Here is a 57671-nt window from a genome sequence, read left to right as displayed (position 1 = left end):
CAGTCGCGCAGCTGGAGCATTCGCTTTTGCACTCTTCGTCTGCCTTTTGTGATTGGGTATTGTTTGTTGCCATGGTATCCCTTAGAAAAATTCTGGTCGTTGTACTCGTACCAGTTGTCACCCTTAGAAAATAAAGATGTGGAAACTGTCCCTTTCAACGGATGGAGAAAGACGCAGAAGAAAAGACGTGTTCGGATAAAAGAGACCTGTGCCTCATTATTGTCCACTTGCCGGACGAAAGGAAGAGAACTACCCGGTATCGTTCAAGATACGATCGGCTATCCCTGTTCCGGCATGAGTGCATAGGTCACACCAGCTCGCAAATCCATACTTTTAATATACTCCGGTTATCTTGGTTTAGTTATGGAGCCGCTTACAGTTTCTCTGGATTTCCTCGAGTTTCCGCCCACATACACCTGCGATGGCGAAAACATCTCCCCGCGTATCAGGCTCAAGGGACTTGTCGCGGCATCCATAGCCATCATGGTCTTTAACCCGTTCGAGAAATCCTGCTGTTCATTTACCCCCTGGATCTGCTGGAATATCCCCTCGGTACCGCTGATTCCTGCAGGTATCCCGAAAGAAGGTGTCACAACCGTACCGATCTCCGCGATCCAGGGCATAACAGACTACGGGACTATCGGGTATACCGGTCCCTGCCCCCCTGCCGGGGAGATGATCCGGTACCAGTTCAAGGTGTACGGGCTGGACGCCATGCTGGATCTCAAAGCCGGTTCCAATAAGCACGAACTTGTCCAGGCCATGAAAGGCCATGTGCTCCAGTTCGCCGAGACCGTCGCGATCTGCTCACGGTAAGCACCCTGCAGGATCGCCGGGTAATACAACCAAAACCCGCGGGCTGCCGCAATGCATGAACATATCACCCGGTATGGTGAGACTAAAAACATACCGGTCCGGGGCAGGAATTAAAAAAACCAACCTGGAAATAAAAAATGGAGACAAGGATTATGGAAGCACTCACCGTAAAAATTTCGGTAAAAGTTCTCCCGAACAATTACACCTGTGACGGAGAGGACATCTCGCCAGAGATCGATGTTGGCGGCGTGAACACGGCCATCTCGAAATCGCTGGCAATCATCGTCAATGACCCGGATGCCCCCGGTGGTGGCGGTTTTGTCCACTGGATTGCCTGGAACGTGGAACTGGTAAAGATGATCCCGGAAAAGATCCCCAACACTCCCGAAGTCACCTTTCCCCTCACGGCCCTCCAGGGATTGAACAGTTTCGGCAACATCGGTTACAATGGCCCCTGCCCGCCACGAGGAAAGACGCACCGGTATTTCTTTAAAATATACGGGCTGGACAGCCAGCTCTCCCTTCCCGCAGGATCGACTAAAGACCAGCTGGTAAAAGCCATGGAAGGGCACGTTGTCCAGTACGGGGAGACTTACGTAACCTACGGGAGATAGGCAATCCGGCTCATCAGTGCGTCAGGATTAATACATCCCGGCACAGACAGACAAGCAACATGAAAAAACGGGACAGGGTGCGGTCTTTGGAGACGGGTCTTGATTCCGCTATCCGCACGGTTGCAGGAAAACACGAGGCCCTTTTATCTCCCCTTGCTGCCACCAGCGCAGATGCAACACGCCGTCACAACAGGGCTGCTGAAGATATCCGCACCCCGTACTCCCGCGATGCCGATCGCATCATCCACACGCGGGCATACACGCGATACATCGACAAGACACAGGTCTTTTACCTGGTAGAAAACGATCATATCACCCACCGGGTCATCCATGTCCAGCTCGTATCGAAGATCGCCCGGACGATCGGGCGGTGCCTGCGGCTGAACGAGGATCTCATCGAAGCAATCGCGCTCGGCCATGATATCGGCCACATCCCGTACGGCCACTTTGGCGAGACCTGCCTCTCCTCACTCTGCAAGCAGTACTGCATAGGGAAATTTTTCCACAATGTGCAGAGCGTGCAGTTCCTTGACCGGATCGAGGACCAGGACCTGACCATGCAGGTGCTCGATGGCGTGCTCTGCCATAATGGCGAGGCAGATGATGTCCGGATTACCCCGGCACCCTGCCGGAGCTGGGCTGCATTTGACAAAAAAGTGCAGGACAATGCCTACGGCAGGCGCAGCGGTGCTGCCATGACGCTTGAAGGCTGCGTGGTCAAGTTTGCTGACACGATTGCCTATATCGGGCGGGACATCCAGGATGCAAAAGAGATCGGGCTGATCGATGATTCGATGCCATTACCGGAAGACTGCACAGCGGTCCTCGGAAATACCAACCGCGAGATCATCAATACGCTGATCTATGACCTGCTGGAAAACAGCGACAGCGAAGAAAAAGGATATATCGCGTACAGCCGGGAAGTCGAGAAGGCACTGATCGGGCTCCGCACGTTCAGCAGGAAAAATATCTACAACAATGAAAAACTCACCAGAGAACGGCCAAAGATTGAACGGATGTATGCCACCCTGTTCGAGACCTATTTAAATGACCTGGAATCGGGGCGCAGGGACACCAAAATCGTATCGGACTTTATCGAGACCGGCTGGACCAGTCCGCGGTACTTAGAGGCCGCCACCAATGCCGAACTCGTGCGGGACTTTATTGCGGGTATGACCGATCGCTACTTTGCAAAACGGTTTGAAGATTGTGTAATTCCGCGACGGACCGATGCAAAATTTTCCTGATACAAAAGCCGGGGATCAATCGTACTTGCTCTTGGGCTTTTCCCACCCGGTAAATCCGCAGTAAATACACCCGGCACCCTCGCAGTGATGACACCTGCACTTGGGAGCCGTGACTAAGACCGAGCCGGTTTTATTGCAGACCGTGCACCCGAATCCTTCACAGCTCGCACACAGCGCAGGTTCGTAGATCGGATTTTCGTCAGTCATGTAATCACCAGCTCCTCTTTCAGGGAAAGGTTACAGATCATCAGTTCACTCATCATCCTCATCGAGATACCGGGAAAGGGCATCAAGCAGTTCTGCTGCCGACTGGAACCGATCAGCGGGATCTTTCTCAAGGCATTTGAGGATAATCTTTTCAACAGCCGCTGAATCTTCTTCGTAATCCGATGGCGGGAGGGGTTTCTCACGCAGGATCGCATTTCCCACTTCAACAATACTTTCGCCACCAAACGGTATCGAGCCGGTGGCCATCTCGTAGAAGACCACCCCGAGCTGGTAGATATCGGTCCGCTCATCGGTCCGGCCGAACTCCGAAGGAGATACCTGTTCCGGGGCAGCATACGAGAGCGAGAACCCGGCAATGCTGGATTTTTTTACATCCGCAGCAAGCACCTTGCTCATTCCCCAGTCGGTGATCTTCGGCACACAATCCTCATCCAGCAGGATGTTGTGCGGCTTGATGTCGCGGTGGATGAACCCGTGTTCATGGGCATATCTCATGCCCTCGGTGATTCCCCGGAAAATATGCACTGCCTTCCAGATGGGCAGCGGCTTTTCCAGGTCCTCTAATGAGGCGGGTACAAACTCCATTTCCACGTAGGGCACGGGCAGGATATTGACCCCGAGCACTTCCACAATATTTTCGTGCCGTAAGGTTTCCCACGCTTTGATCTCGTTTAAAAACGACCTTCCCGTTACTTCGTCAAAACTTATCGGGATCTTAACTGCCACTTTCAGTCCGTCGGTCTTACGGATCGCGGAAAATACCCATGCAACACCGCCCCGCCCGACAAACGCAATATCGGTATACTTGTTTTCCAGTTCCCGGGGGAAGTAGTATTTCTGGTCGGAAACAGCCGGGTAATATTCCTCCTGTGCACTGTCATCGGGGAGGGTCGTTTCTTTCGCGGGCGTTGTTGCCGGAGCGCGGATGCTGCGGGAGATCACAGTAGCATTTGAAAGATCCTGCGCATCCGTTTCCTCAGGGGATGTGACGGGTGCGAGTGCTTTCTGTCTCCGGTACAGGAAATAACCTGCACCCGCAAGAACCACAAGGACAACGAACCCCAGTGCAAGAGTTCCCATGCCGGTCGGGAGCCCGTTCGAAGGATTTGTCACCGGTGTCGGGGTAATGGGGGAGGTGAGCGGCACGGTTGTCGTGGGAGCAACCGGTGTCGGGACTGCCGAAACCACTGGCAGGGGAACCAGTGGCGTCGGGGCCAGGGGAAGATCTTTGACCGGAACCGGTGTGATATCGGAGTAATACTCCTTTGGATCCATGAGGGGGAAGGAATCAACGATATCCTGGGTTGACTCCAGGATTCCTTTCGGGTTTCCCCCGGTCATAATAACGTACGGTGAATCCCCGATCCCATCGCCATTCTTATCCCCGCCATGGTAATCGCTCCAGTAGTTCCCCATACGGCTCTGCTCTTTCTTCCCCAGGTAGGTATACATCAGGGGAGCAGTTGTACTCCAGATCGAAGTCGCGCTCTTTGAGAGCACATTCTGGGTATTGGAAAAAGTATTCCGGAATATCCGGTTGGAAAGCGAAGATTCGTCCAGGCTGATGCCATGGGTATTTGTCGTGATGATATTGTCTTCGATCAGGTTGTTTCCTGAACCCTCCAGTACAATGCCGGTTCGCTGGTTGCGGTTGATATTATTCCCCGTTATGGTGTTTTCCCGGGCAGATACCAGGGTGATACCCTGCGCATTGTTATAGAGGGTATTTCCCCGGATCATATTCTGGTCTGAAGAGACACGAATGCCGTTTAACAGGTCACTGTTCCTGATGACAAACCCTTCAACCGTGCATCCATTGGCAAGGATCTCCACGCCATTACCCTGGCTGCCCGGATCGATAACCGGTGCTCCATTGCCGCTGTCTATGCCGATGAGCAGGATCTTCTTGTCAATACGGACTTTTCCCGGGTAAATTCCGCTTTCGACCGTTACGGTATCACCGGAAGATGACCAGTCGATCGCGTCCTGGATACGGGAAAACTCTGCACCGGATGATGCAACAGAGTGTTCACCGGCTGCTACAGTAGCAATGCAGGCAGTACATGCGATGAGAAAAATGAGGGCTATTAACCAGGATACGGAGCGGTTGCGGGTCATAAGTATGTAAAACGGGTTTCCTGCATTCTACCAGATAGTTCATCATTCTTTTGTATTCATGAGGTAATAAAAATCCTTGATTTCCCGGATCATGCACCGGGAGGGATGATAAGGACAAGTTTTACACCGGATATTCCTTTTGCGAGCTCGACAAGATCCCCGTCCCGGAGCGGGGCTCGTTTGCGATCCTCAAGCTTTTTGTTGTTCAGCTGGGTTCCACCGGTGCTCCCGCAGTCCTCGATATACCAGATGCCGTTTTCGTGGTGGAACCGCCCGTGGGGCTTGGAGACCCGGGTTACCGCAGTATACCCGTCCGCAAGCACGATATCGTTTACAGGATCGAACGAAGCCGGGTTTTCGGGATCAGTCCTGCCGATGGCAACGCTATCGGTCCGTAATATGAAGGCCTTGCCATCATCCGGGCCGCCCAGTACAATAGCGGCAGGGCAGTTTCCGAGCACCTCTTTTGAAAGGGTGCCTTTCACTTCTTCAAGCCTGCGGGAGATCTCACCCCCGATAATCTGCACCCGGGCATTGGAGAACAGGCCCAGGTTCCTGATGATTGCCTCAAGCCCGCCCGGAACAACTGAATATTCCCAGACCGGGTGAATGCCTTTTGAGGTGGGGGCACCGAGACCCGCTTCCTTTTTGATCACACCAATACCGAGCAGCTTATCGAGATGCTTCTTGGTGTTTTCGTAACTGGTCTCGATCTCATTTGAGATGGCACGGGCATCGTGGGGCTTTTTTTCCAGAAATTTTACGATCCTGAGCCGTGCGCTGCTCGACAGAACATCCAGGTAATCGGAAAGTTCCTCAAGAGAATCAGACTCTTCATGAACGATTATTGTCGGGGATTTGTCCTCAGGGTCCATTATGCTCCACCAGGGGTCCTTTCCTTTTTTGTCATAAACATTAGGTAACAGGAAGATAAGGGCATGACGGTATAAAATCTCTCTCCCTCGGTTATACCCCGAAGGTTCAATGCCTTAACCCGGGGGTTCAATGCTCGAACCGCCACAATTTGGGGAATATATACGCTCTGCTCATGACTTGGTAGATCAGGTGATGCACGACACTCAATTCGATGTGTCACCGACTCATACAAAAACAAAAAAGGAGAACTCAATGGATTCAGGCAAAATTTTTCTGGGTATCGCGCTTGTTGTTTTCTCGGCTGCAATGGTGATCAACCCTGCCAGTGCTGCCATAGGAGATCAATCGTGCCCGGCTGGATACGGGGATCTCCCCGCTACCGGTTGCGGAAACGCTGCCGGCCTGTCGCAGGATACGGGATATATCACACATCCCGCTCTGCCTCCGGTAACCAGTATCATCCCGGGAAAACAGCCATGAACTATCCAAAGAGGGACTCTTTCAATGCCACAACACCGTACGAACGATGAATGCCCCATGCACATGCACATCCCCATTCCTCCATCTGCCACCAGCAATGGCCAGCAACCCCTGCACCGACCCGAAAGGTCAGAAGCAGACCATCTCTCATCCAGAGATCCCGGACTGGTTTTCCTCACCTGCCGGGAATCATACATAGACAGCCATTCAATACTCTTTTTATAAAACTCCGTTAATGAACGGGATTTTACGGATAATAAAAAGTTAAAAAAAAGAATTTCTCTGATAAGTGATTATTCACTCAGTTTTTCCGGATCGCACCGATACAACAGACCGCACCGGCAATACCCAGTGCAACTACCGGAAGAATTCCGGATGAGGGGGACTGGGGAGTTTCCGTGGGGTAGGGTGTCGGGACGGTTATCTTTGGGGTGGGTTTCTTCGTCGTTGTAACAGGGGCGGGCGCGGTGGTGACCGGGACCGCAACTACTGGAGTCTCTGATACAGCAGGCCCTGTGGAAGGGATCGTGAGGCGCACATTGTCGATATATCCCTGTGCATAGATATTCTGCATGCCGTAATCTCCCTTTGCCCCCATATAAATACGGTTCAGGCCGCGTATGTTCTCCCCGCACTGGATGAAATAACTCCAGATATCGTTTCCGGATTGCAATTCCCTTACTTTCATGGATAGGACTTTGGAATCATCATTATAATTGACCGTAACGTGGTAGGTTTTATTGATCTCGTATTTTGCCGTGGGGCCCTTGTAGGCATCCGTTCCCATCTCCGTTGCTGCGCTCTGGCTGTTCACTTCCACCAGCTTGTTCCCGGTCGAGACCAGGTGAAGCCACATGATCTGACCATATTTTGCATTGGTAAACATTGAGATGACATTGGGGCCCTTGGACGGGTCCATCTCGGAACCGGATAAGCCCATGCGGAAGGTCGCACCGTCATCGATCCTTGTAAGGATGAGATCGTAGTCCAGCGTAAAGGATCCATCATCAAAATCAACTGGAATATACGCAAAACTTCCTGAACTGGGCTCGATGGAGAAATGATACATCGCCATGCCTGAATCCCAGTAATAATTCGAAGATGGGCCACCGGTATTGGTTATCCAGTTTGGGTTCGATCCGAAGGTAGTCTGGTAAACCGAAGTCTGGTCATCACCGGTCAGTGCCTGGATTGGCTGTACAACAAGAAGACAGCAGGCAGCAACGATAAGGGTTAAGAGGATTGTTCTGGTGTTCATGAAAGTTCTCCCTATTTGTCCCCGTATGCGGGAAAAATCCTGATACCTTTATCGGGTTACCAAAGATTTTCCTGCATACCAGCCAGCAAAGACCGGGGGATTGTTTCTTAGGTAAGTATGCAATCCACCGTTTCTTAAAAATAACTGATTCGACAGTCCCAACCGGGATATATTTATTTCCCGATTCGCGCAATATTAGAGAGCAGACTTAAATTTCGCGATAATAGTCTAGCGGTAGGACAGGAGCTTCCCAAGCTTCTAGCCCGGGTTCGATTCCCGGTTATCGCATTGCTTATTATGGAGACCGAACCCGAACGCCTGGCCATGCGGATCATTGCGGAGAACCGCAGGGGAGTCCTGCGCGACATCGCCACCGTGGTTGCCGCCCATGATGCGAACATCGTGATGATCAGCCAGGAAGTGTTCGAATCCGGACCCAATACGGGTATGGCTGAACTCTATTTTGAATATGATTCCGCTGATGCCGATGACCATGAACGGCTCCTTGAGGATCTCAATGCCATTGATTCTGTTCGGGATGTGAAAGCCTACAAGCCTTTCGGGCATATTTTCGGCACCCGTGTGATCATTATCGGGGGAGGTGCCCAGGTGGCCCAGGTGGCAATGGGTGCCGTGAACGAAGCCGACCGGCATAATATCCGGGGCGAGCGAATATCGGTAGACACGATCCCGCTGGTTGGGGAACGGACCCTTGCTCTCGCAGTGGATGCGGTTGCCCGCCTGCCCCGTGCCGCGATTCTCGTACTTGCCGGTTCGATCATGGGCGGCGACATCACAAAAGCAGTGGACCGGGTCCGGGAGGCAGGGATCCCGGTCATTGCGCTCAAGATGGTGGGAACCGTGCCGGAACATGCGGATCTCGTAGTCACCGATCCGATCCAGGCGGGCGTTTTTGCCGTGATGCACGTCAGCAGTAAAGCGGTTTTCGATATCTACCGGGTAAAGGGCCGGGAGTTCTGACATGGATCTCATAGAAAAAGCAGTGTCCATCCTGATGCGTGACGGTATTGTTGTCTACCCGACCGAGACCGTGTACGGGCTCGGGGTCGATGCCTTCTCGGATGAAGCGATTATGAAGGTATACGAGGCCAAACACCGCCCGCTGGGAATGCCCATCTCCATCGCGGTCTCGGACTTCGATATGCTTGCTGCCGTGGCTCATGTTGAGCCGTGGATGGAGACCTTCATCCAGACGTTCCTCCCCGGGCCGGTCACGGTTGTGCTGGAATCACGGAACTGCGTTCCCGATGTCCTGACCGGTGGAACGGGAATGATCGGCATCCGCCTCCCCGCCCATCCGCTCGCCCAGCAGCTGATCGAGCGGTTCGATTCCCCCATCACCGCAACGAGTGCCAACCTCCACGGGGCAAAAGACCCCCAGATCCCGGATGAGTGCACGGTGCGCCATGATTTCCTGCTCGATGGCGGCAGGCTGCCCGGAACTCCCAGCACCGTGGTAGATCTTCCGACACGCACGATCCTTCGCGCTGGCGCACAGGTTGACAACATCGCAAAATTCCTTGTAAACCTGTGAGACTGCCCGCATGACAAAGCCCGTCCGGTTACGCGATTTTATTGAAGACAAGGATGGCTGGATCTATGCAGTCTCCACGTATGACAATGCCGATAAGATCGGCTGCGTGCTCCGGTATGTGCCCGATGCGGATGGCGAGCGCCTGCACGCTTCCGGCACCCGGTATAAAAAATACGATTTTGAAGACGCCTATGCGTTCATTGCTAAACACAAACCGCAGTATGCCGATCTTCTCCAGCGCATTCCCTACGGCGATGTGAAACGGGTCTGGAAGCCGGACGAAGAACTGCCACAGATTGCCCGCAGGCACCCAAGAGTGCAGAAACTTGTCGACCTCTTCGGGCTTCCGAACGGCACGGTCGGGTGTACCGGTTCGCTGCTCTGCGGGCTGGAGAACGAAGCCTCCGATATCGATATGGTGGTGTACGGGCAGCACTGGTTTACTGCGCAGGCGCTCGTCCGCCAGGGAATCCTTGACGGGAAAGTCGAAGGGCTCTCGGAAGATATGTGGAAGAAGGTGTACGAGAAACGCAAGCCGGAGATTCCCTACGACCAGTTTGTCCTCCACGAGAAGCGGAAGTGGAACCGGGGCCAGATTGAAGGCACGTATTTCGATATTCTCTTCACCCGTTCGTACGATGAATTGAACCGGGTCCATCTCGGCAAAGGCACCGTGATCGGCAAGCAGACAATCGAAGCCAAAGTGACCGATGCCTCCCTCTCGTTTGACAACCCGGCTATCTATGAAGTAGAGCACGAATCAGTGAACCGGGTGCTCTCGTTTACCCATACCTACAGCGGGCAGGCACTCGCGGGCGAGACCATAGAAGCCTGTGGTGTCCTGGAGCAGCACGGCAACGAGCGCTGGCTGGTGGTCGGGACAACCCGCGAGGCCCGGGGCGAGTATATTATTTCTAAGACGCTGCTTGGGCAGTGATTTTATTTTACAGTAATCCGGGTCCGGTGAAACGGAAACAAACGAAATTAATTCACCTTGTCACGGTAAAAACAGTAAAATTTCGAAATTAACGAGGCTCCCCCGCCTCAGGGCCTCTCCGAGGCACGGCGGGGCAATGAGGGTTTTTCTCATTCATTTGCCAGCTTTTTTCCCGTCATTGATCCGCCGCGGGGCGCCCTTCGGGGCGGCGGAGTTTATCCTATCCGGGGGTATGGGGGTCTCAACCCCCATCAAATCCAATCATAGGTTTTTTGGGAAAATTCCGATTCGGTTATCCTATAATTGCTGAAAATTCCCGCAGACCCACCAGACACTATATCACGCTTCAACCGCATCCTGCCGCAATGACCCATGCGGATGTTCCTGCCCCGGCCCATGCCAGACCTCCACCCGGCCCTCGTACTGGTCCGGGAAATATTCTGAGGAAGGAACAAACCGGAATTTCTTCAGGATGTGCTGCATGATGGGCCGGGGCATGACGACACTGACATCATACCCTTCCGCCAGCCACTGCCGGATCAGGTTCTGGGTATTGCCCTCGTTCTTCTCCCGCGATATAACATAATGGAGGCAGAGCCGGTTCTCCTCCTTAAGTTCCAGCCACCCGGAGAAGAGGTGTTCGGTAAATCCCAGTGCGTCGCCTTCGGGGGTTCCGGTCTCGATTCGTTGTGATGTCATGGGTAACACTTCCTTTCGTTTGCGATCCAGAACATTCCCAAAAAAAGCATAAAAGGCGGGGGCATGCGGATGGCGAAAGTGATGGTCTGCGTCCCACAACACCCCATTGTGACAGGTTTTTGCAGGACCGTAACTCACCCACGGACAACCACCCGACCGAAACAGCAGGGGGGGTGGTACCCCCTCTCTGTTTCCTGAGGGGGGGAGGGGGAGGTACCCTGTCTTAGACAAGAGGGGGGGTAGGGTACGCTGTATACCCCCGCTCATTTTTTGGAGAGGGGGAGGGGGTCCCCCCCACTCATGGGCAAGAGAGGGGGTATCCCACCCTTATGACCCCCCCTCACAAAAACCCCTCTCCGGCGTGACTCCATGCGAAGCCGTGCCAGCGTACCTGCGCCCGGAGGGGGGGAGGTACCCTGTCTTTCGTACGACAGGGGGGGAGGGGGTCCCCCCCTCACTTTTTGGAGAGGGGGTGGGTATACCCCCCCTCGTTTTTTGGACAGGGGGGTAGGGTACCCCCTCTCGTACTTTTGAGTGGGGGGTACCCCCCTCCGGGTGCTGGCTGAGGGGAAGGGTCCTGCGTCGTGACTCCAGCGGAAACCGTGGCCGGGTATGTGTAGCAAAGGGGGGGGGGTGGTACCCTGTCTTGCGCAGGAGGGGGGGTAGGTGGGGCTGTATACCCCCCCTCGGGTTTTGGAGAGGGGGTATCCCTCCAGACACTTTGGGGAGGGGACGTTATAATAAATGATTTCTATGGCAATTTCGATAAAAAATTGGCAATTAATCAAATAATTAATTTTTTTTATTCCCTTTTCAGAAGGACTATATAGGTTAATACTTCATCAACAATATAGAAAATATGGTGAAACAATGATAGATGGTAAATTGCCGAAAGCTCCGTTGGTAGAGGCAATTTTTGAAATGAAATGGAAGCTTGATCAGCCTTCACCGGGTGTGAAAATCGATCCAAATTATAAATTATTAATTGGTAGACTCTACGATAAATTGTGTGAACGCGAGTATCCATTCCATGAGTCTCTTCCTCAAGCAACAATGCCTGATGAGATGGCAGCCTATATTATTCAACACAGATTCCGAAAAAAAGAGGGAGGATGGCCGTTAATTCAAATGGGTCCTGGGATTATTACTTTAAATGACACTGAAAACTATGATTGGCCAGATTATCAGAAAAGATTGTGTGATTTGATAAATAGCTATTTCTCATTGTATCCATCCTCAAAAGAAATACAAGTTAGTGGACTAACATTAAGGTATATAGATGCGATCGATTATGACTTCAATGAAAATATTCTCGTTTTCCTAAAAGAAAAAATGGCTATAAATTTTTCAATGCCTGAATCTTTGTTTAATGATACGAATGTTAATAATATCCCCTTGGGAATTGATTTCCGAGTTTCTTATCCATTTACGCAAGGTGTTGCGACAGTTCGAATAGTCCGGGGTAAAAGACAAAACAAGGATGCAATTATAACAGAAACAGTTATTAGTTCGAAAAAAGACGCAGTTCCACAGAGTCCCGAAGAAATTATTCAATGGATTGATACATCCCATAAATTGACTCACACGTGGTTTGACAGAATATTCAAAGAATTAATGGAGAGATTTAATTGAATTGTTATTCTTCGAATTCAATGATACGAACATCCCCCACAATAATAAGTCATCAATACACCAAAGCGTATAGCTTAAATTTTGATGAGGACGCATTTTCAATAGACACGTATGATTTTACAAAAAGGACTTATGAGTCAATAGTCAAAATCATCGAAGCGATTTTATCTCATTTCGAAACAGATTATTCCACTACTCTCGAATATGAATATATTTCACCTACACAATCATCGCTATATTCACTTGATTTTTTGTCCCACATTTATATTCCTAATATTGATGAAATTAGTGGATTCATTTTAGATCATGAAGATATTCTGCCGGTTATTCTTAATGGATGCAAACTCGCGACAGAGATTTTTGATAAAGATACAGAACTATCTTTAGAAGTATCTAAAGATCTAGAAAGTGGATTTCAATTTCTCGTTTTAAATGTGAGGAAAAAACAATATCCTCACGATATAATGGAGACTATTGATGGTTTGTGTGACACATTTTGGAATGATGTCATTGGAAAATCGGCATATTTCATAATCTCTACTGATTTTCAACCCCCAGTGGAAATGAAATGACATTCAATTGGAACGATTATCTTCAACTAGCTCAGTGCGTTTATCGTTATGGGAAATCTCATGACGAATTGAAAGAAGCAGCTTTTAGATGCGCAATTAGTAGATCGTATTATGCATCACACTGCTTCTTAAGAAATTATGCAATTTCAAAAGGCGCTAAAATTTCTGAGGATGGTGCTGCGCATCAAGAAGTGATTGATTTTTTTGCGAAAAGTAAAGATCCCAAAAGGAGTAAAATAGGGCAGCATTTAATTCATCTGATTCAATGGCGAACAAATTCAGATTACAGGGAGCATTATACAATAACGGAATTTAACGCTCAGATTTGCCTATCCAAATCAAATGAAATAGTCAAGTTAATCCAGTAATCAAAATGTGACTGGGCCTGTTTCAATTCAAACTTATTTTTAGAGACCAATCAACCTCATTCTTCAATATATCGATATCACTTCAATGAACAGCTATTTCATACTCAGTATCTGCCGCACAGTAAGCAGCCACTGCAACTCCCCGCTCACCGGGTCAAGCCGGGCATTCCGGATCTTTGCCAGCCCGCCTTTGCCAAAAGCGATGGCAGCATCATGTCCCGCCGTGATCATGTAACCGGTGAACTCACCTAACAGCGGCTCATGCCCCACAATGAGCAGCGACTCCTCCTCAGGTCGGCCCGATATGCGGGATTCCAGCGCCTCGATGCTCGATCCAGGCGTCAGCTCCTCCCACTGCATTAGAATCCCCCGCTTGCCGAGTGCTTTTGCTACGATCTGGGCGGTTTCCATTGCCCGCACGTACGGGCTCGTGGCTATGCAGCCGAACACGACATCGCGGGATGCGAGGAACTCGGCAACCCCGAGAATCTCGGTGCGCCCCTGCCCGGTCAGCGCCCGCCCGGTATCGCCTTCGATAGACGGGGCACGCTTCTCTGCCCGGCCGTGCCTCAGAATATAGATATCCACGTTTGGTGAGATGGAAGTGGGAATAGAAAAAGGTTCGTGTGCCGGCTGCCAGTTGCCAGTTACCAGTTACCAGTTGCCGGCTGCCTGCAACCTGTGCTTACAACAGCTCGGACAAGCGCCTGCCTACACTGCTCTCGCACCGCTCATTGTACTTGCACCGGTTGCAGGGAGCGTTCAACGGGTGCTGGGGCATCTCGCCGTCCTTTATCGCTTTGATCTTATGGATCGTCGCGATCACCTGCCGGCGGTCCCGGGGCTGGACCTCGTGGAAGCGGGAAACACCGTCCGGGATATATTCCACGTTCCCGCCTTTTACTTCCTCACCGGTCATCTCCTCCAGACAGAACGCGATACAGGCAATCCGGATGCGGTCGGCAGAATAGGTGCCAAACGGCATGGCTCCTGCCGCCCGGACGATCGAGAACGTGCCATCGGCGGCGATGCGGTCGATCATGCCGACAATCCCATGCTTGTCCGAGACCGCCTTCACATCGGTCTGGACCGCGGGTTTCCATTCGCTTTTGTTGCAGGCCGTGATGCAGAGTTCCAGGAACTCCTTCATGGACGGATCGAGTGTTGGGGAGACCGAAAGGATCTCCTGCCAGATCACGTCCACCTCTAGGGGGGTTCCGAGATGGTACGAGAGCTGCTTGCAGACCGCGTACCGGTCGGATTCGGAGAAAGGCTCGCCCTGTTCGTAATAAAACCGGACCGGACACGCGTGCACCCGCACCAGATCCGAGACCGTCACATGTTCCTTTAGCCCTGTCAGGATAGTTCCTCTTCTCTAAACGTGGGAAACCGGGAGGAATAACCTTTCTGGAATTAGTTTTCACCCTCCCCAGGCACCGTTTTCGGATATATCCCGGCACATCCTGGACCAGAACCAATGTTTGATAGCAGTAGAAGGCAAACCTGATCAGCATGACAGGACAGGAAATATCAGTCAATATCCCGCAGACACTCGATCCGGTGTACAGCAACATGATCCAGATCGCGTACAAGGAAGACGAGTTCACGTTCCTCTTCCTCCACCAGTTGCCGCAGGTAAACCAGGCCCGGGCAAAGGCCATCGTCTCGATCACGCCCACCCACGCCAAGAACCTGCTCGCGGTGCTGACCAAGACCATGGCCGATTACGAAGGAAAGTTCGGCACCATTGCTCCCAAGGAGCCGCAGGGCCCCCAGAGCGTCACCACCCTGAGTGGGTATTCCTAAAACCATTCCATCAAACACATCTTTTATTAGCGTAACGGTCGACATTATGAGATATTGCGCCGCCGTGGCTTAGCGGTATAGCGGCTGATTCGTAATCAGCAGGTCGAGGGTTCAAGTCCCTCCGGCGGCTTTGTAACATTTTTTTCTTTTTTAATTGATAATTTCAGGTTGTTTTGCACTTCGTGCGGGAAAGGTAAATCCCACCAGGCTGTTTTTCCGGCATAATGTCGAATCTGATATATTTATCAGACTATTCAGCAATTCGATATAATGGACTCAATGATCATCCAGGATTCCGTCACCCTGTTTGAGATTCTCTGCGTGATCATTGTCTTTGCATTCATTTTTCTGAGAAGCCGGTTTTTCCCGGAGGTTTACAAGAAACGGCCAGCATGGACCACCCAGGTAATCCTCATCGTCTTTTTCGGGATACTGTCGATCTTCGGGACCCTGAGTGGGCTCTCGATAGATGGCGCGGTGATAAATATCCGGGATCTCGGCCCTATGGCAGCAGGCCTGGTCTGTGGGCCGTATGTCGGGATAGGTTCAGGAATTATCGGGGGGCTGTTCTGGTTTTACCAGGGCGGGCCGTACATGTGGACCGGGTCATTCGCTCCCATCCTCTCGGGAATTCTTGGCAGCGTCATGTATCTTGCCAACCGGCGCCGGTTCGTCCCGGTCTGGGTTGCCGTTCTGCTCATCGGGCTTTCCGAGACCCTGATCTCCTGCTGCACGCTCGTTCTCGTAACAAAACCATCGGAATTCCTTGCGGTTCTTACGATGGTCGCACTCCCCATGATTGCCTTCAATGTCCTTGGCATGTTTATTTTTGCCTCACTCGTCCACCATGTCCTTCTCGAACAGGAAGCCCACAAGAAGATGCTGGCACTGGAAAGCGAAGTGGAATCAAAACGAAATCTCCATGCCGTCATCAATACGATCGCCTACCCGGTCTACGTCCTTGACCTGGATCACCGGTTCATTCTCGTCAACGACAGCCTGTGCCGTTTCATGGGTCACTCGCAGGAAGAGATTCTCGGCAGGACACCCCGTGATTTCTTTGGCGAAACAGATTCTGCGTTCCACCGGGACATGGTCGACAGTTCCCTGCGCGAGACCACGCATGAGAAGGAAGTGACCATAACCCTGCCTGACCGGAAGGTAGACACCCTCATCACGACTTCGACCCTGCACGCCGATACATCCGGCCAGGTGTTTATGGTCGGGGTCATCCAGGATATCACGGAGCGCAGGAAAATGCAGGTGGCACTTGCCGAGAACGAGGCATGGTACCGGAACCTCTTTGAGAACACCGGTGCCGCTTCCATCATCATCAACGATGACGGCACTATAAATCAGGCAAACTCCGAGTTCGCGCGGCTGACCGGGTACTCCCGCGAGGAGATCGAGGGTAAGATGAGCTGGACACTGTTTGCGCACCCGGATGATCTCGAACGGATAAAAAAATACCATCAGGAACGGCGGATCGATCCGACATCGGTACCCGGTTTTTACACCGTAAGGATACACGACCGAAGCGGAGAAATAAAAACCCTGCACTCCGTGGTCGCCATGATCCCCGGGACGAAGAAATCGATCGCTTCCTATGTGGATATCAGCGATCAGAAGAAGACCGAAGATGCCCTGACGCAGGTGAACCGGAAACTCAATCTTCTCTCTTCCATCACCCGCCACGATATCCTCAACCAGATCCTGGTACTCAAAGGCTACCTTTCACTCATTAGAGCAAAGACCGATAACACGGATCTCCTGGATTACATCAACCGGAGCGAAAAGGCCACCCGGAATATCGATCACCAGATCATCTTTACCCGCGACTACCAGGATATGGGGGTGAAAGCGCCGATATGGCAGAATGTCAGGCACACCATCCTGGGCGCCAAAGGAGCACTTGCTCTCCGCAACGTAACGGTCGAGGTGGACCAGCCGGAACTGGAGATATTTGCCGATCCCCTCTTTGTAAAAGTTTTTTACAACCTGATCGACAACTCGCTCAAATACGGCGGGGAAGGATTGCAGACCATCCGGATCTCATCGCAGGAAATGAATGATTCGTGGGTCATCACCTACCAGGATGACGGGACAGGGATCGCAGAAGCGGACCATGCCCACCTTTTCGAACAGGGATTTGGCAAGCATTCCGGCTTCGGGCTCTTCCTCTCCCGCGAGATCCTCTCGATCACCGGCATCTCCATTGAGGAGACCGGAACCCCGGGCAATGGAGTGCGGTTCATCATCCGGGTTCCCCGCGGGATGTACCGGTTCGGGAACGGCAGGATACAACAGGATCAATAAACCGGTTATCGCCGGAATAAAACCCCAAAAAGTCCGGCGGCAGGGATCCCCCGGACCGGGGCGATGTTCAGAAAAAAGCCGATGGCAGGCAGGAACGCGTTCGAGTACCGGCATCTCATTTTCGAATGCGATCCTGAATGCGCCAAAAAAAGAACTGCCCGGAGCGGGAGAAAGACTGCTCTTCCCACGCACCGGAATTCCTGTTGGACTGGACGGACCGGGAGGCTTGAATGTTTATCCGGGATCCCATCTGCCCGGATCAGGCTTCATCCGGTGATATCTTGCGTTCCGACATGTCCCGCACCGTGCTCATGACCGCAGACATGCCGAAATACTCGGTCACCCGGCTGCTGATCTCGACGGGGATTGTTGTCCCGTCCTTTTTCTTCTGCACGGTCTCGAACAGCATATGCCCGCGGGACTGGAACATCTGGATTGTTGCCGGGGTCAGCAGTTTCTCCGGATGGGTATCGAGATCATGGAGGCGCTTTTTCATGAACTCCTTTTTTGTGTAGCCTAAGAGGCGTGAAGCAATGGTGTTGGTCTCATAGATCCGGCCATCCGTGTCATGGAGGAAGATTGCATCGCTCGCCCCGTCAAAGAGGGTCCGGTAACGGATCTCTGATTCAATGAGCTCGTCTTTTATCCGCTTGCTTTCCGTGATATCGACAACAGAACAGATGACCAGATCGTCCCGGGTCATGGAGGCCGTTGCCAGCACCCAGATGACTGCCCGGTCTTTTTTACGGAGCGCGATCTCCGTATCATAAATTTTTTTATCCTGCTGTATCTTCCGGGTGAACTTTGTTTCCTGGGCACTGTCGAACCATAATGCTGAAAAGAAATGATCCTTTAACTCTGCAGGAGAATAACCAAAGATATCTGCCGCCTGCTGGTTGATGGTCAGGATCTTCTGGTTTTCCAGCTCGAACGTAAATATCCCAGCCTGGGAATTCTCAAAGATCTCCCGGTATGTTCTCTCCGTTAAGAGCTGACCGGAAAATGCTGATATGACAACACCGATGGATACAAAAATGTAAAAAAATGCAATGCTTGCCGCATAGAGCTGGATATCCACCGGGCCGTACAGGTAGACGACGCCTAAGAATATCCAGCCAAGAACTACCGTGAAATATACCGCATAGCGGGGATAGACGTAGGCGAGGATAAGGATGGGCAGGATATAGAAATACGGGAAAATTGCAAAATACCCGTTTTTTATGGAGAAGATTGAGATGAGGATGACCAGGATAGTGATGAGCAGGGTAACCGAAAGCCACAGGGTTTTTTGCGGGGATATTGTCTTCATGGGCACTTCATCTCAGGTATGCTGATTTAACGTTGAACTATGCCTGCCTGATTTATTATATCTTATTGTCCGGCCCGGTCTTTTTAAGGAAAGGGGTGTTTATGGATCCTATCGCTCTGGTTAAAGGCAATGTGGTAGCGCCGGATAACGGGACTTTTAATAGAAACCAGTGCCACTGTACGCTGTGATTAAGAACGATACTGTTCAGCATGTCCGGAAACGGGACCTGGCAAAAACAGCGCTCTACCTCCTGCTCGGGATCGTCATCATCCCGGTAATCATCGGGATGTTTTTCCGGATCTCCCTGTGGAACATGCTCGGTCTCGTGGGATCGGTCCTCATTCTCCAGCCTATGGCAGTCGTTGTTGGGGTGGGGCTCGGCATTCCCCCGGTACCGATCATGCTCATCATGCTGTCATTCGGGATTTCAGCGATCTTCGGCCTGTTCACCATCTGCGATACCTTTGCCGAGCGATCCGCGTGGCTCCGCGAACACCTCGATTCCGTCCAGGCAATTGCCCAAAAATCCTCTTTGTTCCAGAAGTATGGAATTTATACCCTGATCCCGTTCATCTGGATTCCCGGTGTAGGACTGTACGGGTGCGTACTTCTTGCCTGGCTTTTCAAGTGGCGGGGGGTAAAAGGCATTGGTGTGATTATGGCAGGCTGGATCCTTTCCGCACTGCTCGTCCTGGTGGCATCGATAGAAATTATGAGCAAAATTTAACGGGAAAACCCCTTATTGCGGAACCCGGACAATAGAATAAAACAGTAATACCGTCGCGGGGTCGGGCCATCTGTGGCATCCGGCACTATACCCCGCATACGCTTTTCTGATCGCCAGCCACCCATTATCGCCGTGCTGCTTTGCTCTGCAGGACCAGGTTTTTGAGATCCCGTGCAGCAGCAGTAATATCCGGTGCCCCGGCAACGGCAGATATGACCGCAACACCATCGGCACCCGCAGCGATAACGGCAGGAATGTTTTCCCGGTTTATTCCGCCAATGGCAATAACCGGTACCGCCACAGTCTGCCGGATGGCCCGCAGCATTGCAAGCCCGTGCCCGGGCCCGGCATCCGGTTTGGATCCGGTGGAAAACGTTGGGCTGAGCGCAACATAATCCGCTCCTTCCTCAACCGCCCGACAGGCCTCTTCAACCGTACTGACCGACACCCCGATAATAAAACCGGAGGGGGCGTGCTGCCGGGCAACTGCGGTACCTAAATCCCCCTGCCCGAGATGCACGCCATCCGCTTCGCAGGCCAGTGCCACGTCAAGACAGTCGTTCACGATGAACAGCGTTGAACTCCTGCGGGTGATTTCACGGATATCACGCCCGATCCGCTCCAGTTTGCTGCCGGCACAGGATTTGTCCCGGAGCTGGATGGCATCGGCTCCCCCGGCAATTGCCAGCCGGGCTATCTCGGCATGGGTTCTTCCCTTGCCGATAATCTCATCGGTGATCACGTACAGGTCGAAGTTCATAGGGAGGTTTCAAACGGATCGGATCTTTGCTGCGGACTTGAGATCTGCGGGTTGTAATCCTGAAAGTTCATCGAAGAGGGCTACCTTGAACGAGTACGGGCCCCGGGCCACGGCAGCAGCCCGTTCCCCGGCAACACCAAATGCAGAGAGTGCGGCTGCCGCTGCTAATACGGGATCCTCAGATTCCGCGGCAAATGCGCCGGTCACCGATGCCGCCATACAACCCGTACCCGATATCCCGCCCATCATTGGGTGACCATTCTCTACGAGCAGGACGCGTTTGCCATCGGTGACAATGTCCGTGGCACCGCTGACAACCACGGTAAGACCGGCGCAGGCAGCATAGGCTTTTGCTATCGCTATGGGATCCCCGGTAAGTCCGGCAGAGTCCACGCCCCGCACTTTGGCATCTGCTCCGGCAAGCACCCCGATTTCGCCGGCATTTCCCTTGAGAATCGTGATCTCCAGTTCGTCCAGCAGGCGCCGGGCCGTATCCGTCCGGAACTTCGTTGCCCCTGCCCCGACCGGATCGAGAATGATGGGGATCTTCCGCTCATTTGCCATACGGCCGGCTGCGATCATGGACTCTACCTGAACCTTGTTGAGCGTCCCGATGTTGAGTACGAGTGCATTGACAATGCCGGTCATCTCTGCTACTTCTTCGATCGCATCAGCCATGATTGGTGCACCGCCGGCACAGATCGTGATATTGGCGCAGTCATTGACCGTGACGTAATTGGTGATATGGTGGACGAGCGGGTGGTTCTTCCGCACGCGGGCAAACAGGTCGGATAGTTGAACGGGTGTCATTATTATTCTCCAGTATCGGGTTTGTATTCCGGATGAACTCGTACACAACTATTTGCAGCAGGACTATTAAACCGTGCCAGCGCCGGGTGTAAAACGAAAAAAAGGGGAGGGTTATCGCGTGAGTTCTTCTAACGTGGCAACGAGCATATCGATCTCTTCTGCCGTGTTATACAGCGCAAGGCTTGCCCGGACCGTCCCGTCGGGAAGGCCGAGCGACTCCATCAGCGGCTGGCAGCAGTGATGGCCGGAACGCACCAGGATATCTGCCGCTTCATCCAGCTGCTGGGCAACCTCGTGCGGGTGGAAACCTTCCACCGTAAACGAGACTACACCAATGCGTGCTTCAGGACGCTGCGGGGCATAGACCCGGATCTTCCTGTTCCGGGAAAGTCCGTTGATCAGCCGCGTGGTAATCTGCTCTTCGTGTTGCCGGATCTTTTCCATGCCGATCATTTCAAGATACCCGGCTGCAACACCGAGCCCGATGCCGCCGGCAATGTTGGGGGTGCCGGCTTCGTATTTCTGGTATCCTTCAGCAGTGGTAAAACCGGTGCCGGTGACCGTTTCAACCATCCCGCCGCCGAGAATGAAAGGTTCGATATCCGGCTCTTTCATCCAGAGGACACCGGTGCCGGTCGGTCCGCACATCTTGTGGCCGGAGAAGGCAAAATAATCGCAGCCGATATTTGCAACATCCACCGGCATATGGGGAACCGACTGGGCCCCGTCCACAAGCAACTTTACCCCGTGATCGTGGCATATTTTCGCAATCTCTTTGACGGGCGTGATGACTCCGAGCACATTGGAGGCTTGGGTAACGGCAACAAGGCGGGTTGCCGGGGTGATGATCTTCTCCAGCGCATCGAGATCAAGCGAGTAATCGGCCCCGAGACCAACTATATCGGTTTCAACACCCCGGGCTTTCAGCGCCCGCCACGGGAGCAGGTTGGAGTGGTGCTCAAGCAGGGTGGTGACAACACGATCCCCGGGTGTCCAGGAAAGACCCTGGGCAACCATGTTGATTGATTCCGTGGTGTTCTTGGTAAACACGCAGGTGCCGTTCTTCCCGCCGATGAACTCAGCCACCTTCTCATGGGCATGCCAGTAGCGCTGGCTGGCAATCTGGGTGAGCCGGTGCACACCCCGGCCGACATTCGCCCGGTAGTTGTGCTCGAACTCCACCATCGCTTCGATCACCGGTTCGGGTGAGAAACTCGTGGCCCCGTTATCAAAGTAGATGAGATCCCCGAGAATCGGGAAATCCTTCCGGATATCTGCAACGGAAAATCCTTCAATTGCCGGTGTATCGATTGACGGCTCCATTCCTGTACCTTCCCGGGGTTCCTTTTCTTTCATCACTTCTTTTATTCCTTCATTTATTTCCTTTGTCAGAGGGATATTCTTTGATTCCGGCGCTTCTTGAGAAACAACCTTTGCCTGTGGGGGTGCACGGGCCGGGCCGGTCACAAGAGTATAATCCTCATTATAAGGAACCCCTTTGAGTTTGCAGAGTTCCCGCATCTTGGGCGGGAGGGCACGCCACCGCCAGAGGCCCCAGGTGCTGAAAACCTCGGGAAGTCCCTTCTTTGCCGCCCAGCGTTCAAGGAAATTATCCCAGCGTCGGGCATATTCCGGCTGGAGAGTCCGTAATTCCTCGTACTCGCTCTCGAGCATCGCGGGGCAGAGATAACACCCGATGCGTTCAAGTCCCTTGTCATAGAGGGGATTGATTGCGATCTTCTGCCACCAGAGGTAGAGGAAGACTTCGAGCGCCCGCCAGTGCCGGATGGGGGAGATATTGAGCTGGAGCGGGTTGGCCGGGTTCTGGCTGGTCTCGTCAAGCCCCGCCCGGTTCCAGGACTCGTACCAGCGGTTGCCCTGCACGGTAACGCAGGGGCCGACATCCGCAAGGTAGAGCTTGAGCGGGTGAAGTTTCTGGAGTTTGCAGCACCAGCGGTTGTCCTTGCCCGGCGGCCCGGCCTTTTCTGCGGCCTGCCAGAAGTCGCCGGCTCTCCGGATGATCTCAACGCCCTCCGATTCGATGAACGCAATCGTTTCGGGAAATTCCAGGCCGGTATCGATGAAGAACGCTTTGTTCACACCGGCTTTCCGGGCAATATGGAGGATTGCGGTGCTGTCCTTTCCCCCGGAGAACGAGACGTTTGCAGTCGGGCGGTCATTGATGTGCTGCTTGATCGCCCGGATCGCATGGCGTTCAAGATTTTTTAAGTGGAATTTGTTCTTCTCGATTGCCACATCCCAGCCGGGGTTTTTCGGCGTCCGGGGCACGACCGTAATGAGCTCTTTGACCTTGATGGACCCTTCTTTTACCATGCCGGTCCCGAACCGGCTCTTGTACTTGACGATCACAGTCCCGTCAGGCACGGGGATCTTGAGCGCGATCCGTTTGCCGCCAACGCGACCCTGCTCCTGCCGGACATTCGTGTGGGTGTCGAGATCGATGATCCCCTGCGTGGCATGCGGGAGGATGAACTGGAGCGCTTCGGGCGAAAGGTCGAGGCTGAATTTCCGCGACACGGGATCGAACGTGAGCCAGCCGAACCGCTCGCCGTTCATGATTACGAGATCCGCCCGGTCAACCCCCCCGGTCTTGTTCAGGAGAAGAATTTTTGCAAGCGGGACATTGCCGAACCGCTCCTGCACGAGTTTTTTAATGAGTGCTGCATCCGCTGCAAGGGCTGGGCGGACATCGTAGGGCTGGAGCAGTTCGATCTTTTTGCCCTCGGCCCCGCACGCACAGCTCTTTGCCACCAGCGGCACATTGCACTGCTCACACCAGAAGAGGACCTTTTTTGCCGGCGGCTCGTGCATCATACACACTAAATTGCACGGGAGGGGAGATAAGAGAAGCGATTGGGGAGGGATAGGAAATGGGCCGATCGTATGAAAAAATCAGTTCTGGACAGATTCCGATTCCGGGTCGTGTATCACTTCACCAAGCATCCTGGTTCCGGTTACTGCCAGTGCGATGAGCACCGGACCAATAATAAATCCTACAATGCCCATGAACGGGACGCCGGCTAAGATACCGATCATCATCATAACCGGGGGAATGGCAACCCGATGCCCCATCACCACCGGCCGGTAATAGAAATCAATCCATGCACTCAAAAGCGGATACCCCACAACGAGGGTAACACCGGCTCTCCAGATATCCCCGACACTGATAAAATAGAGTGCAAAGAAGAGGAGCATAATCTGCGAACCGAAGAGTGGGATCAGGGTAGCAATACCGATCAGGATAGCATACAGGAAGGGTGTATCTACACCCAGGAAGTAAAAAAACGGCAGAGCAAGAACAAATGCAATAAACGCTGCGGAAATCTGGACAATAATAAGGGCATAGATAGTATTCGAGGAAATCTCCACCATTTTTTCTACTGCTGAATAGAGTTTAAGAGGAAGTGCCTGGGTCAGGGTATCCCATATCTCTTCTCCGTAATACAGAAGCATCGACAGCGAGAGGAAAAAGATAATAATTGACATAAATGACTGCATGACATTACTTGTCAGCGACAGAAGCGATTGCAGCATTAACTGGTTAATGGTATCGGGCATATGGGAAAGCTGTGCTTCGGTCAATGTTGGCAGGACTGCAGAAACACCGGTATTTTTAAAACCGTGTACCATGGAGGCAACCATGGTCCCGATATGATCAATGTTACCAAACACGATACTCGCAGATGCCGACAACGCAAGCAGAATTGCAAGAAGAACCCAGACCGTAATGAATATTACCGATACAGAGGGCCTTACTATTCCCGAAAGCCGTTTATGAAACGACATCAGGGCTATCGCAATGGCAGCTGACCAGACAAACGCTGTCATGAGCGGCCAGAATGCTATGATACAGAGAATATAAATCGAACCAATAAGGAGAACAAGTTGCTTGTTTTCACTTAATTTGATATGATCCACAGGTATCACACCTTTGTGAGGCAAGGAAATTTCCCTCAGGGTTTGATCATTTTTACGATCCAATTTGAGGGAAAAATAGGGATGCCGGGAGATGCACCTTTTTCTGCATGATCCTGCAAGATCCCCTGTTATTTTTGTCCCTCAAAGAACCCGTTACAATATGAACGTGATGATGGCAACTATAACAAAGATTATCACAAGCCATTTTGCGATTTTCATGGTGAAACCGGCTATTCCCTTCAGGCCCAAAATTAAAAATACAAGAGCCAGGATAAGGAATATTACAGCAAAATAGAGTAATCCAGCCATTTTTCACTTCACCATTACTTCTTCTTCAATTCTGATCCGGCTTTATGTGCTGCGATTTTGGCATCTGAAACGGCTTTATGGAGGCCGATTTGTACATCATCAGATACTTTCTGGGCTTCTGCTCCTGCATCTTTAAGGGTGTTATGAGCGGCGACTGTTGCATCATCATATACTGCATGTGCAGCCACGCGGGCGTCATCAACGGCTTTGCTGGCCTTTACTTTCAGATTGTCTGTCATACGGTTTACAACTCCTCAGCCTGACATGATATTCAAGAGATCATCTAAGATTACCATATTTTTTTTAAATCCATATCAGAGCAGCACAGTATATCATTCAAATTTATATAAATATCTCCTGATGTTGTAAATGGGGTTACAAAATCTGAATAAATCCGGAATTCTGGTGTTTTTTAGTCCGGGAGAAAGGTCGAACTTATTTTACCCGGTATCATCCGTAAGGTATCAACCAAATATCTTCCTTTCGTCACCCGTAAAAACTCTGCAGGCATCTGAAAAAGCCGGATAATGTATCAAAAGATCAGTACAGACTATTCAAGGTTGTAAACTCAAATCGGTTTTTTATACTATTACTGCTATGAATCACATAGCTCTGGGATGATAACGTAACCAGGAAAAAACCGGGTAATAGCTCATCACCGTAAAAAAACGGGTCATCCGGGAAACAATGGACTGGATGTACGAGAAGGATAAAAAATCGCAGAGAAACTGGAGTATCTATATGGATGAAATAATTTCACGGGATGATGAAAAAGGCCGGGAACTGGCAAAAGAAACCGGACGAAAACAGGGACAGCAGGAGGAACGTGCCCGGGAAGCACAAAAGGATGGTTGGGGAACCGGTGTAAAGATTATCCTCTCCCTTGTTGTTCTTGCCATCATTGTAGTTGCCATTGGATTTCTGACATTGTCAGTATCGGTAATGACCGTATCACCGGGTAATGCGTTACCATACACGACCAACTATGCCGTTACGTTCCCGGAAGGCCAGCCTATAGCGATCGGGAACTCTCATATCACCGTGCTCTCGTTCCAGAACGAGATAATCTCGGATATTGATGGCAACCGGCAGAAACTTGCAGAAGGAGAGGACCGGGTTATTGAAGAACGGCGGGCATTGATAACGACATTCGGGGTAATTACCCTTGTCGATACCAATTTCCAGATAAATCTTAAGTACAAAGGCAACCGGGATAACCTTGCATACTTTGATATGGCAATTCACACCTCACAGCAGGTGCCAGGTATGCTCCTCAACCGGCTGATTCCCCCCGAGATACATGCACAACCAATGTAAATGGAGCAAATGATATGAAACTTATTTACTCAATCGCAATTTTTGGAGTACTCTTCTTAGTCCTCCTCTCATCAGGATGCACCAGTACAACACCATCAGTCCAGACACCGGTTCCGACACCGGTTCCCACTACTGTAGTGACGATACTTTCACCAACTCCAACGCAAGTACCCTACCCGAACGCTCTGGCCCTGGATCAGTATGCCACTTTCGGGAGCGGGGATGAACAGGGCAAGGCTACCGTGTACCGGTACGATGTAAAACCCGATTACACCTGGACATCGCCTTCATGGAACAGCCCCCGGGAGCAGGCTGCAAAATCACAGCCTCTTGAACTCCAGCCGGGCTACAATATTGAAAAGCCCCAGGAAGGTAATACATTCCTGTTCGTGTATGTCCGGGTCATTAATACCGGTGACAAAGCCGTGTATGCACCTTCAGCAAAACAGTTCGTAGTATTCGATAACGGAAAAATGTACAATTATTCATCGGTCCACAGTTCTGATGTGGTTATTGACACCGTTTTGGGGACACAATATGATTACCAGATCGGGCGGGGCGGGACGGTAGGGTACGTCCAACGCGGTGAAAGTAACGCAGCAGATGGTTATCTCATCTACGAGATCCCCGCTCCGTTCATTCCTGGCACGACCTATGTGGTGAGCAACCTCGATAATAAAAACCAGGCTGCATGGAAACTTGGTTGAACAGGGAGAAGCATGTCCACTCCCCTTTTTTTGGGCACCATCACTTTTAAGAGACACAGCGGGAGATTAATTTTATTTCCCGGGTACAGAGCAGACATGGGGGTGTGCAAATGAGATGGACGAAAAAATTAAGGCACATATTCTCATTCTCCTTCTTGGCGTCCTCATCGGTGCGAGCAGGTACCTTGCCAACTCGCTTATCCTGTGGAACACATCAGTGAGCATGCTGTCAAACCTGAAACAGGAGCTGGACGCAGCGAGATGATCTGGACAGCCTTCATCTTACTAATCATCTCAATTCGACAGAGTGAACATCAGCAGCAAAAAGCCGCATCTGTTAAAAATTGTTTTTCACCCGCACTGAGTCCGGGATTGGTACCCACCGGCATCATCCATTCCCTGTACATTAAGTACTACAAAATCGCACCTAGTTTTTAACATATGAGCCCCCCTGCTGCAGAATCCAGTCAACAGGATGATGTACAACAGCATCCCGGCAGCCGAGGCTCCTGTTCTCCCGAAGATTGTGTTATCCGCATCGAACACCTCTCCAAAACCTTCAAAGACAAGCAGCGGACGGTGACTGCGGTCGATGATGTCACGTTCGATGTGAAACGCGGGGAGATTTTCGGCCTGCTCGGGCCCAATGGTGCCGGGAAGAGTACCTTAATCCGCATCCTCACCACCCTCCTGAGTCCTACTTCGGGCACGGCATTTGTCGACCGGTACGAGATCACCAAAGATCCGGAGAAGATCCGGGGTATCATCGGGGTCTGCCCCCAGAACAGCACGCTGGATAATGAACTCACCGCGTATGACAACCTGGAATTCTACGGTAAATTAGAAGATGTTGATGATCGTATCCTGCCGGACCGGATCTGGGAACTCCTGGCAATGGTTGAGCTGACGGACCGGGCCCACATGAAGGTCCAGACGTTCTCGGGCGGGATGAAACGAAAACTCGAGATCGTACGGGCGTTCATCCACAAACCACTCATCCTTTTTTTAGACGAGCCGACCATAGGTCTTGACCCGGAATCCCGTCGCGAGGTCTGGCAGCAGATCGAGAACCTGAACCGGGAAAATACCACCATCATCTTAACCACGCACTACATGGATGAAGCCGAGAAGCTCTGCGGCCGGATCGCTTTTGTGGACCGGGGCAGGCTCATCTCGCTCGATACCATGGATAACCTGCGACTGCTGCTCCCGGCCGGGGATCTCATCGAGATCGGGTTTGAACGGATGGATGACCGGGTCCTTGATGCCCTCAGGCAACACCCGCTTGTCATATCTGCCACGGTAAAAGAGCAGCAGATTCACATCTCGGCCCGAAGCGGAAATACCGTGTTACCGGCAATCGTGGCAATCTTTGATCGCTATTCCGTGCCCCTGACCTCGATCGCTATCCGGTCACCATCACTTGAGGACGTTTTCATTTACCTGACCGGGAAAAACCTGAGTGGTGATAGCGGGGGAAGTTACAATACTTCCGGCTCGGGCGGGGCAGTCGGAAAACCGGGTGCACGGGGGCGTTTCTGATGCTCAAAGGCGCAATTGCGATCTTCAAGCGGGATTTCAAGAAATTCCTGGGCAACCCGTTCGTCATCATCTTTACCCTGCTGATGCCGATCATGTATCTCGTTATCTTCGGCAACGCCATGGGCGGATCGATCACACACGTCTCGTTAGCCGTAGTCCAGGAAGAGCCTTACCTCGATAATCCTCCCCTTTACCTGGCGACCGTCGAGAGCCTGAAACATATGGCGCAGAAGGATTATCCTCCCACTTTCGATATCGAGGTGTACACGGATGAACTGAAGGCCAAACGGGCGTTGCAGGGCGGGCAGGTGAGCGGAGTCGTGGTCTTTCCCTCGCCCGATTTCCCGGACCGGGCCGTCCGGCTCTACGTGGACAGCTCCGATTATGTTACCCCGACCATGATCGAATCCGGCCTGAATGCAGCGCTCGTACAGTCTGGATTCCGCACCCGGGTTGAGCTCAATAAAATTTACGGGGATATCAAGTATATCCAGTTCTTCGGCGTCGGCGTCATCGTGATGGCGATCTTCATGACCACCATGATGGGCGGCGGCATTGCGCTTATCAAGGACCGGGAGATGGGCATTATCGAGGGCTATCTCGTGACGCCGGTCAAGCGGTCGAGCATCATCATGGGCATGATCGCGAGCGGAACGGTGCGGGCATTTCTCTCGGGATTCATTATTTTTATTGTCGACCTGCTCATTACCGGGATTATCATCCAGAGTACCGAAGATTTCATGCTGGTGCTGCTGGTCCTGTTCATCACCTGCATCGGCATCACCAGTTTCATGGTCTCGATGGCCTCCCGGTTCTCCAACCAGCAGGAGTACGCGTCCATGTCGGCTTTTTTTAACCTGATCCTGTTCATGACCAGCGGCGCTTTTTACCCGGTCATCGGCATGCCGGACTGGCTGCGCTGGATCACGGTGATCAACCCGGAATATTATGCAGTGCATGCCCTCAGGAGCATCATCCTGCGGGGCCAGGGGATTGAAGTGATCGGCATGGATCTCATTGCCCTGTGTATCTTCTCGGTCGCAGCGATACTGCTGGGTATCTTCACGTACCGGCGCACGCTGGAATGATCACCGGGTAAGGGTTTTTTTGGCATCACGTTTTTCCTTTTTTTTATTTTTCCCATCAAAAACCCGGAGAGACATTATCGAACCGGTGCACGGGATCGCAGAAAGTTTTTTGTACTATGATGCTGATGCTGAAGAAGGTGAATTCTCTATGGTAAAATTAACCGCAGACATGAAAGAAGCATTTGGAAAGATGAAAGTCTTCCCGGTAGCAACGGCAACCAAGGATGGCACGCCCAATGTGATCCCGCTGGGAATTGCCGAGCTTGTCAGCGATGATACGGTCTGGTTCGTGGACAATTTCATGAACAAGACACTCTCGAACATCCGGACAAATCCGAAGATCGCATTCTTTGTCTGGGGTCCGGATATCAAAGGATGCTACCAGTGCAAGGGAGTAGCTGCAATCAAGACGAGCGGTACGGAATACGATAAGATGAAGGCCAAGCTCAACATCGAGCACCCGGCTCTTCCGGCACGGTCACTCGTCATCGTAAAGATCACCGAGATCTTTGAATGCAAACCCGGCCCGAAAGCCGGTGCAAAACTCATCTGAACTTTTTTTATATTTTCGGACAGGGGATCCGGCACCCGTTAACATTCGTTATGGACCATCGATGATACGAAATGATTGAGAATTATCCCCCGGTAACCCGGGTCTTCTTTCGGATACGATACTGGCCGCTCCAGATAGCCGTAAAATAAAAAAAATGGGTTATTTTGCGCCGGGCTTTGAACCCGGAGCAGCAGCTACAATTTTTAACGCTTCGGTAATCTCCGGCAGCATCTCAGCGGGTATGCCAATGACCATCTCGCCATCTTCGATTCCTGAGAATTTCCTCGACCCGTCACAGCCCATTGAGAAGTTTACGTGGCCGTTGAGGTAGGTCTGGGCACAGGTGTCCGAGCATACCGACTGGATACCGGCAAACTCGGATTGGATCCTCCCCCCGAGACGGAACATCGTACTCTGCGCGAGTTTCAGCATTGCCCAGGGCGTTGCGATAATGAGAATCACCTGCGGATCGAAAGGGGTCTTTTCGAGCGGGGCATACATGGTTGCATAGGTTTCACCGGTTTGCAGGTGGGGAACATGGTCGATGGTCCGCTTGCACGCAGCGGTACTTTCGAACTTCCCGAGTTTGTAATAGAAATCGCCGGTCTTCAGGCTCTCGGTGATCTCCTTGAGACCCAGCGCCCATGCACCACCATTGCATTCGTGTTTATCTGCAGTGGAATAAAAGATCCGTCCTTCTTTTCGGGCAAGGCCAACCATTGAACAGTGGCGGATCGTCTTGTCAAACGCTTCCATGCCTGCCGGGATGTCTTCCTTTTTTGTCGCGAACCGGAACGCAACCGGTGAACCGCTGAGTTTGAGATATTTTTTCAGCGTCTCTGACGCTTCTGCATAATTGATTGGGATTTTCATACCTGTTGTCATAGTACTACTCCTCAAATGTCCCTGTTTTTTCGAGACTCTACAACTACACCATGTGAGCCGGATTACTTAAACCTGATGAATGTACGAGATCCCTCGCGATCGATACGCACCCGGGAAAAATGGTTTTTCCTATAACCCGAAAAACGCGAGCGCGAGTAAGAATCCGATCATGAGCACTTCCATCAGCACCACGGTCACCCAGAGATTCAGGTGCAGGAAGTCCGGGACCGTGATCGCCGGGAATTTCCCCCACACTAAAATCCGGGTCCTGAGCCGGGGAAAGAGTTCTGCAAAGATCCCGGCACCAATCAGCAGCCCGATCATACCGCCAAAGAGTGCATCAAGTTCCCCGGTACCAACCGCACCGGCAACGGTTCCCGGGCAATACCCGAGCAGCGCAAACCCGACACCGAAGATGAGCCCCCCTATTACGTTTGCTCCCACCGAACCTTCCGCTGCATGTAACCGGACAAGACCGAAATGTTTCAGCAGGTGAAAACCGGCCATCCCGACAATTACGGCCGACAGCATGAGTTTGAGCACGGTAAAATCGGTGAGGAGCAGCTGCCCTTCGATCACATCAAAGCTGGTGACTCCTCCTTTCTGGAGCAGGAAACCAAAGCAGATCCCAAAAAGGAGACCGAGCACGAGCTGTGCAGTTTTATTCTTGTGAAGACTGGCAAACATTTTTCTCACCTCAGCCGATGACCCGGAAGATCAGCAGGGCAGTTGCAATTCCCCCGGCAAAGAAACAGCAGGTAGTGATTATGCTGGCAAGCGAGAGCTGGATCGAGCCGTTGATCCCATGGCCGCTCGTGCAGCCGCCGGCCCAGCGCGAACCTAAGCCCAGCAGGATTCCGCCGGCAAGGGCAACGATCACCCGGGGTACAGGATCGTAACCAAATGCCGTGCCCCACATCGCAGGAACCCAGGAGAACCGGAACTGGCCGGAGAGGAGGGAGGAGATAAATGCGCCGATCACGATGCCGGGAATGATCATGAAGGCCCAGTCCACCTGCGGGATGATCTGCTGGTAATATTCCTTCTTCTCGGTCTTCTCCCGGTTAATGATCCTGCCGATCAGTCCCCGCGCCTTGACAAACGCTGTCGAACAGCCGATAGGCCGGTCAGAGAGAAGGAATGCAAGGCAGCTCAGCACACCGATCCCCGCACCGGCCACGTACGGGGACCACATTGACTGGGTAAAAAATTCAATCATCCTTCAAACTCCTGCCCCGCGATTCCGGGTGGGTGTACACCAGACTCTTCTGAACAAGTCAATAAAGGTTTGTTCAGTACCAACCGGTTTTTTTAAAGAGTGCAGAGCCGGGTCTTTTCTTTATCCTGTTAGGCATTTTCACTTAACGCCATATTTATCCGTCTCTCACCGAAAGTACCTAGCAAGGTGAATTGATGGAATATGGTAAATTATTGGACGATGCCCTTCACTATACCAATGACGGTATCTTTTCAAATGTGAACCGCTGGATGAAACTGATCGTTGCGATCATCTGCCTCGGCATCCCAATGAACGGGTATGTCATGCGGATCTACCGGGGGACCGAGACGGCACCGGAAGTTGACCAGTGGGGCACCCTGTTCGTTGACGGTATAAAACTGATTATTGTCGGGATTATCTACGCGATCCCCATAATGATCCTCTGGGCATTCATCTACGGAGGCATGATGCTTTCTTTAATGCAGGGAAACACTGCCATGATGCAGAACTGGTCGCCCAACTTAGGACTCCTGCTACTGATGTACCTTATCGAGATCATCATCGGTATCATCATGCCGGTTGCAGCCATCCGCTTTGCCCGCACGGGAAGCTTTTCTGAAGCCTTCAACTTCAGTGCAATCCTTGCCACCATCAAACAGATCGGCTGGCTCAATTACATCATCGCGCTGATCCTCATCGCCATTGTGATTTGTATCCCCGTTTTCATCATTATCTTCGCGTTTATCCTGATTGGGGGCATCAGTATGTACATGCTGGGCGGCGGCATGGTTGCCCTCTTCGGGTTTATCGCAGCAGCGATACTCGTTCTCCTTGTTCTCATGCCACTCTTTGGAGTGTTCCAGGCACGGTACATGACCCGGGTATACGACAGTGCTGCCATTGAGACATAATTTATTATTCCTTTTTTTCGGGCCGGAAAAACCTGATCCCAAATACGCCCGTAAATAGCCCCGTTTGCCAATCCGGGCAAGGTCATTTTTTGCGCAGTGGAAACGGTGCCAACGCCCACGGAAAATATTGTTTTAATTGAGTTTTTTCACGAAATAACCATTTAAACGGATTTAAAACCGTGCAATTTAGCGGGCTTACAACAGCCTCTTTTTTTCGCTGGATAGATAGCACGATCAAAATGAGAAAAGGGCGGTTTTGAAGGGGGGGTAGATCTGATAATGAACGGTTCAGCAGTCTCCCAGGCAATGGACATGATTGCCCGGGTCTGGAAACGGGGGCGAGGTCCCGGTTGAACTCGCCATCTAGACCACAAAACCTGATAGCTTATTGTCCCCAACGCCAACCCTATAGAATATGAAACCTGCAACGCCCGGTAACCCTCCATCATCACGGAACAACACCATGGCTCAGTTCTTCTCCACCCATCCTTCCCGAGCGGACAATTTCACGGAATCGGTGATCCGGGAGATGACCCGGCTCTCGCTGAAGCATAACGCGATCAACCTTGCACAGGGTTTCCCGGATTTTCCCTGCCCGAAGGAACTTAAAGACGCGGCCTGCGAAGCGGTCAACGAGGACTACAACCAGTACGCGATCACATGGGGGGCACAGGATCTCCGCGAGGCGCTGGCAGCCCGGGTGCAGCAGTTCAATGGTATGACCTTCGACCCGCAGGCAGAGATCACGGTCACCTGCGGTTCGACCGAGGCGATGATGGCATCGATGCTTGCCCTCATCCAGCCCGGCGATGAAGTGATCGTACCTGAACCATTTTACGAGAATTACGGGCCGGACGCACAGATATCAGGTGCGGTGCCGCGGTACGTCCAGCTTAAGGATAATTTCTCGATCGATGAAGAGTCCTGGAAATCCGCGTTCAATAAGAAAACCCGGGCAATCATCTTAAACACCCCCAACAATCCGACCGGCAAAGTTTTTTCTAAAAAAGAACTCGCGTTCATTGCTGACCTTTGTATTGACCACAACGTGATCGCAATCACGGACGAGATCTACGAACACATCCTGTACGATGGCAGGAAACATGTTTCGATCGGAGCGCTGGACGGGATGCATGACCGGACCATCACTATCGGGAGTTTCTCCAAGACCTACAGCGTCACCGGGTGGCGGGTCGGGTATGCACTCGCAGGTACGGAGATCACAGCCCGCATCCGCAAGATCCATGATTTCTTAACCGTGGGGGCACCTGCCCCGCTCCAGCATGCCTGCGTGGCAGCGCTCCGGCTACCGGAATCCTATTACCATGAACTTGCCCGGGAATATGACCGGAAACGGAAGATCCTTTTTGCCGGGCTCAGGAAGGCCGGGTTCGCGTGCGAGCTGCCGGAAGGAGCATACTATATTTTCACCGATATCGCGGGTTTTGGCATGACCGACACCGAGTTTGCCCGTCACCTCGTGGAAAAAGCCGGGGTTGCGGCGGTGCCGGGCAGCTCATTCTATCATGAAGGAGGAGAGACAAAACTCCGGTTCACCTTCTCGAAAAAGGACGAGACTCTTGGAGAGGCCTGCCGGCGCCTGGAGATGCTGGAGCTCGGGTAGTTCATCGAGCAGGAAAATACGGTTCAAACCGGGTGATAAAAAAAAGAATGGGGGGAGAGGTTCAGCGGGGTTTCCCGCTCCCGTGCCCATGATCGCCCGGCACCCACCGGCCCCCGTCTTTGGTCAGTTCTTTCTTCCAGATGGGGACACCGGCTTTGATTGCTTCTATAATAAACCGGGAACCGGCATACGCTGCTTCCCGGTGCCCGGCACTCACTACAATGATCAGGATATTCTCGCCCACTGAAAGCCGCCCGATCCGATGGATGATATCGACATGCAGGAGACCAAACTGCCGGGTCGCATCATCCGCAATTTTTTCGAGTTCTTTAACTGCCACTTCCTCGTAGGCTTCGAGTTCCATCTCGGTGATCTCATCGTCACGGACAATCCCGTCAAAGACGACAACTGCACCGGTTCCCACTTTTTTTGCAGCAGTGATAAGAGCCCCGATATCGACATCTGCGGTCTGGATTGCGATCATGATGTCCCCCCGTTATCCCCCCGCAACCGGCGGGAAGACTGCAATCTCATCGCCATCTGCAACCGGCGTCTTTGCCGCATCCGCGATCTCGACCCGCCTGCCGTTCTGCATCAGTATCACAAATTCGTGAAACATGCCCTTGTCGTTAAAGATGGCTGCATATCCCGCGGGATTTTTCCGGGCTGTGGTCGTGATCAGGGAGGTAAACATCGTCCCTGGCGCTACTTCGGTCACAATATCCGTTCCGAGCAGTTCGCGGAACTGTGCAAAAAACCGGATCTTAACGGTCATTTCTTCATCCTCGCATGTGTTGTTGTTGCTTTCATGCCACTGCACGCTTCGCAAGCGGGATTGCGCTCAACACAGAGTTCTTCCGCATGCGCCTCCATCCCATCCCAGATGAAGAGCCGGTTTGTCAGCAGTCTGCCGCTGCCGGTCAGGTACTTGATCACTTCATTTGCCTGGATTGTACCAATGATGCCCGGCGTTACTCCTACTACCGGGAATATTTCCTCGGGCGGGGCCTTGGGGAAGATGCATTTCAGGCACGGTGTGATGCCGGGTATAATCGTGGTTGCCTGCCCGTAGAATCCCCGGATCCCCCCATGGAAGAGCGGGATCTCCTGTGCAATCGCAACATCATTGAGCAGGTACCGTGTCGGGAAATTGTCCAGGGCATCCACAATCCCGTCAGCACTTCCAATGAGTTTTGTTACGTTCGATACACCGATACGTGCATCGATCGCATTGACCGTGATATCCGGATTGAGTTCCCGCAGTTTCTCTTCTGCTGAAACTATTTTCTTCTTCCCGGCATCCCGGTCGAAGTGGAGAATCTGGCGGTTCAGGTTTGACGGGGCAACCACATCCATATCAACGATGGTGATCATTCCCACACCGGCTACCGCAAGATAGATGGAGACAGGCGAACCCAGTCCCCCGGCACCGGCAATAAAGATATGCGCCTTTTTCAGCCGCTCCTGGCCATCTTCGCCAAAGAGCATCATCTGCCGCTTGTACCGTTCGAGTTCCCGTTCTGAAAACATTGTTCACCAGATTTTTGTATACCTGTGCAGCTGACGGCCCCTAGTGCTCGCAGGTCATATCTTCGTGTTCATGCGAGTGGGGATTCTTTTCCACCCATGGTTCAAGCCCTTTTTTCACCCGGTAATCATTGATTGCCTTGTGAATCCCTTCTTCGGCCAGCACCGAGCAGTGCATCTTGATCGGGGGGAGACCTTCGAGTGCCTCAGCCACGGCAAGGTTCGAGATTTCCCAGGCTTCTTCGAGCGTCTTTCCCCGGACCAGTTCGGTTGCCATGCTGCTGGAGGCAATCGCAGCACCGCAGCCGAACGTCTTGAACTTCGCGTCGGTGACGATGTTGTTCTCGATTGTCAGGAAGATCTTCATGATGTCCCCGCAGACAGGGTTGCCGACTTCACCGATGCCATCGGCATTCTCGATCTCTCCAACATTCCGGGGGTTCTTGAAATGGTCCATGACCTTGTCACTGTACATTGCAGCCACCTTCCTTCTCGCTCTTTACGTATAACGGGGACATATCCCGCAGTTTTGCAACCACTTTGGGGAGCACTTCGAGCACAACATCCACATCTGCATCCATATTGGCATCGCCGAGCGTGAGCCGGAGCGAACCGTGCGATATCTCTACCGGCAGGCCGGTTGCGAGCAGTACATGGGACGGTTCAAGCGATCCGGAGGTGCAGGCACTTCCGGTGGAGGCGCAGATGCCCTCGTCATCGAGCCAGAGGAGCATGGACTCGCCTTCAATAAATTCAAAACTCACGTTAAAATTGCCCGGGAGACGTTTTTCCGGGTGCCCGTTGAGCCGGGCATGCGATATCGTAGAGAGGACGCCTTTGATGAGCCGGTCCCGCATTGCTCGGATCTTTGCGGAATGCCCGGGGATATCCGCAGTCGCCATTTCGATTGCTTTTCCCAGGCCAACAATGCCGGCAATATTTTCAGTACCCGCACGCTTCCTGCGCTCCTGTCCCCCGCCGTGCATCAGGTTCTCGATCCGGACTCCTTTTTTGATGTAGAGGGCCCCGACCCCCTTGGGGCCATAGAACTTATGGGCCGAGAGCGAGAGCAGGTCGATGTTCTGCGCCTTCACATCGATCTGGACGCTGCCGATCACCTGCACGGCATCGGTATGAAAGTACACCTTGTGTTTGCGGGCGATGGCACCGAGCTCGGCGATAGGTTCGATCGTACCGATCTCGTTGTTCGCATACATGATCGAGATCAGGATCGTTTTTTCCGTGATTGCTTTTTCAAGCACGGCAGGATCCACCAGCCCGTACTGGTCAACGGGGAGGTACGTAACTTCGAATCCTTCCTTTTCAAGGAACTGGCAGGTGTGAAGCACGGCATGATGCTCGATCTGCGTGGTGATGATATGGTTGCCCCGCTTCCGGTTTGCATAAGCCACCCCCTTGATCGCCCAGTTGTCCGACTCGCTCCCACCCGAAGTAAAATAAATTTCATCCGGGTCAGCACCCAGCGCCTTTGCCGTCTGCACCCGTGCGGCATCGATCGCTTTTTTGGATTCGCGGGCAATGCCATAGATGGATGACGGGTTACCGAAATGTTCCGTGAAATAGGGGATCATTTCGCTCACAACTTCCGGTTTCACATACGTGGTTGCGGAATGATCCATGTAGATTGTTCGTTGTGCTCCCATGGCTTTACTCGTACCTGAATATCTGTGTGGATAGTGAGATTATTCTTTCCCACCCGTGCGTGCGGAAATATCCCGTTTTATTCTTCTGAAACATGCGGGAGAATGAACCGCACAAAGTTTCTTTAGGTTTTCCGGTTCAATTTACCATTGATAGAACCATATCGTCCGTGAGAATTTCGATCTCGTAACCTTGTGATACCATGGAAGCACCCTGTCAGAAAATCGTCTGGAATGTCCTGCCGGCAATCCGGGCGGCAATTGCTGTGGAACTCGTCAGGGGCGGAACCTCCCAGGTTGAAGCTGCGCGAATGCTTGAGATGGCACCATCAGCAGTCTCCCAGTACCTCTCCGGCAAACGCGGGTACCGGATAGAATTTGAAGATGATGCAAAAAAGTCGATTGTCCTGCTGGCACAGGATCTTATCGACAGAAAAGAGGTCAACGTGATGGAACAGATCTGCCGGATCTGCCGCCAGATCCGCGATGATGAAAGCGGATGTGACAAAGCCGCTTCTGAACGATGCGGGTTATAGTTTTTCGTTCACATCCCGTTTGAGGGGTTTTTAGTAATCCTGGTACACCCATGAATACGACAGAGAAAACGCAGGCACTCAAAGAATATATTGCATCAAAGGGATCGATGCTCATCTCCTATTCCGGGGGTGTAGACAGTGCCCTGCTCGCGGTACTTGCAACAGACATTCTCGGTAACAATGCCCGGTGTATCCTGCTCGACAGCCCGCTTGTCCCGCGTAGTGCAATTGCTGAGGCACAACAGATTGCACGGGAACATCACCTCACGCTGGAGATCATCCCCGTGCAGGTTATGGAGAATGAGCGTTTTGTAAAAAATCCTGCAGAGCGCTGTTACTGGTGCAAAAAACAATCAGCCAAAGTTCTGGTGCGACGAAAAGAGGAACTTCACTTTGCCTGCATCGCCGATGGCACCAACGTCTCCGATACCGGAGAACACCGGCCCGGGCTCCGGGCCAGTACGGAAGAAGGGATCTGCCACCCGTTCTTAGAGGCCGGGATCACCAAGGCTGAGATCCGGGAGATTGCACGATCAATCGGCCTGAAGTTCTGGAACAAGCCATCAGCTGCCTGCCTCTCGTCCCGCATCCCTTATGGGGATGAGATCACTGAAGAAAAACTGGCCATGATCGAAAAAGCAGAAGCATTCCTGCATTCCAATGGCTTCTCCCCGTGCCGTGTCCGGATACACGGGGGCATTGCCCGGATCGAAGTGCTGAATAACGAACTCCCGAAACTGCTGGCCATGCAGGATATTGTAGTGAAAAACTTCAAAACACTCGGGTTTGCCTATGTCACGCTGGATCTCGAAGGCTACCGTTCCGGCAGTATGGATGAAGTATTAACAACCGGGTAACAACAGGATAAGCAGAGCAATGACCGCACACAAAGACGGAGATAGTACAAAAGAGGCAATGTTCAGGCAGGTTCCCTGTATCCGGGTGGACGGGGAAAAGGCCGAAACCGGCTCCCACGAAGTGATAGAGGAGATCCCGTATGCCCTCTTTATCAACGGCAGGCATGCGATGACTGCCATGATGAGCCCGGTGCAGCTGGAGGATTTTGTCACCGGCTACCTCTACACCGAGCAGATCATCAAAGGGATTGACGAGATTGAATCGATCCGGATCGAGAAGAACCGCCTCAGTGTGATTACCAAGAACCTCTTCAAGGTGCTGGGCCCCAAAAAGACGATTCTCTCCGGCTGCGGGGGGAGTGCATCCTTCATCGACACCGCAAAACTGCCCTCCATCAAATCCGATTTTACTATTCCCTCGACCATCATCAGCGGAACTATCCGGGGGATCCTCGACTCCGAGCTGCACGATAAAACGGGCGGTATCCACGTGGTAGGGCTCGCATCCACGGATGGCGTGATCGCCCGGTCTGAAGATATCGGGCGGCACAATGCGCTTGATCGGGTGATCGGGTATGCGCTGAGAAACAACATCGACCTGTCCCGCACCTATGCGATCTGCTCCGGGCGCATCTCCTCAGAGATGGTCCGGAAATGCCTGATTGCAAACATACCGATCATAATCTCCCGTGGTGCTACGACCACCCTTGCAATCGAGATCGCTGCAAAGACCGGGCTGTGCGTTGTCGGGTTTGTCCGCAGTGCAAAAATGAACATCTACACGCATCCCGAACGCGTGCAGGGTATGCCGTCATTTCCCCAGTGACTTCCGGAGCATACACACCTGGCAGAGTTCCCTGCTGCAGGGATCGCCGCACTCCCGGCAGCGGCGCATGGGTTCGGATATCGCACCCCGGTCCGCATATTTTTCTATCGTTTTTTTGCTTTTGATCAGGTTTCGCATGGTACCGGGATGTTTCTGTTCCATGGCAGAGAGCATGGACCGCACTTCTGCCCGCAGGGCATAGCGGGTATACGGGCACTCGGGAAGAAAGGGAAACAGGTCCTGGACGAACAGATATGCAGCGATCTCTTTTTCGGATATATCGGCAAGCGGTTTGATCCGGGGGATAAAACAATCAGAAGAGTCCGCATCGCTGGTACGGACAAGGCGGGGCAGGTCGCCACGGAGCGCGTTCATCAGGACTGACTGGGCTTCATCATCGAGATTGTGGCCGGTGGCAATTTTCGTTGCACCCGCGTTGTGTGCAGCGACTGATAGCGCTTTCCTTCGCAGGATCCCGCAGACCGAGCAGGCCTGGGTTTCGCGCCCGATGAGAAGAGTATCGAGATCATTGCCGATAAGATCCGTAAACGAGACGCAGACATGCTCGATCCGGAGTTTTTGGGTGACTTCCTCTGCTGCCCGGATAGTGTCATCACGGTAGCCGGCAATCCCTTCATCAACAGTAATTGCCACAAGGCTCACATCTTCCCAAGATGAGAGAAGCCGGGAGAGGATCACGAGAAGTGCCGTGCTGTCCTTACCGCCACTGAACGCAACCGCGATCCGGTCATGCGGCTTTATGAGTTCTCGCTCCCGGATCGTCCGGGCTGCCCGTTCCTCTAATTCAGCGATAAGATGAGTGGCACAGAGATGCCGGCCCGGTTCCCGCAGGCGGATTACCGGGGGTTCACCGCAGAGCGTACACCGCTCCCCTCCCCCGGTCACTGTATTGCCCTGACTCATTCATCCTCCATGCGCAATGCGGATGATCCGGATTACATCATCATCCCCGGCAACCGCATCTTCGGGCACCAGCTTCCCGTTTCGGGATACGATCACTTCAGATGGGTTGATCTGCAGCCGGTCAAGGATAAGGCTGATGCTCAACGGTTCGCCCACAATCGTCTCGGTTGTTGAGTCGGGGAGGATGATTTTCATGACTTCAGGGAATAGTTAGGCGTACCCGTTCATAAAATTCCCCCACACACCAGCTTTTTGATACACAAGATCGCATCTATACAGCACAGGAGCGTTCAAAGCTTGCCGGGCACTTCACTAAAGGATGAGATCATCGCTTTGAAAGAAAAGCGGGATGCGATTATCCTTGTCCATAACTACCAGCTGCCAGAAGTGCAGGATATCGCCGATCTCTGCGGGGATTCACTCGAACTCTCCCGGGCTGCGGCAACCATGGACGGGGAGGTGATCGTCTTTTGCGGGGTGGATTTCATGGCCGAAACTGCCGCTATTCTCTCTCCGGATAAGACCGTTTTACTCCCTGCTCCCGATGCCGGCTGCCCAATGGCGCAGATGATAACAGCAGAAGAACTCCGGTTCGCCAAAGACCGTAACCCGGACGCGGCCGTGGTCTGCTACGTGAATACATCCGCAGAAGTCAAGGCAGAGAGCGACATCTGCTGCACCTCATCAAATGCAGTAAAAGTGGTGAACTCGGTTGAACAGGACCGCGTAATCTTCGTTCCCGACCGTAACCTCGGGCGTTACGCAGCCCGGTTCACCAAAAAAGAGGTCCTGCCATGGGATGGGTTCTGCATTGTGCACGACCAGATCACACCGGCTCATGTTGCTGCCGCACAACAGGCACACCCGGACGCGGTGCTTCTCGTCCACCCGGAGTGCCGTCCTGAAGTGATTGATCTCGCAGATCACGTGGCAAGCACTTCCGGCATCATCAACTATGTCTGCACATCACCCAAACGGGAGTTCATCATCGGAACCGAAGTCGGGATCCTGCATAGGCTGGAAAAAGAGTGCCCGGATAAACAGTGCTACCCGCTATCTCTGGCGGGTATCTGCCGGAACATGAAAAAGACCGATTTGACAAAAGTGCGGGACGCATTACAGACACTCCACCCCCGCATTACCGTACCAGAAGAAATTGCGGTGCGTGCCCGCCAGGCGATCGAGCGGATGCTGGCGCTCTGATTCTATTTTTAGTTCCCAAAACACCGGGCGCAGTTACGAATCCCGATATGTAAACCGGTTCAGATGCACCACACTGCCATATCGCCTCATTTAGCATTTCCGCACCATCAGGCACCCTACACTTTTTTGTGGTTCTGCTCACAACAGATTATATCTTAATTTTTTCCCGATGTGACCGCAGGATCTCCTATGTTCAACCCGTTTAACGCGCTCGCTTCCCTCATAGTCACCCGCCCGAAACATCTGGCAGTGCTCTTCTGCCTGCTGCTCGTTGCAGCGTTCTTCGGGATGACCATGATTTCCATGGCTACGGGGACAGATACCTACCTTGACAAGGACACCCGGCGCGGGATGCTTCTCGATAAATACACCAAAACTTTTCAGTCCGACAGCGTGCTGATCCTCATCGAATCCGACGATGTAATGAGCCCGGAAGTGCTCAGGTATATCGACCGGCTCCAGCAGGATATCGTCCAGGAACGGTATGTCACCGGAGCGTCAGGCATCTCCGATTTGGTCAGGGAACAGAATGGGGGAGTCCTCCCCACGAACCATGCCGATATCACGGCAATTGAGGAACGGGTACCCCCTGACGTCCTCGCCCTGTACGTCCCGTCCAAGACCATGACCATCTCGGTTGTCACCGTTGACCAGGGACTTAAAGACGAACAGTCGTTTTCTCTCGTGGATAACATCAATAAACGAGTAGACCTTTCCAACCGGCCTCCCGGGGTAAGCGTGGTTGTCACGGGTAACCAGGCATACAACAAAGAGACATCTGATGCAATGGGCACTTCCATGGGTGAACTCATCCTGGTCGCCATGCTCCTCATGCTCTTTGCCGTAGGCCTCCTCTTCGGTCACGTCCGGTACCGCCTTCTCTCGGTCTTCATCGTGGGTACCGGTCTCATCCTGACCTTTGGGGTTATCGGATTTTCGGGCATGCAGATCACGATGGTGACCATCGGTGCTTTCCCGGTCATGATAGGGATTGGGATCGATTACGCGATCCAGTTCCATTCGCGATTCGATGAGGAGATCCGGAAATCCCCCATTGCTGAAGCGGTTACTACAACCATTACCAAAGCGGGTCCATCCGTGATTTATGCATTGATTGCCACTGCAATGGGTTTTATTGCCCTGACCATCTCGCCGCTCCCGATGATCCGCAGTTTCGGCATTACCTGCGTGATCGGGATCATCTGCTGTTACATTGCGGCGATCGTGGTTGTGCCGGTCTTTTGCATCCTGGTAAATTACCGTCCGGTAAAAGAGCAGGTTCAGAAAAAACCCGATACCGCAAAATCGAATATCGAACGGTATAACGAGCTCGTGGGCAGGGTCGTGAAAATGGTATCCCGGAATGCGGTTCCGGTCCTGATCATCTGCGTCCTTTTAGCCGTCATCGGGTTCCAGCTGGACAACGAGATCATCGTCAACACCGATGAGAAGACCTTTGTCCCGGCAGATATGCCGGCAAAGGTGAACCTCGACAAGGTCCGGCGCACGATGGGCGAGACCTTAAGCGTCCCCGTGATGGTGCAGGGAAGCGATCTGCTCTCCCCGGATTCTGTCCGCTGGATGTATGAGTTCCAGCAGTACGAACAGACACATAACAGCAAGATCACCGACTCATCGAGCATTGCCACCTATCTTGTACAGTACAATGACGGGGTTCTGCCGCAGACGGACCCTGAGATCGAAGCCGTCATGAAAAAGATTCCCCCGCAGATCCGCGACCGGTACGTGAGCTGGAACACCGAGGCGGTCATCGAGTTCTCATTTATCGCCATGCCCAATGATATCGCAATGTCGACGATCGAGCAGATGAAAAAAGATCTCGCATGGAAGGCACCCCCGCCGGGCATCCACGCCTCCTTCACCGGCATGTGGGAGATGTTTACCAACCTGATCCGGGAGATCCGGGAGGGAAAGACATTCATGACCATTCTTGGTTTCGGAATGATCTTTGTATTCCTCTATATCATCTACCGGAAATTTGCCAAAGCGGCAACCCCGTTGGTCCCGATCATCATGATCGTAGGCTGGAACGGCCTCATCATGTACGTGCTTGCCATAGATTACACCCCGCTCACTGCAACGCTCGGTTCGATGTCAGTCGGTGTAGCTTCGGAATACACGATACTGATCATGGAACGGTACTATGAGGAGCGGCAAAACGGGCTTGCCCTGCTGCCGGCAATCCAGTACAGCATCCAGAAGATCGGAACGGCGATTACCATATCCGGTATGACAACCATCTTCGGGTTTGCCGCACTCATGGTCTCTGCCTTTGGCATCATCAGCAACTTCGGCACCGTAACGGTCATCTCGGTCTTCTTCGCACTTGCCGGTGCCATCATCGTGATGCCGGCGATCCTTGTACTGGTGGGGCTGATGGAAGGCGGAAAAATTACCCCAGAAGATAGTCAGAATTCCTGAAAAAAGGATTTACGGATTTTTCATCGGGTTACCTGATGACACCCGGCAATAACAGACAATTTCACTTTTTTTCAGGAGCTGTTTTTTGTGCCATGATTTTACTGTACATCTCTTCTCCCACGCATTCCTTTGCATGCTTACACCACTGGACGCAGGATGCAATATCGTTATAGACTTCAAAACCGCAGCTGCATTTAACGGAGATATCGTTTGAGAACAATTCCACTTCCTCTCCGCACCGGGGGCACTTTTTAATCGCGAGCGTGGGGGTACGCAGGTTCGCTGCTCCGGGACAGTGATCGAGCATCAGGTTCCTCGGTTATTGTGTATACTTCGAATTTAATGAAGTCACAGGTTGTATCGGTTGTATCACCCGTTCATTATCGGAAAAAGGCATATTCACGAGCGGGGAGACCGGATGCAGGACCATCTTTTCTGCAGGGTACGGTGCAAGCATCTCCCTGAGCTGCCCGGTATCCAACTGGCCTCCGGCAAGCCATCCCTCTTCATGTTCGGGGGAAAGTATCGCTGGCATCCGGTTGTGCACCGTTGCCAGTAACGTGTTGGGCTCGGTCGTGATGATCGTATATGTGGCAAGCACAGATCCTGCGGGATCCTGCCACTCATCGTACAGCCCGGCAAAGGCAAAGAGCGGCAGATCGGTTACGCGGATGTAGAACGGGTGCTTTTTTACCCCCTCGTGCTTCCACTCAAAAAAGCCGCTCGCAGGGATGAGACAGCGTTTCTTTTCCAGCAGGGGAGCAAACGAAGGTTTCTCCGCAAGAGACTCAGCCCGGGCGTTGATAATCGGGTGCGCACCCTTGAGGTTTTTTGTCCCGTGGGGAACCAGCCCCCACTGCATCTGTACCAGTTCCCTGCCGGAAGCCCCCTGCACGATCACCGGCTGCCGGGTCCCGGGCGCGATATTGAACTTTGAGCGGGCGCCAAGCATCGGGTTGAAGATGCGGAACCGGTTGCCAAGATCATCGATACAGATGAGGGAGTACCGGCCGCACATTACACTCCACTTCTCGTCCGCCCGCTCATCAATCTTACGATGCGGTCCAAACACTTTCACCCCCCGCGAGCCTGAGCCTTATCCCGCCCGGTGCAGCAGGGATCCGGGCTATGCTGATCGAGCTCTCCAAAGGGATCACCCTCCACCCGGGTAGTTTCACGGCCGTGATCGCGCCGGAAAAAAAGATCCTTGCTGCGCTCAACAGCAACGCGGATCTCCAGCGGTTCCTCTTCCTCTTTGTCTGCGGCAACTACTCGCGTATCCTCTCGGGCATCAGCCGTACCTCCAGCAATTTCGAAGTCCGTAGACCGTTTACCGCGGACCAGCTCTTAACCGTCATTCACGAGGCAGCCCACACGATAGTCTTTATCGAACATGATCCTACGCTTTTTGACGGGGCAGAACGCCTGCTCGGCCCAATCGCATCAGCACTTAAACAGGCCGGCAGGGAGGCACTCGTGATCCTGTGGACGCCAGCGAGCGACCGGTCCTTTGCCGCACTGATCCGGCAGGCAGACCGTATCATCGAAATTGTGCCCGAAGGCCCGGTCCCGGACCGGTTTGGCTTTGCCAGCCAGCGATCCTGCCGGAAGGGGGGAGTGGTGCCCCGGGCGCAAAAGACACTGGAGGTGTAGGAAACGGGGAGGAGTTTTGCAAGCGTCCGTCAGGGAGTAAAGGGGCCCCTGGAACGCTGGGCCCGGGCCGCACGGGCACTCAGGAAAGAAGACCTGCCCTATGGGAAGAGACTGGTCGCGCTGGCAAAACTCCATTCGAGCGAGGCATTCTACGGATGTGACGATCCGCTTGAGGCAGCGGTCTTTTCGGGGCTCATGGGAATACTCAGGCAACAGGAAGAGCAGGAACCGCAGGCATGCACGGGTCAGGGGAAGGAACGGGGGGGAGTGGTACGCGATGTGGATCCTTGACTCGGCCTTCCGGAGCGGGGGCGTGGACCTGTGGCACAAGGACGGGACGGTGCAGAAGTGCCATCACGATTATGATCCACCATTCTATCTCCATCTTAAGGACCCGGATTTACATCACGAGATGATCGAAGCGCTGGAGGAGCGGTACCGTGCAGAGCCCTGCACGTTTACTACCATCTTTGGCGAACTCGAGGGGTACCGGGTTTTTGCCGGGCGACCGGTGGCTGAAGCTATCGAGCAGCAGACACAGTTTGCAGCGCAGCTCTTCAACGTGGACGTGCGACGCGACCAGCGTTTCATGGCAGAGCAGGAAATAGTACCCTGCTGTACTGATCCGGCTGAAAGGTTCTCCCCGATCTTTGAACACGGCCTGAAGAGCATAGAGATCCGGATCCATGATGACCCGGCCCGCGACCAGACCTGCACGGATATTGAGATCATCGGTGAGCGCACCGAGCGGCTGCATGGGCAGGAGAAGGACGTGCTTGCCGATCTCTTCGGGCTTGTTGCTGCATCCGACCCCGACCTGATCCTGATGACCGATGCGGATCGCTGGATGGGAAAACTCCAGCTGCGTGCCCGGGCACTGGGTCTCACGATGCCGTTTTCCCGGAGCGGGAAATACCGCACCATGGACTCGCGCTCCTACTGGAGCTATGGCAGGGTCGAGCACAAGGAAGCAGCACTCATCCCGGACGGGAGGATCCTTATCGATACCGAACAATCTTTCGTGTACCGCGAGGGTGGACTTGCTGGGGTCCTCATGGCCTCCCGGCTCTCGGGGCTCTCCCCCAGCCTCGCGTCCCGGTTCACCCCGGGCACGCTTATCTCCAGCTACGAGACCTATGAGGCAGTGCGAAGAGGAATTGTGGTGCCGTTCAGGAAGAGCGATGCTGAAGTCCTGCGGAAATTTGCGGCCCTCAAGACCGCGGACCGGGGCGGGATGATGTTCCAGCCGGAGCCCGGCATTTTTGAAAACGTGGACGAGATCGATTTCACTTCCATGTATCCCTCTATCATCGTGCAGGCTAACCTCTCGCCTGAGACCATCGATCACCCGGAACAGCCACGACGGGGTTTTCTCCCCACGGCCCTTGAGCCACTGCTGGACCTGCGGATACGGACAAAGCAGCTGAAAAAGACCGACCCTTCTGTAGCCGGCATTGATGCAATCCTCAAGTGGATGCTGGTCACCTGTTTTGGTTACACGGGTTACAAGAACGCAAAGTTCGGAAGGATCGAGGTGCACGAAGGGATCACCGGACGATCGCGCGACATCCTGCTGCACACCAAGGACATTGCCGAAGCAATGGGTTTTCGCGTTCTCCATGGGATCGTGGACTGCCTCTGGGTGCAGGGTTTACCGGTTGCAGCGCTCCAGGAGCGTGTCGACCGCGAGACCGGGCTGCCAACGGAACTCGAACATTTCACCTGGATCGTCTTCCTGCCACTCAATGACGGTCTGGGGGCCTACAACCGCTACTATGGCAGGCTCTCGGACGGGAGCGTGAAGGTGCGGGGCATTGCCGCACGCCGGCATGACACCCCGGAATATATCCGCACAATGCAGGGCGATATGCTTACCGTAATGGGGAAGGCAGCAACGATCGGTGAACTTGACAGACTGTGGGATCAGGTGAACGCAATATACCGGAACGCGGTGGAACAGCTCCCGTCCGCACCACCACAGGAGATGGCCATCAGCCGGCGTATCAGCCGGCTCACGTATGCCCACCGCTGCATTGAAGGCGCTGCGGTAGAAGCGTACCGGGAGGCAGGAGTACCCGTAGCGCCGGGCATGAAGATCCGGTATGTGGTGCGGGATGCCCACACGTACCGGGTAGACCCTGCATGGAATGCAGACCGCTTCGATCTCGCATACTACCGGGAACTACTGGATAGGGCATGGACCGAGATCGCGTACGCGTTCAATGAGGGAAAAGGACCAGGTAAAGAACAACAGCGGGATCCCACACATCCGGTGCAACGGCAGATCTATGCCGAGCTGCAATAGGAACAGGATACACAAAAGATGTAATAGGGTCTAAGAGCCAAGTAACCGGCAACCATGACCGATAAGCAGCTCATCTCCACCATAAAATATGTGGCCGGGACAAAACCGGTTTTTTTACTCTCGGAGATCGTGCCGTACCTTGAAAAAAAACACCCGGTTGAAAAACTGCACACCCTCATCAGCCCCCTGTTGGATGAACTGGACCTTGTGGCAAAGAAAGTCGGAACCGATTACGAGATCTCGCGGATGGTGCCGGCAGCACAGTATACAATGAACCCGGCAGAGCTGGAGCGGCAGGATGCTTTTTTTGCAACCCGCCGACTTCCCCCGGCTCTGGAAGCAGCAATTGAACAGTATATCCCAAAAAAAGTGGGAAAGGAACTGACCGATCCAGCGATTCTCGAACGGCTCCGCAGGGCGATTGTTGCCCAGAAATCGGATTACTGGAAGCCGACGCACCAGCGTTCACTGCAGTACACCAAGGCATACCATGTGCTCGGGTATCTCGCGTACCATTTCCCGGTCTATTACGTGCAGACCCAGCACCTGCTCGCCATGCTCGCCCGTGACGGGTTGCTGAAGAACACGATGACCATCCTGGATGCCGGTACCGGGCCGGGGGTCGTACCGCTTGCGATTGCGGATTTTTATTCCCGGCTGGATGGTGCGAAAGCAACAGTGTACTCGGTGGAACGCTCGGAAGAGCACATCGAGGCGTTCATGTACCTGAGGGAGCAATGCACGCAGAAAGGGGCTAATGTCAGTATCAAGCCCCCGATAAAGGCAGACCTCACCACTCTTGACCCGGCAAAGATTCCGCAGCAGATCGACCTGATGATCTTTTCGAATGTGCTCAACGAGATCAGCGATGTATCGCTGGACCAGCGGGCAGATCTCGTCCTGAAACTGGCCGGGCGGCTCGCGCCGGATGGGACTATCCTCATCATCGAGCCTGCTGAAGAAGCCAATTCCTCGCAGCTGCGGCTGCTCTCGCTTGCGTTGAAGAAACGCGGCCTCACGATTCATAGTCCCTGCTCATTTATCTGGGGCACGAACTGCACGCCGGACCGGTGCTGGAGTTTTACGACAAACCGGAACATCCAGCCCACCCGTATGATGGGAATCCTCGCCTCCGGGGAGGAGCCGTTCCGGTATCTCAACATCGATATCAAGTACACGTATGTGGTGCTCAGGAAAGATGGGAAAGTCCGGGACTCATACCGGGTGCCAGCCGGTTCCCGTGTTCTGCGGTTGTCCCAGATCCGCCGCCACGTGGAAAAACGGATCAATCTCATAGCCGCCAAGATGTCGGGGAACCTGGGCGATGCCAAGACGATGGTGTTCAAGCTCTGCGATGGTACGGCAGACACACCGGTATATGCGGTGGTACCAGCCTACCATGTTACACCGGAGAATGAAGCGATCGTGTCGGCACCGTACGGTACAATTCTCGAGATTGAAAGCGTGCTTGTCCGGCACAACCCGAAACATGATGCGTACAATGTGCTGGTGAGCCGGAATACGGGGATTATTCCGGTAGATAAGAAGTAGGAGAACTATCGGGTTATTCCTTATCCAGTACGCTACATTTCCAGGATTCTGTTTTCCTTTTCGCGTTAAAACCGAAAAAATAGTGAATCCGGACAGACAGGTTATTTGGAAGGTTTAGGTTACAGTAAACCGGGTGGTCTGGGTTATGGTCTGACCATCGCTATTGGTATATCTTGCAGTGTAAGAGCCCGTGGTTGCCCCGGCGGGTATATCAAACGTGAAAATAACCTGCGTCGGGGAGACGACGTTCACGGAGGATGCAGTTATTTTAGTAGTCGGAGCGCTGGCGCTGGTCAGCACAACTGCCATACCGGGCTGCAGACTGGTCCCCGGGGCCGTGACAATGACGCCATTGGTTCCCCGTGCTCCTGAAGCAGGAGAGAAGAGAGGGGTTATAGGAATCGCCGGTGCCAAGCTGTTGACGGTGAATGCCAGAGTGCCTGACGATCCCCCATCTGGATTGATAACCCTGATAGTCCAAGCACCGGCAGTAATACCAAGAAGATCGAACGTACCGGCATTGATTGATGTCGGGGAGGCTACATTCACTCCTGTTGCAATAACATCGGAATACCCGGAACGCTGGAGACGTACCTCTGCCCCGGGCCGGAACCCGGTACCGGTAAGCGAGATGATAGATACCGGCCAGCCTCGGTTGCCAGATATCGGGTTCCTTACGGTAAGGGTTGGGTTGGTAACCGTAAACGTCTGGGTGCCAGAGGCCTTGCCATCTACAATAACAACTACATTCCAGGTTCCTGCCGTTACGCCCGTAAGATCAAAGGTTCCGGCGTTGATTGATGTCGGGGAGGCCACATTCACTCCCGTTGCAATAACATCAGGATACCCGGAACGCTGGAGGCGTACCTCTGCCCCTGGCTGGAACCCGGTACCGGTAAGCGAGATGATAGATACCGGCCAGCCACGGATACCTGTTGTCGGGTTTCTTGCTGTCAGGGTCGGTGCATTGCTGGTGATCGTAAACGCATTTGCATAGGTTCCGGTTTTCCCATCAGGATTTGTCACGATAACAGTCCGCTTTGCCGCAGGAGCGCCGGTGAGGTCAAAAGTGCAGGTAATACTCGTGTTAGCCGGATTTACCACAACATTGTTTGCCGTAATATCAGGACCTGCAGTGCTGTTGACCAGTGTCACTATTGCTCCGGGCTGGAAAAGGGATCCCGCCAGATTCGTGATACTCACGGTCCAGCCACGCACATAGGTGTTTGGAGTTATTCCTGTCACTTTAGGTGCATTGCTGGTGACCGTGAAGGTACTGGCACGGGTTACTGTCTTTCCGTCCGTATTTGTTACGGTAACATTGTAGAGACCGACCGGTGCATCGGACGGAATATACAGGGTACCGGTGATATTGGTTGAAGCGACAACATTGACACTTTGTAAGGGTATTATCGTGGCACCCTGCCAGTATGTCACCGTTGCACCCGGCTGGAAATAAGTCCCCAGAAGCCGGGTAATTTTAACTGTTGTACCCTGCACACCGGTTGCAGGCGTACTGCTCGTGATAGTCGGGGCAGAGCTGCTCAGGACAAAATAGTTCGCCCGCATACCCTGTTTCCCATCAGGGTTGGTAACGACAACATTGTAATTCGGAGGGCTTGCCGTTTTGCCGAGAAGATCAAAAGTACAGACCATCTTTGTGGATGAGACATATGTACACGATGCAGCAGGAATATCCGGTGTTCCGGAACGGTTAAACTTGGCTGTTGCCCCGGTAAGGAAGTTGGTTCCGGTGATGCTCTCGATCACCGGCCAGCCCCGGTTTCCGGTAGTATTGGTGATAGATGTAACGGTCGGTGCCGGGCCAGTCGGGGGAAGTGGAACACACGTCCAGTTCCAGGTCGTTATGAGAAGGTGGGCCTGTTCATCCACAAGCCGGATTGCCAGAGGGCATTCCACAACCGATTGTGCTTCACTGGTAGAAAGCGTTGCGGCATTGAGGGTTACCTGATAGATATTTTTGGAGGTATTGTAGTAGATGAACAATGTTGTGCCCGGTTTGACGGTGTCAAGCCCCGACACAGGCTGGACTCGCCAGCTGGTGGTCTTGTTATCGATGTAAATACCCATCTCGTGTGATCCCGAAAGAGATGGATTAATAATCACTTCATCACCGGCCCGGAGGAAAACGGTAATGAAATTTTTACCATTGAGGGTCTGATTTTTTATATCAGAGACTATGAAGGCAGATTTCTGCTGGAAAATATTTGCACCAAGGAGTAAACCAGTAACAACAATTGCCAGAACAAGAACCATGAAAATAATCAGTATAACGGATACGGTTTCTGATATTCCTCGGTCGCTTTTCATAAGGTGGCTGGTTAATCATTATCTCAAACGCATATTTAAGATAATGGGGTTTTTTACCAGAAACCCGAATTAATTTTTATAGTTCAGATTTATAGTAAGTGTAGAGCCATGGACAACCTTAACCTGAGCAGCGATGAAGCGATCATTCACACAACGCAGATAATCATTATCAATGGCGTCAGGCACGAAGCAGTACTGACAAGCAGGCGCCTCATCCTTGTTGAGAGCGAAACGGGCCAGATCCATGAAGATATCCTGTTTGCAGATATCGTTCTGGCAAAATCAGGGGTCAATAAATTACGCGAACCGATCATAACGATCAGTTTCAATTCGCCCGAAGGAGAGAACCGGACCCTGAATCTTATTTTTATCCATGGAACGGGCAGCCAGAATAGCAGGGATATCGAGAAATGCCTTACTTATCTCAAACAACAAGCGGTCCCGGTTGAGAACAAAAGCCTGGTAAGTGATGCGGTTCGCTTAGACCGGGGTGAAAGGGCAAATACCGGTGTGCTGGCAGTCGATGAAAAGACCCGTCGTCCCGCAGTACCCGAATGGTCGTTCACGGGAGCACCACAACAGATTAAGCAACCCATTAAAGAGGAGGAGGTCCCCGAACGTTCGCCCCTCTTCCTCATAGGCGTGATGGTCCTCGTTATTGGGGTAATTATAAGTGGAATGTTTATCGTGGGACAGGTTATCCATGCGAAAAATGTTCCGGTTTCCCAGAATGAAACTGAACCAGTGGTAACAACTATCGTTACCACCACACCAGATATCGTTCCGGCTCCGGAGCCGGTCAGCGAGGTTACTTCTGTCCCGGAGGAGTCTTCTCCATCGATCGCTATTCCTCCCAATGGCATCTGGGTACGGGTAGAGTATCCCGGGAATTTCTCCGGGTCCATTGGTGCACGGGGGAGAAATATCGAGGTCAGTGGCTCCGGCATAAAGTACTACCAGTTGCCGGTCACCGATACCAATATTGATGGATCTGTCGCCAAACTGGATGGATCATCAGATAAAATGGTAGTTGAGGTCTATAAAGACGGGACGCTGGTTTCACGGAAGAGTTCTATGACACCCTTTGGAGTGATTGATCAGTTCACGACAGACTCTGAAAATCTCACAAATGATGTGACAGTGATACCTGCTCCGACACCGGAAATCCAGGCTATCGATGACTACCTCCCCGTGATCAGTATCCCCGACACCGGTATCTGGGTACGGGTATATTATCCCGGGAGTTTTTCCGGAACTCTTGGAGGGCGGGGCATTTTAACAACGGTAAAAAGTACCGGTGACCAGTTATACAACATACCCGCTAATGTTGGAATCGTAGAGGGATCAATCGAAAAAGACGATGCGTCAGCAGGAAAAATGGTAGTCGAGGTCTATAAAGACGGGGTCAGGATGTCCCAGACAGCGACAACGATCCCCCACGGCCTGATTGACATACATACAACGGTTTAGGAAAGTAGGATCAATCCTGATATTCTACTCCTGCTCATCCACTGGAAGTTTAATAAATGCCAATGACAGGTTGTACCTTTTTTCCGAATCCCTTATAGGAAAAGTGTACGAGATGATCCCAAGTCCATTCTGTATTCTATGAACATTGGAGGTGTCATGCCAGAACCATGCATTCAGTAGGGGAATGTTTCCCGGTAAGAGCCAGCCCAGTAGCACTAACACCGATCAGGATCACAATACCAACATACTCGGAGATGGCCCGTTTCAGAATGCAGCCACGGTTTCGTAGGGCACTACCCGTGATAATCTGAATTGTGTGCATCCAATCCCCGATACTACTCATGAATAAAAATTGTTATGGCACTGGTGCTATTCAGCCGTATCATGGATCTGGCTGAAAAATTACCGGGGGGATTCATTACCCTGCCATTATGAGCATTGTGGCGATCCCTTCTCAACTCAGGGTCAATGAATTGAACTGCGTCGCATACAACGATACGCCATAGGTCGGATCCTGTCCGCCTGATATCCTGACAGTTACACTATTCGCCGGTGTAAACGACTGCGTAATGGTAAATTTCTGGCCATTGCCCGGAGGGGACCGGGTAGCGTCAGCATAAAACACCCTCTCGCCATTCACCTCAATTGCTATCCATCGTGCCACAGGAAGAGAGGAGGAACTGAGCAGACCGCTGAAGGTAAGGGTATTCCACCGGGTACCCGTGCGGGCAGTAAAGGTCTTCCAGACTCGGGACTGGGTTGGAATACTAACAAGATTAACTTCCGATCCATGTTCGCCATGACCGTCAACCATGATCGGACCGTATTCCCGACAGGATCCGGTTTTAGTTGCCGGGGTTCCCGTACACGAAGCATCATGCTGCCAGTCTCCCCAACCATCAACAGACCAGTCCCACGTCAGGGGGGGTGAAATTTCGTCTAAGACCATGAATACGCCGATCTTTGACCCGGATTGCTCACCGTAGTTCTTAACAAAGATATCCCACTCCCCAGCTGACGCGGGTGACGCAGGCAGCGGGAACGTGCAGGTGAGCTGGGTTGGTGAGATTACCGCCACATCTGTTGCGAAAATATCAGGTTCCCCGACCCTTGACAGCCAGACGGACGGTGCTGGACCATAGGCAAAATTCGTGCCTGCAAGAGTGACCGGTGCTATTGTCCCGGAAGCGCCTGAAGGCGAGGTGCTGGGATTCATGGAAGGAGTGAGAGGAATTAAAGGAGAAACCGGGGATATATTCTGTGAAGGGACCTGCTGTTGAGAGGATGGCAAGAAAGCACCGGTCATAACGACAGCAATCACAAGACAGATGATGGCGATAAGTATGATTGCACCAGCGATCTTCAGGTATCCTTTGTTATTGCCGGGTGGCGGTGTCATATGATACTCCATCGCATTTTTTATAACGGGAATTCTTACAAGCGGTTTCCCGCACGGTTGTGCGTTCCTGCCCGACTTGCTGCTGTGGGCAGATATCGGTTAAGGATTTTGCGGGATGCTCTTGTCCGGAATATACGATCAAAGGTTGGATGAGGTAATAAATTACGCGATAATACGGGAGAGGAGGGGCACATAACGGAGAGCCGCAGGGAGTTATCCGGTTACTGTTTAAGATATACCGGGTTACATATGACTCGGGGGGCTAAGTCATGCTTTCCCCTAGGATCGGTATTAAGAAATGTGTCGGTTATCAAAGGTAAAACACACATTCACCTTCTTGTTCCCATCTGGATATTCCTCACGAAATACACGATTGGTGCATCATGATCTCCTTAATGTAACAACAATCCAATCTCGACAGACTATACTGTCAATGTGACCAATCGGACAAGAGAGAACGGGACTGTATAAAATAAAAAAATGGGAGCATTCCCTCATTTACCGGTTATCGGATTCCCGGACAATACGGGAACTCCTGTTTTGACGGTCAGTGCCGTTTTGTTATCAGCGTTGTGAGGATCTCTTCTCAGCTTAGGGTCAGTGAATTGAACTGTATACTATACGACGATGTGAAGACGATTGGTTCCTGCCTGCCGGATATTGTGACGGTTACCGGGGTTGTCTTCTGCGGGAATGTTGCCGTAATGGTGAATGGCTGACCATTGAGCTGGGGGTCCTGTAATGCTGTGGCAGAATACACATCCACGCCGTCTACTTTAATGGTCATCGATCTTCCGCCGGGTTGATCGGAGGAACTAAGCAGACCACTGAATGTAAGGGTATTCCACGAGGAGCCAGAAGAAGGCGTAAAGATCTTCGTGACACGGGATTCCGTTAAACTACCAATAGCAGAAGTAATATCCGCTCCATATTCGCCATGGCCATTGAGAATAACCGGGCCGTATATCGAACAGGATCCGGAATCCGGGCATGTTGTTTCAGTCTGCCACCCATCCCAGCCGTTATTATTATCCCAGTTCCAGATCATGGGGACATCACCAATTTGTTTATCTATGGTGAACGCTCCGAGGTTTGCAGAGATTTGCCCGTCTTCGCTCATGATCATGACATCCCTTACCCCTTCCGAAGCGGACAGGGGAATATTTAGTACGAAGGTCATCGAGGTAGTACCGTAGATATGCACATCTGAAGCGGGAATATTACTTTCCCCGGATTTTGCCAGCCAGATGGAGGGGTTCGTTCCAAAACCAAAGTTCGAGCCTGTAACATTTACCGGGTTGTTTATCGTCCCGTTGGGAGCGTGGTTTGGATCAATGGAAGTTACCACTGGAGCCGGTTTTATAAGAGTGAATGCGGCGTTCTTTGAACCTGACTGCCCATCCGCATTCTGAACCACCACATCCCACTGCCCTTCTAAGGTATTTGTCCACAGGGGCATTGGAAGTGTACAGGTGATCTGAGTAGGCGAGACCACCTGCACATCGGTTGCGATAATAGTACTCTGCCCGGATTTTGCCAGCCAGACTGACGGTGTCGTACCCACAACAAAATTCGTACCTGCAAGGTTCGTCACCGTAACCGAAGTACCGAAAGTGCCGTTGTCCGGAGTGATGCCGGTTACGGTTGGGGCTGCCGGGGAAGTAAAGGTAAACTGGCCTGCGGGGGTGACTGCACTGGTACCGTTGGGCGTAGTAACTGTTACATTGACGGTACCTGCTGCACCGGCGGGAGAGGTGACATTGA

The 57671-nt window shown here is 52.6% G+C and carries 60 protein-coding genes and 2 tRNA genes (1 of these 62 only partly in view); 32 read left to right on the top strand and 30 right to left on the bottom strand.

Features of this window, described 5'->3' with window-relative positions:
* Positions 1 to 73, bottom strand: the 5' end (the start) of a protein-coding gene (locus tag CVV30_01490; protein PKL70070.1) for an ATP-binding protein. Its footprint begins 827 nt before the window's first position; only the first 73 of its 900 coding nucleotides appear in the window; the start codon lies at positions 71 to 73; the stop codon falls past the left edge of the window.
* A 290-nt stretch (positions 74 to 363) separates the two neighbouring features.
* On the opposite strand from CVV30_01490, the gene CVV30_01485 reads away from it, so the two are divergent.
* The 3 genes from CVV30_01485 to CVV30_01475 all read left to right on the top strand — a co-directional run bounded on the left by CVV30_01485 (position 364) and on the right by CVV30_01475 (position 2677).
* Entirely contained in the window at positions 364 to 816 is a 453-nt protein-coding gene (locus CVV30_01485) for a YbhB/YbcL family Raf kinase inhibitor-like protein (GenBank protein ID PKL70069.1), read from the top strand.
* A 149-nt stretch (positions 817 to 965) separates the two neighbouring features.
* On the top strand, positions 966 to 1430 hold the full coding sequence (locus CVV30_01480; protein PKL70928.1) for a YbhB/YbcL family Raf kinase inhibitor-like protein: 465 nt from the start codon (positions 966 to 968) through the stop codon (positions 1428 to 1430).
* A 59-nt stretch (positions 1431 to 1489) separates the two neighbouring features.
* A complete protein-coding gene (locus CVV30_01475) occupies positions 1490 to 2677 on the top strand; it encodes a phosphohydrolase (GenBank protein ID PKL70068.1) in 1188 nt (395 codons plus the stop codon).
* Between the two features lie 15 nt (positions 2678 to 2692).
* Here the strand turns inward: CVV30_01475 and CVV30_01470 are convergent, their stop codons facing one another.
* The 3 genes from CVV30_01470 to CVV30_01460 form a co-directional block, all read right to left on the bottom strand.
* Positions 2693 to 2884 carry a hypothetical protein gene (locus CVV30_01470; protein ID PKL70067.1) on the bottom strand — a complete coding sequence of 64 codons (192 nt, stop codon included), beginning with the start codon at positions 2882 to 2884 and terminating at the stop codon, positions 2693 to 2695.
* Between the two features lie 45 nt (positions 2885 to 2929).
* Positions 2930 to 5023 carry a protein kinase gene (locus CVV30_01465; GenBank protein ID PKL70066.1) on the bottom strand — a complete coding sequence of 698 codons (2094 nt, stop codon included), beginning with the start codon at positions 5021 to 5023 and terminating at the stop codon, positions 2930 to 2932.
* Positions 5024 to 5112: 89 nt separating this feature from the next.
* On the bottom strand, positions 5113 to 5898 hold the full coding sequence (locus CVV30_01460; GenBank protein ID PKL70065.1) for a hypothetical protein: 786 nt from the start codon (positions 5896 to 5898) through the stop codon (positions 5113 to 5115).
* A gap of 253 nt (positions 5899 to 6151) precedes the next feature.
* Between CVV30_01460 and CVV30_01455 the strand changes: the two genes are divergently transcribed.
* The gene (locus CVV30_01455; GenBank protein ID PKL70064.1) at positions 6152 to 6379 is read left to right on the top strand and encodes a hypothetical protein; all 228 of its coding nucleotides are present in this window, start codon (positions 6152 to 6154) and stop codon (positions 6377 to 6379) included.
* Positions 6380 to 6680: 301 nt separating this feature from the next.
* Here CVV30_01455 and CVV30_01450 read toward each other — a convergent pair whose 3' ends face one another.
* The gene (locus tag CVV30_01450; GenBank protein PKL70063.1) at positions 6681 to 7637 is read right to left on the bottom strand and encodes a hypothetical protein; all 957 of its coding nucleotides are present in this window, start codon (positions 7635 to 7637) and stop codon (positions 6681 to 6683) included.
* A 217-nt stretch (positions 7638 to 7854) separates the two neighbouring features.
* Here CVV30_01450 and CVV30_01445 point away from each other — a divergent pair.
* The 4 genes from CVV30_01445 to CVV30_01430 all read left to right on the top strand — a co-directional run bounded on the left by CVV30_01445 (position 7855) and on the right by CVV30_01430 (position 10129).
* Positions 7855 to 7925 (top strand) — tRNA-Gly (locus tag CVV30_01445).
* 9 nt (positions 7926 to 7934) lie between these two features.
* Positions 7935 to 8618 carry a hypothetical protein gene (locus tag CVV30_01440; GenBank protein PKL70062.1) on the top strand — a complete coding sequence of 228 codons (684 nt, stop codon included), beginning with the start codon at positions 7935 to 7937 and terminating at the stop codon, positions 8616 to 8618.
* 1 nt (position 8619) lies between these two features.
* Complete coding sequence (locus CVV30_01435) at positions 8620 to 9192, top strand: threonylcarbamoyl-AMP synthase (protein PKL70061.1); 573 nt, start codon at positions 8620 to 8622, stop codon at positions 9190 to 9192.
* A gap of 10 nt (positions 9193 to 9202) precedes the next feature.
* The gene (locus CVV30_01430) at positions 9203 to 10129 is read left to right on the top strand and encodes a DNA polymerase subunit beta (GenBank protein ID PKL70060.1); all 927 of its coding nucleotides are present in this window, start codon (positions 9203 to 9205) and stop codon (positions 10127 to 10129) included.
* A gap of 339 nt (positions 10130 to 10468) precedes the next feature.
* Here the strand turns inward: CVV30_01430 and CVV30_01425 are convergent, their stop codons facing one another.
* Positions 10469 to 10828 (bottom strand): hypothetical protein, encoded by a 360-nt coding sequence (locus CVV30_01425; protein PKL70059.1) that lies wholly within the window; start codon positions 10826 to 10828, stop codon positions 10469 to 10471.
* 870 nt (positions 10829 to 11698) lie between these two features.
* Between CVV30_01425 and CVV30_01420 the strand changes: the two genes are divergently transcribed.
* Genes CVV30_01420 through CVV30_01410 form a run of 3 tightly spaced genes read left to right on the top strand, consistent with a single transcriptional unit; the run spans position 11699 to position 13400 of the window.
* On the top strand, positions 11699 to 12460 hold the full coding sequence (locus CVV30_01420) for a hypothetical protein (GenBank protein ID PKL70058.1): 762 nt from the start codon (positions 11699 to 11701) through the stop codon (positions 12458 to 12460).
* A 20-nt stretch (positions 12461 to 12480) separates the two neighbouring features.
* Entirely contained in the window at positions 12481 to 13032 is a 552-nt protein-coding gene (locus tag CVV30_01415; protein ID PKL70057.1) for a hypothetical protein, read from the top strand.
* Complete coding sequence (locus CVV30_01410; GenBank protein PKL70056.1) at positions 13029 to 13400, top strand: hypothetical protein; 372 nt, start codon at positions 13029 to 13031, stop codon at positions 13398 to 13400. The genes CVV30_01415 and CVV30_01410 overlap by 4 nt, the downstream gene beginning before the upstream one ends.
* Positions 13401 to 13493: 93 nt before the next feature.
* On the opposite strand, the gene sixA is transcribed toward CVV30_01410, so the two are convergent.
* Together sixA and CVV30_01400 are read right to left on the bottom strand one after the other, a co-directional pair.
* A complete protein-coding gene (sixA, locus tag CVV30_01405) occupies positions 13494 to 14054 on the bottom strand; it encodes a phosphohistidine phosphatase SixA (protein PKL70055.1) in 561 nt (186 codons plus the stop codon).
* 31 nt (positions 14055 to 14085) lie between these two features.
* Positions 14086 to 14763 (bottom strand): recombinase RecB, encoded by a 678-nt coding sequence (locus tag CVV30_01400; GenBank protein PKL70054.1) that lies wholly within the window; start codon positions 14761 to 14763, stop codon positions 14086 to 14088.
* Positions 14764 to 14912: 149 nt separating this feature from the next.
* On the opposite strand from CVV30_01400, the gene CVV30_01395 reads away from it, so the two are divergent.
* The 3 genes from CVV30_01395 (at position 14913) to CVV30_01385 (ending at position 17522) form a co-directional block, all read left to right on the top strand.
* Positions 14913 to 15206: a DUF3467 domain-containing protein gene (locus tag CVV30_01395; protein PKL70053.1), complete on the top strand. Its 294-nt coding sequence runs from the start codon at positions 14913 to 14915 to the stop codon at positions 15204 to 15206.
* Positions 15207 to 15264: 58 nt separating this feature from the next.
* A tRNA-Thr gene (locus CVV30_01390) sits at positions 15265 to 15336 on the top strand.
* A gap of 140 nt (positions 15337 to 15476) precedes the next feature.
* Positions 15477 to 17522 (top strand): hypothetical protein, encoded by a 2046-nt coding sequence (locus CVV30_01385; GenBank protein ID PKL70052.1) that lies wholly within the window; start codon positions 15477 to 15479, stop codon positions 17520 to 17522.
* A gap of 259 nt (positions 17523 to 17781) precedes the next feature.
* On the opposite strand, the gene CVV30_01380 is transcribed toward CVV30_01385, so the two are convergent.
* Entirely contained in the window at positions 17782 to 18831 is a 1050-nt protein-coding gene (locus CVV30_01380; protein PKL70051.1) for a hypothetical protein, read from the bottom strand.
* Positions 18832 to 19015: 184 nt separating this feature from the next.
* Between CVV30_01380 and CVV30_01375 the strand changes: the two genes are divergently transcribed.
* Complete coding sequence (locus CVV30_01375; GenBank protein PKL70050.1) at positions 19016 to 19558, top strand: hypothetical protein; 543 nt, start codon at positions 19016 to 19018, stop codon at positions 19556 to 19558.
* Positions 19559 to 19682: 124 nt separating this feature from the next.
* Here CVV30_01375 and thiE read toward each other — a convergent pair whose 3' ends face one another.
* The 6 genes from thiE to CVV30_01345 all read right to left on the bottom strand — a co-directional run bounded on the left by thiE (position 19683) and on the right by CVV30_01345 (position 25615).
* Complete coding sequence (gene thiE / locus CVV30_01370; protein ID PKL70049.1) at positions 19683 to 20318, bottom strand: thiamine phosphate synthase; 636 nt, start codon at positions 20316 to 20318, stop codon at positions 19683 to 19685.
* A gap of 9 nt (positions 20319 to 20327) precedes the next feature.
* Entirely contained in the window at positions 20328 to 21128 is an 801-nt protein-coding gene (locus CVV30_01365; GenBank protein PKL70048.1) for a hydroxyethylthiazole kinase, read from the bottom strand.
* A gap of 111 nt (positions 21129 to 21239) precedes the next feature.
* Complete coding sequence (locus CVV30_01360; GenBank protein PKL70927.1) at positions 21240 to 23960, bottom strand: phosphoadenosine phosphosulfate reductase; 2721 nt, start codon at positions 23958 to 23960, stop codon at positions 21240 to 21242.
* An 81-nt stretch (positions 23961 to 24041) separates the two neighbouring features.
* Positions 24042 to 25076: an AI-2E family transporter gene (locus tag CVV30_01355; protein ID PKL70047.1), complete on the bottom strand. Its 1035-nt coding sequence runs from the start codon at positions 25074 to 25076 to the stop codon at positions 24042 to 24044.
* A gap of 144 nt (positions 25077 to 25220) precedes the next feature.
* Entirely contained in the window at positions 25221 to 25376 is a 156-nt protein-coding gene (locus CVV30_01350; GenBank protein ID PKL70046.1) for a DUF1328 domain-containing protein, read from the bottom strand.
* A 14-nt stretch (positions 25377 to 25390) separates the two neighbouring features.
* A complete protein-coding gene (locus tag CVV30_01345) occupies positions 25391 to 25615 on the bottom strand; it encodes a hypothetical protein (GenBank protein PKL70045.1) in 225 nt (74 codons plus the stop codon).
* Between the two features lie 448 nt (positions 25616 to 26063).
* Between CVV30_01345 and CVV30_01340 the strand changes: the two genes are divergently transcribed.
* From CVV30_01340 to CVV30_01320, 5 genes are all read left to right on the top strand, one after another.
* Positions 26064 to 26693 (top strand): hypothetical protein, encoded by a 630-nt coding sequence (locus CVV30_01340; GenBank protein PKL70044.1) that lies wholly within the window; start codon positions 26064 to 26066, stop codon positions 26691 to 26693.
* 14 nt (positions 26694 to 26707) lie between these two features.
* On the top strand, positions 26708 to 27400 hold the full coding sequence (locus CVV30_01335; GenBank protein ID PKL70043.1) for a hypothetical protein: 693 nt from the start codon (positions 26708 to 26710) through the stop codon (positions 27398 to 27400).
* Between the two features lie 441 nt (positions 27401 to 27841).
* Positions 27842 to 28942, top strand: coding sequence for a daunorubicin ABC transporter ATP-binding protein (locus CVV30_01330; GenBank protein PKL70042.1), 1101 nt, complete (start codon positions 27842 to 27844; stop codon positions 28940 to 28942).
* Complete coding sequence (locus CVV30_01325; GenBank protein ID PKL70041.1) at positions 28942 to 30030, top strand: ABC transporter; 1089 nt, start codon at positions 28942 to 28944, stop codon at positions 30028 to 30030. Before CVV30_01330 ends, CVV30_01325 begins: the two co-directional genes overlap by 1 nt.
* A gap of 148 nt (positions 30031 to 30178) precedes the next feature.
* Positions 30179 to 30583 (top strand): pyridoxamine 5-phosphate oxidase, encoded by a 405-nt coding sequence (locus CVV30_01320; protein PKL70926.1) that lies wholly within the window; start codon positions 30179 to 30181, stop codon positions 30581 to 30583.
* 159 nt (positions 30584 to 30742) lie between these two features.
* Here the strand turns inward: CVV30_01320 and CVV30_01315 are convergent, their stop codons facing one another.
* From CVV30_01315 to CVV30_01305, 3 genes are all read right to left on the bottom strand, one after another.
* Positions 30743 to 31468 carry a hypothetical protein gene (locus CVV30_01315; protein PKL70040.1) on the bottom strand — a complete coding sequence of 242 codons (726 nt, stop codon included), beginning with the start codon at positions 31466 to 31468 and terminating at the stop codon, positions 30743 to 30745.
* Positions 31469 to 31597: 129 nt separating this feature from the next.
* Positions 31598 to 32155: a YeeE/YedE family protein gene (locus CVV30_01310; GenBank protein PKL70039.1), complete on the bottom strand. Its 558-nt coding sequence runs from the start codon at positions 32153 to 32155 to the stop codon at positions 31598 to 31600.
* Positions 32156 to 32165: 10 nt separating this feature from the next.
* Entirely contained in the window at positions 32166 to 32687 is a 522-nt protein-coding gene (locus CVV30_01305) for a hypothetical protein (GenBank protein ID PKL70038.1), read from the bottom strand.
* A 194-nt stretch (positions 32688 to 32881) separates the two neighbouring features.
* Between CVV30_01305 and CVV30_01300 the strand changes: the two genes are divergently transcribed.
* Together CVV30_01300 and CVV30_01295 are read left to right on the top strand one after the other, a co-directional pair.
* Entirely contained in the window at positions 32882 to 33598 is a 717-nt protein-coding gene (locus CVV30_01300) for a hypothetical protein (GenBank protein PKL70037.1), read from the top strand.
* Between the two features lie 415 nt (positions 33599 to 34013).
* Complete coding sequence (locus CVV30_01295; GenBank protein PKL70036.1) at positions 34014 to 35222, top strand: aminotransferase; 1209 nt, start codon at positions 34014 to 34016, stop codon at positions 35220 to 35222.
* A 61-nt stretch (positions 35223 to 35283) separates the two neighbouring features.
* Here CVV30_01295 and CVV30_01290 read toward each other — a convergent pair whose 3' ends face one another.
* Genes CVV30_01290 through nifS form a run of 5 tightly spaced genes read right to left on the bottom strand, consistent with a single transcriptional unit; the run spans position 35284 to position 38413 of the window.
* Entirely contained in the window at positions 35284 to 35709 is a 426-nt protein-coding gene (locus tag CVV30_01290; protein PKL70035.1) for a molybdopterin biosynthesis protein MoeE, read from the bottom strand.
* Between the two features lie 9 nt (positions 35710 to 35718).
* Positions 35719 to 35997, bottom strand: coding sequence for a molybdopterin synthase sulfur carrier subunit (locus tag CVV30_01285; GenBank protein PKL70034.1), 279 nt, complete (start codon positions 35995 to 35997; stop codon positions 35719 to 35721).
* On the bottom strand, positions 35994 to 36752 hold the full coding sequence (locus CVV30_01280; protein PKL70033.1) for an adenylyltransferase: 759 nt from the start codon (positions 36750 to 36752) through the stop codon (positions 35994 to 35996). Before CVV30_01280 ends, CVV30_01285 begins: the two co-directional genes overlap by 4 nt.
* 40 nt (positions 36753 to 36792) lie before the next feature.
* Positions 36793 to 37224, bottom strand: a complete 432-nt coding sequence (gene nifU, locus CVV30_01275; protein ID PKL70032.1) for a Fe-S cluster assembly scaffold protein NifU — start codon at positions 37222 to 37224, stop codon at positions 36793 to 36795.
* Positions 37214 to 38413 carry a cysteine desulfurase NifS gene (gene nifS / locus CVV30_01270; protein ID PKL70031.1) on the bottom strand — a complete coding sequence of 400 codons (1200 nt, stop codon included), beginning with the start codon at positions 38411 to 38413 and terminating at the stop codon, positions 37214 to 37216. Before nifS ends, nifU begins: the two co-directional genes overlap by 11 nt.
* Positions 38414 to 38613: 200 nt before the next feature.
* Here nifS and CVV30_01265 point away from each other — a divergent pair, with 200 nt between their 5' ends.
* The 3 genes from CVV30_01265 to CVV30_01255 are packed head-to-tail and all read left to right on the top strand — an operon-like array spanning position 38614 to position 40629.
* The gene (locus tag CVV30_01265) at positions 38614 to 38946 is read left to right on the top strand and encodes a transcriptional regulator (protein ID PKL70030.1); all 333 of its coding nucleotides are present in this window, start codon (positions 38614 to 38616) and stop codon (positions 38944 to 38946) included.
* A 50-nt stretch (positions 38947 to 38996) separates the two neighbouring features.
* Positions 38997 to 39803: a TIGR00268 family protein gene (locus CVV30_01260; GenBank protein ID PKL70029.1), complete on the top strand. Its 807-nt coding sequence runs from the start codon at positions 38997 to 38999 to the stop codon at positions 39801 to 39803.
* A 58-nt stretch (positions 39804 to 39861) separates the two neighbouring features.
* A complete protein-coding gene (locus CVV30_01255; GenBank protein ID PKL70925.1) occupies positions 39862 to 40629 on the top strand; it encodes a formate dehydrogenase family accessory protein FdhD in 768 nt (255 codons plus the stop codon).
* Here CVV30_01255 and CVV30_01250 read toward each other — a convergent pair.
* Both CVV30_01250 and CVV30_01245 read right to left on the bottom strand, forming a co-directional pair.
* On the bottom strand, positions 40615 to 41553 hold the full coding sequence (locus CVV30_01250; protein ID PKL70028.1) for a TIGR00269 family protein: 939 nt from the start codon (positions 41551 to 41553) through the stop codon (positions 40615 to 40617). The genes CVV30_01255 and CVV30_01250 overlap by 15 nt on opposite strands.
* Positions 41554 to 41748 carry a hypothetical protein gene (locus CVV30_01245; protein PKL70027.1) on the bottom strand — a complete coding sequence of 65 codons (195 nt, stop codon included), beginning with the start codon at positions 41746 to 41748 and terminating at the stop codon, positions 41554 to 41556.
* Positions 41749 to 41850: 102 nt separating this feature from the next.
* On the opposite strand from CVV30_01245, the gene CVV30_01240 reads away from it, so the two are divergent.
* Entirely contained in the window at positions 41851 to 42756 is a 906-nt protein-coding gene (locus tag CVV30_01240; GenBank protein PKL70026.1) for a quinolinate synthase, read from the top strand.
* Positions 42757 to 42945: 189 nt separating this feature from the next.
* A complete protein-coding gene (locus tag CVV30_01235) occupies positions 42946 to 45198 on the top strand; it encodes a hydrogenase expression protein HypA (GenBank protein PKL70025.1) in 2253 nt (750 codons plus the stop codon).
* Positions 45199 to 45259: 61 nt separating this feature from the next.
* Here the strand turns inward: CVV30_01235 and CVV30_01230 are convergent, their stop codons facing one another.
* Together CVV30_01230 and CVV30_01225 are read right to left on the bottom strand one after the other, a co-directional pair.
* Positions 45260 to 45505, bottom strand: a complete 246-nt coding sequence (locus CVV30_01230) for a hypothetical protein (GenBank protein ID PKL70024.1) — start codon at positions 45503 to 45505, stop codon at positions 45260 to 45262.
* Between the two features lie 12 nt (positions 45506 to 45517).
* Positions 45518 to 46216: a hypothetical protein gene (locus tag CVV30_01225; protein PKL70023.1), complete on the bottom strand. Its 699-nt coding sequence runs from the start codon at positions 46214 to 46216 to the stop codon at positions 45518 to 45520.
* Positions 46217 to 46326: 110 nt separating this feature from the next.
* On the opposite strand from CVV30_01225, the gene CVV30_01220 reads away from it, so the two are divergent.
* From CVV30_01220 to CVV30_01205, 4 genes are read left to right on the top strand one after another with little or no spacing between them, the layout of a single operon-like run.
* Complete coding sequence (locus CVV30_01220) at positions 46327 to 46851, top strand: hypothetical protein (GenBank protein ID PKL70022.1); 525 nt, start codon at positions 46327 to 46329, stop codon at positions 46849 to 46851.
* A 48-nt stretch (positions 46852 to 46899) separates the two neighbouring features.
* A complete protein-coding gene (locus CVV30_01215; GenBank protein ID PKL70021.1) occupies positions 46900 to 47142 on the top strand; it encodes a hypothetical protein in 243 nt (80 codons plus the stop codon).
* Positions 47129 to 49156 carry a DNA polymerase I gene (locus CVV30_01210; protein ID PKL70020.1) on the top strand — a complete coding sequence of 676 codons (2028 nt, stop codon included), beginning with the start codon at positions 47129 to 47131 and terminating at the stop codon, positions 49154 to 49156. The genes CVV30_01215 and CVV30_01210 overlap by 14 nt, the downstream gene beginning before the upstream one ends.
* Positions 49157 to 49210: 54 nt before the next feature.
* A complete protein-coding gene (locus tag CVV30_01205) occupies positions 49211 to 50707 on the top strand; it encodes a ribosomal methyltransferase (GenBank protein PKL70019.1) in 1497 nt (498 codons plus the stop codon).
* 114 nt (positions 50708 to 50821) lie between these two features.
* Here the strand turns inward: CVV30_01205 and CVV30_01200 are convergent, their stop codons facing one another.
* Entirely contained in the window at positions 50822 to 52984 is a 2163-nt protein-coding gene (locus CVV30_01200) for a hypothetical protein (protein PKL70018.1), read from the bottom strand.
* Between the two features lie 162 nt (positions 52985 to 53146).
* Here CVV30_01200 and CVV30_01195 point away from each other — a divergent pair, with 162 nt between their 5' ends.
* On the top strand, positions 53147 to 54508 hold the full coding sequence (locus CVV30_01195; GenBank protein PKL70017.1) for a hypothetical protein: 1362 nt from the start codon (positions 53147 to 53149) through the stop codon (positions 54506 to 54508).
* 454 nt (positions 54509 to 54962) lie between these two features.
* On the opposite strand, the gene CVV30_01190 is transcribed toward CVV30_01195, so the two are convergent.
* Together CVV30_01190 and CVV30_01185 are read right to left on the bottom strand one after the other, a co-directional pair.
* Positions 54963 to 55907 carry a hypothetical protein gene (locus CVV30_01190; GenBank protein ID PKL70016.1) on the bottom strand — a complete coding sequence of 315 codons (945 nt, stop codon included), beginning with the start codon at positions 55905 to 55907 and terminating at the stop codon, positions 54963 to 54965.
* 586 nt (positions 55908 to 56493) lie between these two features.
* Positions 56494 to 57671, bottom strand: a 1178-nt coding sequence (locus tag CVV30_01185) for a hypothetical protein (protein PKL70015.1), incomplete at its 5' end; no start/stop codon positions are given.

The organism is Methanomicrobiales archaeon HGW-Methanomicrobiales-1, assembly GCA_002839675.1.
In the GTDB taxonomy this organism is placed as follows: Archaea; Halobacteriota; Methanomicrobia; order Methanomicrobiales; family Methanospirillaceae; genus Methanoregula.
Note: the sequence above shows the minus strand (reverse complement) of the source record. Positions and strands in the feature narration are given on the sequence as shown.

Bases quoted from the DNA above. Each gene is read 5' to 3' on its own strand.
- CVV30_01485 (PKL70069.1), top strand. From the start codon at position 364: ATGGAGCCGCTTACAGTTTCTCTGGATTTCCTCGAGTTTCCGCCCACA.
- CVV30_01475 (PKL70068.1), top strand. From the start codon at position 1,490: ATGAAAAAACGGGACAGGGTGCGGTCTTTGGAGACGGGTCTTGATTCC.
- CVV30_01470 (PKL70067.1), bottom strand. From the start codon at position 2,884: ATGACTGACGAAAATCCGATCTACGAACCTGCGCTGTGTGCGAGCTGT.
- CVV30_01465 (PKL70066.1), bottom strand. From the start codon at position 5,023: ATGACCCGCAACCGCTCCGTATCCTGGTTAATAGCCCTCATTTTTCTC.
- CVV30_01460 (PKL70065.1), bottom strand. From the start codon at position 5,898: ATGGACCCTGAGGACAAATCCCCGACAATAATCGTTCATGAAGAGTCT.
- CVV30_01455 (PKL70064.1), top strand. From the start codon at position 6,152: ATGGATTCAGGCAAAATTTTTCTGGGTATCGCGCTTGTTGTTTTCTCG.
- CVV30_01450 (PKL70063.1), bottom strand. From the start codon at position 7,637: ATGAACACCAGAACAATCCTCTTAACCCTTATCGTTGCTGCCTGCTGT.
- CVV30_01440 (PKL70062.1), top strand. From the start codon at position 7,935: ATGGAGACCGAACCCGAACGCCTGGCCATGCGGATCATTGCGGAGAAC.
- CVV30_01435 (PKL70061.1), top strand. From the start codon at position 8,620: ATGGATCTCATAGAAAAAGCAGTGTCCATCCTGATGCGTGACGGTATT.
- CVV30_01430 (PKL70060.1), top strand. From the start codon at position 9,203: ATGACAAAGCCCGTCCGGTTACGCGATTTTATTGAAGACAAGGATGGC.
- CVV30_01425 (PKL70059.1), bottom strand. From the start codon at position 10,828: ATGACATCACAACGAATCGAGACCGGAACCCCCGAAGGCGACGCACTG.
- CVV30_01420 (PKL70058.1), top strand. From the start codon at position 11,699: ATGATAGATGGTAAATTGCCGAAAGCTCCGTTGGTAGAGGCAATTTTT.
- CVV30_01415 (PKL70057.1), top strand. From the start codon at position 12,481: ATGATACGAACATCCCCCACAATAATAAGTCATCAATACACCAAAGCG.
- CVV30_01410 (PKL70056.1), top strand. From the start codon at position 13,029: ATGACATTCAATTGGAACGATTATCTTCAACTAGCTCAGTGCGTTTAT.
- CVV30_01395 (PKL70053.1), top strand. From the start codon at position 14,913: ATGACAGGACAGGAAATATCAGTCAATATCCCGCAGACACTCGATCCG.
- CVV30_01385 (PKL70052.1), top strand. From the start codon at position 15,477: ATGGACTCAATGATCATCCAGGATTCCGTCACCCTGTTTGAGATTCTC.
- CVV30_01380 (PKL70051.1), bottom strand. From the start codon at position 18,831: ATGAAGACAATATCCCCGCAAAAAACCCTGTGGCTTTCGGTTACCCTG.
- thiE (PKL70049.1), bottom strand. From the start codon at position 20,318: ATGAACTTCGACCTGTACGTGATCACCGATGAGATTATCGGCAAGGGA.
- CVV30_01365 (PKL70048.1), bottom strand. From the start codon at position 21,128: ATGACACCCGTTCAACTATCCGACCTGTTTGCCCGCGTGCGGAAGAAC.
- CVV30_01360 (PKL70927.1), bottom strand. From the start codon at position 23,960: ATGCACGAGCCGCCGGCAAAAAAGGTCCTCTTCTGGTGTGAGCAGTGC.
- CVV30_01350 (PKL70046.1), bottom strand. From the start codon at position 25,376: ATGGCTGGATTACTCTATTTTGCTGTAATATTCCTTATCCTGGCTCTT.
- CVV30_01345 (PKL70045.1), bottom strand. From the start codon at position 25,615: ATGACAGACAATCTGAAAGTAAAGGCCAGCAAAGCCGTTGATGACGCC.
- CVV30_01340 (PKL70044.1), top strand. From the start codon at position 26,064: ATGGACTGGATGTACGAGAAGGATAAAAAATCGCAGAGAAACTGGAGT.
- CVV30_01335 (PKL70043.1), top strand. From the start codon at position 26,708: ATGAAACTTATTTACTCAATCGCAATTTTTGGAGTACTCTTCTTAGTC.
- CVV30_01330 (PKL70042.1), top strand. From the start codon at position 27,842: ATGAGCCCCCCTGCTGCAGAATCCAGTCAACAGGATGATGTACAACAG.
- CVV30_01325 (PKL70041.1), top strand. From the start codon at position 28,942: ATGCTCAAAGGCGCAATTGCGATCTTCAAGCGGGATTTCAAGAAATTC.
- CVV30_01320 (PKL70926.1), top strand. From the start codon at position 30,179: ATGGTAAAATTAACCGCAGACATGAAAGAAGCATTTGGAAAGATGAAA.
- CVV30_01315 (PKL70040.1), bottom strand. From the start codon at position 31,468: ATGACAACAGGTATGAAAATCCCAATCAATTATGCAGAAGCGTCAGAG.
- CVV30_01310 (PKL70039.1), bottom strand. From the start codon at position 32,155: ATGTTTGCCAGTCTTCACAAGAATAAAACTGCACAGCTCGTGCTCGGT.
- CVV30_01305 (PKL70038.1), bottom strand. From the start codon at position 32,687: ATGATTGAATTTTTTACCCAGTCAATGTGGTCCCCGTACGTGGCCGGT.
- CVV30_01300 (PKL70037.1), top strand. From the start codon at position 32,882: ATGGAATATGGTAAATTATTGGACGATGCCCTTCACTATACCAATGAC.
- CVV30_01295 (PKL70036.1), top strand. From the start codon at position 34,014: ATGAAACCTGCAACGCCCGGTAACCCTCCATCATCACGGAACAACACC.
- CVV30_01285 (PKL70034.1), bottom strand. From the start codon at position 35,997: ATGACCGTTAAGATCCGGTTTTTTGCACAGTTCCGCGAACTGCTCGGA.
- CVV30_01280 (PKL70033.1), bottom strand. From the start codon at position 36,752: ATGTTTTCAGAACGGGAACTCGAACGGTACAAGCGGCAGATGATGCTC.
- nifU (PKL70032.1), bottom strand. From the start codon at position 37,224: ATGTACAGTGACAAGGTCATGGACCATTTCAAGAACCCCCGGAATGTT.
- nifS (PKL70031.1), bottom strand. From the start codon at position 38,413: ATGGGAGCACAACGAACAATCTACATGGATCATTCCGCAACCACGTAT.
- CVV30_01265 (PKL70030.1), top strand. From the start codon at position 38,614: ATGGAAGCACCCTGTCAGAAAATCGTCTGGAATGTCCTGCCGGCAATC.
- CVV30_01260 (PKL70029.1), top strand. From the start codon at position 38,997: ATGAATACGACAGAGAAAACGCAGGCACTCAAAGAATATATTGCATCA.
- CVV30_01255 (PKL70925.1), top strand. From the start codon at position 39,862: ATGTTCAGGCAGGTTCCCTGTATCCGGGTGGACGGGGAAAAGGCCGAA.
- CVV30_01250 (PKL70028.1), bottom strand. From the start codon at position 41,553: ATGAGTCAGGGCAATACAGTGACCGGGGGAGGGGAGCGGTGTACGCTC.
- CVV30_01245 (PKL70027.1), bottom strand. From the start codon at position 41,748: ATGAAAATCATCCTCCCCGACTCAACAACCGAGACGATTGTGGGCGAA.
- CVV30_01235 (PKL70025.1), top strand. From the start codon at position 42,946: ATGTTCAACCCGTTTAACGCGCTCGCTTCCCTCATAGTCACCCGCCCG.
- CVV30_01230 (PKL70024.1), bottom strand. From the start codon at position 45,505: ATGCTCGATCACTGTCCCGGAGCAGCGAACCTGCGTACCCCCACGCTC.
- CVV30_01225 (PKL70023.1), bottom strand. From the start codon at position 46,216: ATGTGCGGCCGGTACTCCCTCATCTGTATCGATGATCTTGGCAACCGG.
- CVV30_01220 (PKL70022.1), top strand. From the start codon at position 46,327: ATGCTGATCGAGCTCTCCAAAGGGATCACCCTCCACCCGGGTAGTTTC.
- CVV30_01210 (PKL70020.1), top strand. From the start codon at position 47,129: ATGTGGATCCTTGACTCGGCCTTCCGGAGCGGGGGCGTGGACCTGTGG.
- CVV30_01205 (PKL70019.1), top strand. From the start codon at position 49,211: ATGACCGATAAGCAGCTCATCTCCACCATAAAATATGTGGCCGGGACA.
- CVV30_01200 (PKL70018.1), bottom strand. From the start codon at position 52,984: ATGGTTCTTGTTCTGGCAATTGTTGTTACTGGTTTACTCCTTGGTGCA.
- CVV30_01195 (PKL70017.1), top strand. From the start codon at position 53,147: ATGGACAACCTTAACCTGAGCAGCGATGAAGCGATCATTCACACAACG.
- CVV30_01190 (PKL70016.1), bottom strand. From the start codon at position 55,907: ATGACACCGCCACCCGGCAATAACAAAGGATACCTGAAGATCGCTGGT.